Genomic DNA, 55,851 nt, shown 5'->3' with positions numbered 1-55,851 from the left:
CGGCCTGCTCGCCGGCCTCCTTGGAGGCGCCATAGACGCTCACCGGAGCGACCGGATCGGTCTCCACGTAGGGGGAGGGCTTGGCGCCGTCGAAGACGTAGTCGGTGGACACTTGGATGAGCGGGATGCCGGCCTTGGCGGTGGCCTCGGCGAATGCCGCCGCCGCCAGGGCGTTGACCTGCCAGGCGGCGACCACGTCGCTCTCGGCCCGGTCGACGGCGGTGTAGGCCGCGGAATTGATGACGGCCGCCCAGGGCCGCGAGGCGACCAGTTCGGCGATCGCGGCCGGGTAGCTCAGGTCCAGGTCGCCGCGACCCGGCGCCACGATGTTCAGGCCTGCGGGAGCCTGGCGGATGAGCTCGGTCCCGACCTGGCCGCTTCCGCCCGTCAGCAGAACCTCCAGCATAGGCGGCGACGTCATGCGCTGACGGTCTTCAGGCCCAATCGCTGTCCGGCGTCGGTCCGAGCCAGGATCGGGGCCCACCAGGCTTCGTTGGCCAGGTACCAGCGCACGGTCTTCTCGATGCCGGTCTCGAAGCTTTCCTGGGCCTTCCAGCCGAGCTCGCGGTCGAGCTTGGTCGGGTCGATGGCGTAGCGATGATCGTGGCCTGGACGGTCGGCGACGTAGCTGATCTGTTCGCGATAGGGCTTGCCGTCGGCGCGCGGACGCAAGCGATCGAGCGTATCGCAGATCGCGTGGACGACCTGGAGGTTGGTCCGCTCAGCGCGGCCGCCGATGATGTAGCTCTCGCCGGGACCGCCGGCCTCGAAGACTCGCGTCAGGGCGCGGGCGTGATCATCGACAAACAGCCAGTCACGCACGTTCGCGCCTTGGCCGTAGACGGGCAGCGGTTCGCCGGCCAGGCACTTGACGATCATCAGCGGGATCAGCTTCTCGGGGAAGTGATAAGGCCCGTAGTTGTTCGAGCAGTTGGTCACCAGGACCGGCAGGCCGTAGGTGTGGTGCCAGGCGCGGACCAGATGGTCGGACGAGGCCTTGGACGCCGAGTAGGGCGAGCGAGGGTCGTAGGCGGTGGTTTCGGTGAAGAACCCGGTGTCGCCGAGCGAGCCGAAGACCTCGTCGGTCGAAATGTGGTGGAAGCGGAAGGCCGCCTTGGCCGCGCCCGATAGACCCCGCCAGTACTCCAGCACTTCGGACAGCATGACGAAGGTGCCGATGATGTTGGTCTGAATGAAGTCGGCCGGGCCGTCGATGGAGCGGTCGACGTGCGACTCCGCAGCCAGATGGGTCACCACGTCGGGGCGGAAGTCGCGCAGGGCGGCGCGGATGGCGCCGGCGTCGGCGATATCCGTCTGGCGGAAGGCGTAGCGGTTGTTGCCTGCAACGCCGTCCAGGGAGCGCAGGTCGCCCGCATAGGTCAGCTTGTCGAGGTTGAACACCTCGTGCTCGGTCTCGGCGATCAGGTGCCGGATGAGCGCGGAGCCGATGAAGCCGGCGCCGCCGGTGACGAGAATGCGCAAAAGCCTACTCCCTTAGCTCGAGGGCGCTCACGATAGACGATGCCGCCGCCCATTTCCCGGGCGGAAGCGCGAGAGGTCGGATCAGGCGCGACCGGCGGTGCGGCTGGTGGCCACCGCAGCTTGCGTCGCCTTCTCCGAACCCTTCTCGGCAGCTTTGTCCGCGACGGGCTTTTCCGCAGCCTTCTCCGGCGCGGCGGCCTTGCGGTTCTCGAGGAAGCGCTTCTGGGCGGCGAGGATCCAAAGGTAGGGCAGCACGGCCTCTTCGGAGAACCGGTAGACGCGGCCGTACTCGTCATCATTGCCTTCAAGCAGGATGTGCTTGGAGGCCAGCTCCTCGATGGTCGCCTTGAAGCTCGCCGCGTTGGCGGTGCTCGGATAGAGGGCGTCCACGTCGCGGCCGTCGAAGCGGCCGTTGTTGAAGAGGGCCGCGCCGGCCATCACGCCCAGCACATGCCGCACGCCGCTCTTGGCGGCCTGGTCGATCTGGACCTGCGAGTGTCTGGAGATGCGGCCGCGGAACTCGGTAAGGGCTTGGTCGACGGCCAGCGATACGTCCTCGACGGTGACGTTGGAGCGGCCCTTGTCGATGGCCGCCAGACCCGCGTGGTGGCTGAGCAGGCTGGCCAGATAGGGCGAGCCGTTGGCGACGAACACGACGAAGTCAGTGGCCGCCTTATCGTAGCTGATGCCGCTGATCCCCTCGCCGTTCTCGACGAGGTGGTTCACCTCGCTGGCGGTCATCTTCGGCACCTGCAGGGCGAAGATGTTCCGGCGGATCGACGGAATGTGCGCGACCAGTTCGGTCAGGTCGGCCGCCACGCCGGCGATCACCAGCTGGGTGCGGATCGAGCGGTCCGAGAGGTTCTTGATCAGCTCGGCGATGTTGCGGCGGAAGTCGGGGGATTCGCAGACGTCGAATTCGTCCAGGACCACGAGCACGCGGGTGCCGGTCAGCTTGGCGAAGAGGTCGGCGACCAGGCGCGGGGTCAGCGTCGTGGCCGGCAGCAGGTCGGCCAGGGTGCCGCCCTTTTCGGCCTCGTCGGTCGTCGGTGCGAAGCCGCTGTGGTAGAGCAGCGGCACGTCGACGGCGACGGCGCGGAAGATCTCGTCGAAGGTCGATCCTGCGCCGCACGAGCAATAGACGACGATGTAGCGCGCTTCCTCGGCCGCCTGGGTCAGGACGTGGACCAGAGAGGTTTTACCGATCCCTCGCTCGCCGTACATAATCACGTGGACGCGCTGATCCTCGATCGAACGGATCAGGGTGGTGAGCACGTCGGTGCGGCCCGCGAACATCTTGCGATCGGTGATCGGCTGCGATGGCGTGAATGCGCTGCGCAGCTTCACGCGCGCGGCGGCGTTGCGGTCGTTGTGACGCAAGCTGAGCTGATCGCCGGCGGTCGACTGGAACCGAGGAAACACAGCTTCCTGCTTCTTGGACTCAGGTTCGCGCGCCGCGACGACGGGCGGTGTCGTGAAGATCAGGTTCGGCTGGGAATTCCGCGTGGCCTTGGGCTTGCGCCCAAACGAGCGCGCCATCAGGCTATTGATCCAACTCACGGCGCCTCCAAGCACGCATGCTGCGGTGCATCTGCGATATCGACGGTTTTCTGACCGCGGGTCCGAACCCACTTCCCGTAAACACGCCGATTGTGGCGAAATCTTAAACCGCGCCGAGTTGAGTCAATGTTAATCGCGGGGACATCGACCGTTCGGCGCGCCGAACTGTACTTATAACTTCAGGTTGAACGGCTTCAGGACGTAGGCGACGTAGCCGATGACCACCACGATGATCCCGAACGCGGCGGCGCCGTGCCCCTCGTTGCCGAGATAGTTGGCCAGTGCGCAGCCGATGCAGGCCGGCAGGTACTGGAAGATGTTATCTTTTGGCTCTTCCTGGGCAGTCGATCTGTGCAGGAACAGGACAATCAAAGCCCCAAAGATCGCGACCGTCACCCAATCGTAGATCGTCTGCAAGACACTAGCCCCTAAGCATTGCTGTTCAAAATCGAGCAAGCCGAACGCCTGCATAAATCAGACCACATCGAACGCCGCAATGCGAAATTCGCCTGTCGCGGGAGCCGTGCGACGAAGTTTGCAGCCCGGCGCGCCGGCTGTGGATGCCGCCCCCCCAGTCGTCCGCTCTCCATGTGTTCGCCGCATTTCGCTGCGAGCCGGTCGCTATCGCGTCGATGGCATGTGACGGGTCGCTCCTGACGGGGTATCGAGTGAGCGTTGAGACAAGGTTGGACGAATTGGCTGTCGATTCAGTGACGAAGGATGCGGACCAAACGGCGCCAGAGGCGTTCGCCACCCTTGCAGAGGCCGTGGCGTGGTACGACCTCTGGGTGCGAAATGCTGCGCTGCCGTTGTGGTGGCGGCAAGGCGCGGACCGCGAACGCGGCGGCTTTCACGAGGCCCTGAGCATCGCTGGCGAGCCCCGGCCGGGCCCGCGCCGCGCTCGCGTCCAGGGACGGCAGACCTACGTCTATGCAACGGCCGGCGCGATGGGCTGGGATGGACCGTGGCGCGAGGCCGCCTGGCACGGGATGGACTTTTTCCTTGAGCGCTATCGCCGGCCCGACGGTCTGTTCCGAACCCTGATCGGGTTGGACGGGGCGGTGCTGGACGATACGCCGATGCTCTACGACCAGGCCTTCGCCCTGCTGGGCACGGCGACGCTGCATCGGGTCGACCCTGATCGGGTGAATCTGCGCGAAGTGGCCCTGGGCGTGCTTGGCGGGCTGGATTCGATGCGCAATCCGGCCGGCGGCTTCGTCGAGAACATCGCCTATCCCTATCAGGCCAACGCCCACATGCACCTGCTGGAAGGGGCGCTGGCCTGGGCCGAGAACGACGGCGGCGTATGGGACGGCTTCGCCGACGAGATCGTCGAGATGGCGCTGAAAGTGTTCATCGATCCGCAAGGCGGGTTCCTGCGCGAGTTCTTCGACGCGGACTGGCGCCTGGTTGGCGGCGACGACGGCCGGCTGGTCGAGCCGGGGCATCAGTTCGAGTGGGCCTGGCTGCTTGAGAAGTGGGGCCGCCTGCGGGGCCGGCAGGACGCGATCGACGCGGCGGCCGGGCTCTATCGCGCCGGGCGACGCGGGTTGGACGCCTCGCGGGGGGTGGCGATGAACGAGTTGTGGGACGACTTCTCGGTGCGCGACGCCACGGCGCGCCTCTGGCCGCAGACCGAGCACCTGAAGGCCGAGCTGCTGTTTGGCGACGAGACCGAGCAGGTGAAGGCGGCCGAAACGCTGCGCGGCTATCTGCAGACGCCGGCCGCTGGCGCCTGGCGCGACAAGCTGCGGGCCGATGGGACGTTCGCCGACGAGCCTGCGCCGGCGACCTCGTTCTATCACATCCTCTGCGCCTGCACGGAGTTGTTCCGTAAGGCCGGCTAGTTGGCTCCGACGCGGAAGTAGTCGAGGTACCAGTCGACGAAACGGCCCACCCCGGTTTCGATCGGGGTGGAGGGGGCGTAGTCGAGCGCCTCGCGGGTGTCGGTCACGTCGGCCTCGGTGCGCACGACGTCGCCCGGCTGCATCGGCAGGAAGTTGATCTCCGCCTTGCGGCCGAGTTTCTCCTCGAGCACCTCGATGTAGCGCATGAGTTCGGTGCTGCGGTTGGCCCCGAGGTTGAGCATGCGCCACGGCGCGACGCCGCTGGTGGCCGGATCGGGGGCCCGCGGGTCCCAGGTCGGGTCAGGCTGCGCGGCGCGGTCCATGGCGGCCACCACCCCGGTCACGATGTCGTCGATGTAGGTGAAGTCGCGCTGCATCTGGCCCTGGCCGTAGACGTCGATTGGCTGGCCGCGGAGGATCGCGTCGGTGAACTTGAACAGCGCCATGTCCGGGCGGCCCCAGGGGCCGTAGACCGTGAAGAAGCGCAGTCCGGTCGACGGAATTCCGAACAGGTGGGCGTAGGCGTGGGCCATGGCCTCGTTGGCCAGCTTGGTCGCCGAATAGAGGGTGATCGGGTGGTGGACCGGATCGTGCACGGACGACGGGAACTTGCCGTTGGCGCCATAGACCGTGCTGGTCGAGGCGAACACCAGGTGCTGGACCTGCGCAGCGCGGCATCCCTCCAGAATGTTGCCGAAGCCCACCAGGTTGGAATCCACATAGGCCGAGGGTTGCTCGAGGCTGTAGCGGACGCCGGCCTGGGCGCCGAGATGGACGACGCGTTCCGGACGTACTTCGGCGAATAGTTTGGCGACGGCCTCGCGGTCGGCGAGGTCGATGGTCGCCTGACGATAGCCCTCGCGCGCCTCAAGGCGCGCCAGCCGCGCCGCCTTGAGAGTCGGGTCGTAATAGGTGTTGAGATTGTCGATCCCGATCACCTCATCGCCGCGATCAAGCAGCCGGTGGGCGACGTGGGAGCCTATGAAGCCGGCCGAGCCGGTGACCAGGATAACCGCCATGGCGACGGATTAGCCGCTTAGGCCGGCCGCGTCACGCGCTGGAAACGACCCGTAGCGCCGGCACCGGCGGCTTTTCGCCGCGAATCTGGGCGACGATGTCGAACAGCTTGCTGCGAACCTCGTCGACGTTGCCGCTGGCGGCCATGTCCTCGAGCTCGATCAGGTGGTTGCTGGTGATGCGGATGGCCGAGGAGGTGACGACCTCCATCACCTTTGCCGCGCAGGGCAGGGAGCGCTCAGTCTCGTCCAGCAGCGCCTCGGTCAGCTTCTCGCCAGGGCGCAGACCGGTGACCTCGATCTCGATGTCGCGGCCCGGCATGTGGCCGGACAGGGCGATCATCTGGCGGGCCAGATCCATGATCCGCACCGGCTCGCCCATTTCCAGCAGGAACAGGCGCGCATGCTGGGTTTCCTCGCCCTCGGCGCTGGTGGCGGTGGCGTGGAGGACAAGCTGGGCCGCCTCCGGAATGGTCATGAAGAACCGCTCGATGTCCTCGTGGGTGACGGTGACCGGACCCCCGCGCTCGATCTGCGAGCGGAAGATCGGCACCACCGAACCGGCCGAGCCGAGCACGTTGCCGAAGCGCACGGCCGAGAAGCGGGTGCCTTCGCCAGCTTGCTGGGCCTGGATCACGGCCTCGGCCAGGCGCTTGGTCGCGCCCATGACGTTGGACGGATCGACGGCCTTGTCGGTGGAGATCAGCACCATCTGGGCGGCGCCGCTGGCGCGCGCGGCTTCAGCCACGTTCCAAGTGCCGACCACGTTGGTCAGCACGCCTTCGCACGGGTGCTTCTCGACCATCGAGACGTGCTTGAGGGCCGCGGCGTGGAAGACCAGGTCCGGCTTCTCGCGCATGAAGGCCTGCTGCAAGCGGCGCGCGTTGCGCACGTCGCAGAGCACCGCGCTGCGGGAAAGCTGCGGCCAGGTCTCGCCCATTTCCCGATCGATCTCGAACAGCGAGGTCTCGGAGAAGTCCATCAAGGTGACGTGCGAAGCCTGGAAAGCGGCGACCTGACGGGTCAGCTCGGCGCCGATCGAGCCGCCGGCGCCGGTGATCAGCACACGGCGGCCGTGCAACAGCGCCCCGACCGAAGCGCGGTCGAGTTCGATAGGCTCGCGGGCCAGCAGTTCCTCGACGCTGATTTCGCGCATCGGAAGCAGGGTCACGCCATCGTGGTGAGCGAGCTCGACGATGGAGGGCATGCGCAGCAACCGGATGCCGTCGTTCTTCAGCTGGCCGAGCTGATCGGCGGTCAGGCCCTTGAGGCGACCGGGCTCGTCCAGGAACAGGATGGCGCGCGGATAGCGGTTCCACCGACGCAGGTCGGCGAGCGCTTCGTTCAGGTTGTCGAGGCTCTCGATGACGCAGACGCCGCGCACCTGCTGGCCGACGTCGCGGGCGTCGGGTCCGACGATCCCGACCGGCGTCCAGGCGTTGTCATGGCGGCGGCTGGCGTCGCGAAGATAGGACTCGGCCAGCAAGGGCGGGCCGATCAGCAGCAGCGAAGGCGCATTGGGCGCGCGTTCCTTGGCCGACTTGAGCGGCGCGAAGGTGTCCAGGGCGTGCTCATGCAGCGCGCGGCGCGTCAGGCGCGCGCCCATCGAACCGACCATCTGGAAGATCACCGCCATGGCCAGCGCCGAGCGCGGCAGCCCCTCGGCGCGGTCCAGCACGAACACCGTCAGCAGGAAGACCCCGGCGGTCAGGAAGGCGGTGCGCGCCAGGACCAAGGCGTCGGGAATTGAGACGTATCGCCAGGGCGACAGCTCGCGCCGGAAGATGGTCGAAAAGACCAGGGCAAGGCCGGTGTAGACGCCGACCAGCTGGAGCAACTTTAATGTCGGTAGGTCGGGACCAGCCGATTCGAGGAATTGACCGGACGCGAGCAGGTACGCGAGAAGGAAAGCACCGGCGGCAATCAGAGCATCCGCGACGATGGTCTGGGCCCGATTGGCCAACTGCTCCATGAATCGCGCTCCACGTCTCGTCAGAAGTTGGCAACATAGACGCGTGATCGCGACCGTCCAATGAAACTCCGATGCGGGATTTTCGCTCCGCACGCGAACGTCGTTTTTTTGCTTTGTTGCAGATATGCACGCCTTGAAAGCAGAAAGGCCGCCCCGTCGCGGGGGCGGCCTTTCGCTAACATCGATAGGCGCAGTCTTAGAAGGCGGCCTTGATCGCCAGCACGACACGGCTTTCGTAGATTTCGCCGAAGTCATGCTCGTCGGTGTCGTGGTAACGCAGGTCGAGGCCGACCACGTCGTTCAGGGCGTAACCGACGCCGAGGTTCCAGGTGGTGTAATCGCCGTCATAGTCGACGTCCTGGTGACCCAGGGCGCCCGAGATGGTGACCTTGTCGACGACCGGCACTGAGCCGTTCAGTTCCACGTAGGTCGCGTTGCCGGTCGCACCGAAGAAGTCGTCCGAGTAGTAGAGCGCGGCGCCCACGGTGGCCGAGCCGACCGGAACCGAACCGGCGAGCTTGAACTCGACGAAGTCTTCATGCGAGCCCGACGGCTGGTTCATGTAGCCGTAGTAGATCACGCCCAGGTCCAGGGTGGCCGGGCCGACTTGCGGCTTCACACCGGCGTACAGGTCGAATTCGCCGTCAGTGCTGTTGCCGAAATCGACGTTGGAAACCCAAACGCCGGCGTAGCCCGTGCCCCACAGCGTCGTGTCGATGCCGCCCGAGATCTGGAAGTTTTCGTCCGTCTGGCTGACGCCGCGATAGACGTAGTCGGTCGCCGCACCGACGTTGAACGAGATGTCGAACACATCGCTCGAGGCTTCCTGCGCCGAGGCGACGCCGCCCATGGCGAACATGGCTGCAGCGGCCAGCAGCGTGGTCTTGAGAGTCTTCATTGCGTTATATCCCCATTGTCCGATCAGGCGTCGCCCAACCGCCGCGCCGAGATCGCCATGCAGGCGACCCACAGATCAACGCGAGCTAGACTGATCATCGCCCCTACCTATTCGCTGTTCGATTTGTGAGCGTTAACAAAACCTGGCGCCGCACTTTTAGGCGTGGAGCTGTGCCATTTGCGCCACTTGGCGTGGCGCGTAGGGCTCAGGGGCGCCCTCAGGCGCCGAATCGCAAAATGCGCTTCAGCGCATCGAGAGCGGCGCATATCCCAGGTGAGTCCCCGCATCGACGAGCAGGGTTTCGCCGGTCACGTGCCGCGACGCGGTCGAGGCCAGGAACACCGCCGCGGCGGCGACGTCCTCAGCGCTCGACGCGGCCTTCAGCGGCGTGTTCGCCGCCGCGCCGTCGCGCATCCGCTGCGCGCGTTCAGCGCCGATTCCCTTGTCGAACCAGGGCGTATCGATGAATCCGGGGCAGATGGCGTTGACCCGAATGCGCGGGGCGAGCGCCCGTGCCAGCGAAAGCGTCAGGGTGTTCATCGCCCCTTTGGAGGCGGCGTAGGGGACCGACGAGCCGATCCCCGCGACCCCGGCGATGGACGAGGTATTGACTACCGCGCCCGGCCGCGGCGCCGCCTCGAGCAAGGCCCGAGCAGCGCGCACCATCTGGAAAGCACCGATTACGTTGACGCTGTAGAGGTGCAGGAAGTCCTCGGCCGAGACCGCGTCCAGATCGGCGTGGTTCGGCGCGAACTTGGTGGTGCCGGCGTTGTTGAACAGGGCGTCGATGCGACCGAACGGCTCGGCCGCTGCGGCGATCTTGCGGCAGTCGGCGTCGATCGCGACGTCGCCCTGGACCAGCACCGGCTTGGCGCCCTGCGCCTCGACCAGCCGGCCGGTTTCCTGGGCCTCGGTCTCGCTGCGGGCGTAGTTGATGATCACGGCTTCTGCGCCGCGGGCGGCGGTCTCAACGGCGATGGCTCGTCCAAGGCCGGTGGAGGCCCCGGTGACGACCACGACGAAACCCTCGAAATCCTTGCCGGCCATGCCGTTCTCCCCATCCTGTTCGTTGCTGGCTTGATAGCCGTTGCATTGGTTGCCGCAAACCTCCCGGCGCGATAAATCGCGGCATGGAAGAAATGCATCTGACCCAACTGGGACGGGACGTTCGCGGATTCGACAGCCCGGAAGCGGCGGTCCTGGAGCGGGTCCCTAATCCGCAGAGCGATACGCTGTATCTGGCCCGGTTCACGGCGCCCGAATTCACCTCGCTCTGTCCGGTCACCGGGCAGCCGGACTTCGCCCACCTGGTGATCGATTACGCGCCGGGCGACTGGTTGATCGAGTCCAAGTCGCTGAAGCTCTATCTCGGGTCGTTCCGCAATCACGGCGCCTTCCACGAGGACTGCACCGTCGCCATCGGCCGCAAGATCGTCGAGGTCGCCGCGCCGCGTTGGCTGCGCATCGGCGGCTATTGGTTCCCCCGAGGAGGAATTCCGATCGACGTCTTCTGGCAGTCGGGTCCGGCGCCGGAGGGCCTGTGGGTTCCGGACCAGGGTGTGGCGACATATCGCGGACGAGGCTGAGCAGCATTCGCCGTGCGGGACCGATAATTGTCCCGATTCGGACGGTTGATGGCCTGCTATCCCAATGAATGCAGTCAGTATTCACTACGTTGAATACAAGGCGCACAGTCAAGGTTGCCCTCGGGGCTGCGGCTCGGGCGCGCCTCCCGTCAAGGCGGCGTCTATCGTCGTCTAGCCGACCGGCCATCGGTGTGCTATGAAGACGATGCCCATCTCTCCTCGGGCGTGTCACATCAGGCCGGGCGGCGCGCCATCGCCGTCCGGCCGTCGTGTTTTCAGGGACTTAGCCGCGCCAGGCGGTGACAAGTCCGGTTACGTCGGGCCGTTCGCGCTCCAGCGGCGGCTCCTTGGCAGTTCCGATGAAGATGAACCCGGCAACCTTTTCTGAGGGGGTCAGCCCAAGGATCGCCTTGGCCTCGTCGTCATAGGCGTACCAGTCGGTGATCCAGTTGGCGCCATAGCCCAGCGCCTGGGCGGCGTAGAGCAAGGTCGTGCAGGCGGCGCCGGCCGATAGCACCTGTTCCCACTCCGGGATCTCATGGACGCGCGGGCTCGAGATCACCGCGATCCCCATGGGCGGGACCTTCAGCTTTCCGAGCTTCGCGGCCGCGCGCGCATCGCCGCGGGAATTGGCCAGGGCTTCCAGCCGGGCGGCGTATTCCGCCTTGCCGGCTCCATCCAGAACGATGAACCGCCAGGGCGCGAGCTTGCCGTGGTCGGGGACCCGGGTCGCAAGCCTTATCAGGTCGGCGATCTCCTGCTCGGAGGGCGCCGGTCCCTCCAGAGTCACTGCCGAAGCCGAACGCCGAGTGGCCAGGAAGCTCAGGAAATCCGGGCAGGATCGTTGCGGGACGACGGCGCCGAAGGCGGGAGCCTCGGGAAGGGCTATGGACAAGGAAGCGCCTCGCTGGGAAAGCCGATGGTCAGTGCGTCTTATTGAGCGCGGGGCTCTCTGTCTGCAAGGCTAGTTGAGAACATGTCGCAAAAACCTGCGTGGCTTGTCGAGCATGGGCGGCCCTGGACGAAGGGTGCGCCGCGCACGGTCTATGAGAACCCTTGGATCGCCGTGACCGAGCAGACCGCCGTCGCGCCGACCGGCAAGCCGGCGCTCTATGGCGTCGTGGGGTTCAAGAACCTCGCCCTCGCCATCCTCCCGATCGACGCGGACGGATCGGTGGTCCTGGTCGGCCAGCATCGCTTTCCGTTTGGGGACTACAGCTGGGAGATACCGGAGGGCGGCGGCCCCAAGGGCGAGGATCCGCTGGACGGCGCCAAGCGCGAACTGGCCGAGGAAGCTGGCCTGGCGGCGGCGGAATGGACTGAGATTTTGCGCATGCAGCTGTCCAATTCGGTGACCGACGAACTCGCGATCGGCTTCCTCGCAACGGGCCTCAGCCCGGTCGCCGAACTGCACCATGCCGACGACACAGAAGATTTCGCTCTGGCGCGCGCGCCGTTCCGCGAGGTACTGGACGCGGCGGTCGCCGGTCACATCCGGGACGCCTTAACGGTTGCGATGCTGCTTCGGGCCTACCACATGGCCAAAGAAGGGCAATTAACGGCCGCGCTCGCGCGCGCCATGCTAGAATGAGAGGTCGGCCGTGGGACGGGAGGAGCCTTTGAGCCAGCGCCTGGAAGTTATCGACCCGACAGCTGCGCCCCCGGTTTGGGCGGCGTTGCGGATGGAGTCCGAGCGGGCGGCGAAAGCCGAGCCCGCACTCGCCTCGCTGCTGAATGCGGTGGTGCTGAGCCACGATGATCTGGGCGCGGCCCTGTCCTATCAACTGGCGCGGAAGCTGGGCGACCAGGAGCTGCGGGCGATGAGCCTGCGCGAGCTGGCCGACGCCGCCTATTCCGCCGATCCGCGCCTGGTGAACATCGCCGAAGCCGACCTGAAGGCGGTTTTCGAGCGCGACCCGGCCTGCAAGGGCTATGTGCAGCCCTTCCTGTTCTTCAAGGGATTCCAGGCGCTGCAGACCCAGCGCGTGGCCCATTGGCTGTGGCATCAGGGCCGCGAGACCATCGCCCTCTATCTGCAGAGCCGCATGTCGGAAGTGTTCCAGGTGGACATCCATCCGGCGACCAAGATCGGCTCCGGCGTCTTCATCGACCACGGCACTGGGATCGTCATCGGCGAGACGGCGGTGATCGGCGACGACGTCTCCCTGCTGCAGGGCGTGACCCTCGGCGGCACGGGCGCCGAGCGCGGCGATCGTCACCCGAAGATCGGCAACGGGGTGCTGCTGGGCGCCGGCGCCAAGGTGCTGGGCAACATCAAGATCGGCGACTACGCCAAGGTGGCTTCCGGATCGGTGGTGCTGAAGCCGGTGCCGCCGCACTGCACGGCCGCGGGCGTTCCGGCCCGCCTGGTCAACTGCCCGACCTGCGAGGAGCCGGCTCGCAGCATGGATCACACCCTGGCCGACGCGGTCTACGACTACGTGATCTGATCGGCGACGGCGCGTGGCGCAGGCAGCGCCTGCGCGCCGTAGTAGCGGCGCAGCAGCACGAAGGCCGCGGACGTCCCGACGAGACCCAGCAGGATCGCCGCCCAGAACGGCGCGCCCGCCCAGAGCAGCGCCGCGGCGGTGAGCGCGCCGCCTGCGCCGCCGGCGTCCCATCCGCCCTCGGTGGCGATGTGGAACCGCAAGGGGCAAGGCGAAGCCTGCGCCAGATTGTAGACCGCGGTCATCATGGTCGGCGTGTAGAGGGCGGTCACCAGGGCACCGGCCGCGTTGGCCGCGACCGCTACCGCCGGGTGGCCATATCCGATCGCCCGCACCGCGATGATCGCCGCAGCCGAGCCGGCGGCCAGCAGCACCGCCCGGCGTCCGTGGCCGGCGTCGATGAACCGGCCCAGCAGCAGGCCGCTGATCGCGCCGGCGACCGCCGCCGCCGCCATGGCCCCGCCGAATGCCGCGAAGTTCTCGCCCAGCGAGATGAAGAGCGCGATCTGCCAGACAAAGACATAGCCGGCGGCCATCCAGCCGTCGGCGATGAATAGCGCCACGCCGGGCCGCGCGGCGCTGAAGGCCCCCGGCGCCTCCCAGGCGATCGGCACGTTGGGCGTCCGAAACAGCGGCAGCGCGGAGAGCACCAGCGCCACAGCCGTGGCGCCGAACGCCACTTCTGGCCCGACCGTGACCAGAGCCCACCCGGTGAGCAGCGGCGCAACGATGCCGACCAGGGCCGCGATCGCCTCCCGCGCCCCGATCTGGTGGCCGCGATGTTCGGGATCGCCCAGCGCGGCGAAGTAGGCGTGATAGGTGGTCCAATAGAAGGTATCGCCGATCGAGGAGACGGCGCAGAGCAGGACCAGCGGCCAGCCGACGCCGTCGACTCTCGCCAGCAGCAGGTACTGGCCGGCGGTCAGGACCGTCCCGGCGATGACCAGCGGCTTCAGTCCCAGCCGCCGCCCCAGCGGCAGCACCAGGGGGCGGATGAAGAATCGCCCGATCAGGATTGCGGCAAGGGAGGCCAGCACCCCATGGGCGGGAACCCCGGCGCGCAGCAGGAAGACCGAGAAGAAGGCCCCGCCGCCGCTGAGCGCAAGGGCGTGGACCCCGTAGTGGAGGTTCAGAAGATTGACGGTGGAATTGCGGAAGAACGCCATGAGGCCGGCCTCGAGGAACGCGCGGAAGAGTTCGCCAGCCTGATCGGCCGGCGGCGACGAGCGACGATGTCGAGGGCTTCAGGCCGCCACTGGGGGATTCTTTCGCAGGTCCGCGAACGCGGGTCTTGCAGTTCTAGGCCCCGGGCCGAGCCGTCTCAAGTCGCTTCGATCTCGGCCAGCGTGATCCGGTAGCCGCCATCCAGCCAGGTCAGCACCTCGCGCGCGGCCGGATGGTCGAAGCCCGCATAGCGCGCCCGCATCCGGCTCATGTTCTCGTCGGTCAGCCGTTCGAGGCCGAACTCCTGGAACTGCGCAGTGTTGCGCTGGACCGCCAGGGCCAGATCCTCGCCCAGCACCTCGCGGGCCGCCTTCATGAATGCGGCGCCGTACTGGTAGTCGTCGCCGAGCCGATAGCTCTCGGCCAGGCTGATGGCCGGAATCTGGGACAGGACCGGCTGCAGGGCCGGGTTGACGGCGTGGGCGGAGACATGCGGAGCGATGGCGGCCGGTCGGCCCGTGAACGCCCGCACATGCAGGAACGGCGACATCATCGGTCCATCATTGACCGGGTAGTTGTCCCACAGGAACGGCTTGCGCTGCAGTTGGCGAGTGACACGCTCCAGGTGGCCGGGGCTGAACTCGCGCGAGCACACTTCCTCCCCGGTCCAGAACACCTCGATCGCAGGATCGAGCGCCGCGCCCAGGTCCTCCAGATAGTTGTCCGGCCGCTGTCCGAACACGCGGTCCAGGGTCGGATCGTCGGTATAGTAGGAGGGGCAGACGATGATCCGGCTGGCGGCGGTGCGCTTGGCGATCCAGTGGACGATCCGCGCCTGTTCGGCCGCCAGGTTCGGAAGGTCCCCGCGCATGTCGTCGAACAGGATGGCGAGGTCGTCGAGGCCGAGCGCCTCCAGCTGCGCCAGCTTGGCGGCGAGGGCGGCCTGCGCTTCGGCGCCGAAATCGCGATAGATTTCATAGGGGCTGAGGCCGATCCCGAAGCGCAGGTCATTCTGGCGGCAGAAGGCGGAGAACGCCTTGAGCTCGGCCGCGGTCTCGGGCGGGTGCGGTTCCTGCCAGCGCCGCCGAAGGAAGGGGTCGGCCTTGGGCGCGTAGATGAAGAACCTGAACCCATGCGGCGTCAGGCGCGTGACGACGTCGCGCCGTTCGGCCCAGCTCCAAGGCTTGCCGTAATAGCCCTCGACGATCCCCAGTTCGACGCTCGCCACGCTGATCCTCCCCCGCAGACCCTCGCCACACTAGCCGCGCGCCGGGGCGCGTCCCCAGCTTTTTCGGATGCAGGCGCTTTGCGGCGCGGCGCAAAACGCCTAGGTTCCGGCCGAAATCGACGAAGGAGCCCAGCGTGCTGGACGAAAAGACTATCCGCCGAGTGGAAGGCCATCTGCGCGGCACCTTCGCCAATGCGCGGATCACCCTGGTTCCCCGCCCCAAGCAGAAGGATTCCGCCGAAGTCTATATCGGTGAGGAGTTCGTCGGCGTGGTGTTCGAGGACGAGGACGGCGATGGTTCGTTCATGTTCGAGATGGCCATTCTGGCCGAAGATCTGCCGTAGGCGCGGCGTCAACCTTGCGTGAAGCTGCGCAGGGTAGGGATATAGGTCGAGAGCCGCCCCGCTGCGTGCGGCGTCTCGCCTATGGTCTTGGCGGCGAGGGAGCGTCCGATGCTTGAAAAGCTGACCGTGCTGGCTCTGCCGCTGATCGCGCTGTTCATGTTGTTTCTGATGATCTTCGCGCTTTGGCCGGATCGTAAGCCTTCGGCCAAATCCGGATCTGGCGGACTGCCGGCGCGCGATCGCGCCGCTCCGCGCCGCGGCGCGACGCGCCGCTAGGGCTGCAGCCCAATCTTCATACATTTCACCTAACGTTGCTCTTGCAGCGCGCCGCCTGAGGACGCAGGGTCGCGGACAGTATGGTTTGTCGCCATGCCGCCCGTTCCGCGGCCGTGGGTTGCTCGCGCCCGCTGCTTCTTAAGAGTCTAGCTCAGGTAGAGATATGGCCATTTCAGAAGAGGGACTCATCGGGTTCCTGAGTGACGATCTTGCGATTGAAACCAGCGACATCGCGTCTGATACGCTGCTGTTTAGCACGGGCATCATCGACAGCTTCGCCCTGGTCACGTTGATGACCTTTATCGAAACTGAAGGCAGGGTCCGCATTTCGCCGGCCGACGTGAACCTCGCCAACTTCGATAGTATTTCCCGCATACTGAAATATGTGGAGCGCGCGAGCGTCTAGCTAGATGGCTAGTCGGGGCGAGACAGACCAGATGACATCGAATTCTAGCGAGAAGTTGGCTGCCGCCGTCGCGATGGTCGGCACTCCGCTCTACGTATACAATGTTGACATCATTCGCGGCCGCTTCGCGAAGCTGAAGGACCTGTTTGGTCGCCACTTCGGCGTGAGCTACGCCGTCAAGGCCAACCCTAACATCGAGCTGCTGCGCGTCCTGCTTCCGCACGTCGCGACCTTTGACGTCTCCTCCTATCGGGAAGTCGAGCGCGCCCTGGAAGCCGGCTGCCCGGCCGAGCGGATCACCTTTTCAGGGCCGGCCAAGCGCCGCGTCGAAGTGGTCGGCGCGGTGGAGCAGAGAATTGGCGAACTGGTGCTGGAGTCGCTCGCAGAGGCCGACATCGCCAGCGCCGCCGCCACGGAACGCGGCGTGGTCCAGCCGGTGCTCCTCCGCATCAACCCCTCGGTCGGCCCACGCCACTTCGGCGTGAACATGGCCGGAAAGGCCAGCCAGTTCGGAATCGACGAGGAAGAGATGGAGACGGCGATCGACCATATCGTCGCTCTGCCGAACCTCGAACTGGTCGGCTTCCACATCTATTCCGGCACCAACAGCCTCAACGCGGAAGCCATCGCCGAGAATTTCGCGATCTTCATCGAGCTGTTTCGCCGCGGTGCGGCGCACGCAAAGCTGGCGCCGAGGAAGCTGGTGTTCGGATCGGGCTTCGGCGTGCCCTACACCAGCACGGAGAAGCCGCTCGACGTCGATGAGGTGGCCAGCCGGGTCATCCCGATGATCGACGCCATGAAGGCTGAGCCGGTGTTCGCGGAGGCCGAATGCGTCCTTGAGATGGGGCGATGGCTGGTCGCGCCGGCGGGCCTGCTGCTGACCAGCGTCATCGCCGAAAAGACCAGCCGCGGGGTCGAACTCCGAGCCTGCGACGCCGGCTTCAACAATCACCTCGCGGCCTGCGGGATGATGGGCACGGTGATCCGGCGCAACTGGAACATCGCCAACATCTCGAACCCGGACGGCCCTGAAGGCGCCTACACGCTTGTCGGGCCTCTTTGCACGACGATCGACATCCTCGCCACGGACATCGCCCTGCCGCAGGTGCGAAATGGGGACATCCTGGCCGTGGAGAATTCGGGCGCCTATGGCCTGACCGCGAGCCCGACCCGCTTCATCAGCCATCCCGAGCCGTCGGAGGTTCTGTTGGACGGCGACCGGATCGTGGACGTCACGGAGAGCGCACTCAATCACTGGCGTACAGTCGCGAGCCCGGGCCGCATCCGGGTAGCGGCCAGCAACGCATAGGAGCCAACGTGATCGGGGCCATCGGGGGAGGGCTTTGGCGTCAATTCGAGGCCATCGTGCGCCGACAGGGGGAATCCTCGGCGCTTGTTCACGGCGAGGAACAAGTCACCTACGCCGAACTCCATGACAGAGCGTTGGCGGCTGCGGGAGAGTTGGCTCGCCGCGGTCTGGGTCCCCACGGTCGCTGCCTGATATGGGCCGGAAACTCGATCGATCTGGCTGCGACTATTTTGGCGACCTGGCGTCTCGGGGCGATCATCGCCCTGGTCAATGATGAGGCGCCGCACGCGCATTTCGCGCACGCCGCTTCGATTACGGCGCCGTCAGTGGTGATCGTCAGCACGTCGAGCGCAGCGGAGCAGGCCGCGCAGATCGTGTCGTGTCCTGTGGTGACGCTTCCGCTCGAATTTCAGGATGCGATCGGTGCGCTCCCTGCTGCGGGGGGCCACGACCATGAGCCCGCGTCGATCCTGTTCACGTCTGGCTCGTCGGGGCCGCCCAAGGGGGTGACTCAATCGCATGCGAACCTGCTCGCAGGCTGTCGCATGGTCGCCGAGCACCTTGGTGTGGAGGCCGAGGACCGGATCCTCTGCCCGATCCCATGGGCGTTCGACTATGGATACGGCCAGCTGTTGTCGACGGTGCTGCTCGGCGTGACCCAGGTGCTGCCTGAAGTCCGCAATCCGTTCGGAATTTGCGCTGCGATCACGGCGCATCGGCCGACCGTGCTTGCGGGTTTGCCGTCGCTGTTCGCCTTGCTGATCCGCGGCGTGTCGCCGATCCGCGAGACTGACCTCAACTCGCTGCGCCTGGTGACCAATACCGGTGGCAAGATCGCGCCGGCGATCTTCGCCGAGATGGCGGAAATCTTCGCGCACTGCGCCATCTCGCTGAACTACGGCATGACCGAGACCTACCGGAGCGCGGGTCTGCCCACCGCTCTGGCCGCATCCCGGCCAAGCTCTGTCGGCGTCGCCTATCCCGGCGTTTCCATCGCCATCATTCGCGAGGATGGCAGCGAAGCCGCGCCGGACGAAGTTGGGGAGATCGTCCATCGCGGCACCGGCGTGTTTCTCGGCTATTGGGCGGCTCCGGAAGCCACCGCCAAGGTTCGGCGGCCGGACCCGCTTTGGCGGCACGAGCAGGCGCAAGCGCCGATGGCGGTCTTCTCCGGGGACCTTGGCTGGAAGGACGCCGACGGCCTGCTCTATGTGAAGGGCCGCCGCGACCGCCTCATCAAGTCTATGGGGGTGCGCGTAAGTCCTGACGAAATTGAGACGATCATTCGCAAGAGCGGCCTCGTGCAGGACGTCGCGGTCATTGGCGTGCCGCACGAGATGATCGGTGAGATGGTTGTCGCCGCGATCACGTTGGCGAATGGCGCAGAGGATCCCGTTCGCGCCCTGAAGATCTTCGCGCGCAACGAGATGTCGCAGCACATGCAGCCGCGCGAGTACCGCATTCTCGAAGCCTTTCCGCTGACGCCCAACGGCAAGCCCGACTTTGGAAAACTGCGATCCATGCTCGGAGCAGCGGAATGACCATTATCCCTCCGAACTTCCCCAAGACGACAGTGGGAGGGCGGCTTACGGCCTTCTGGCGCGGGTTCGTCACCCCAAGCCGTTTCGCCTTCACCCTGACGGTGGCCGTGTTCGCCGCAACCGCGGCGCTGGCGTGCCTGTTGATCACGCCGGCCACCCTGGCTGGGCCGATGGGCGTCTACCTTCCACGCTCGACCAAGGACACCGAGGCGTTCGCAACACGTGAGGCGCTGCAACTGGCGATCACGCCGGTCGCCGACTCCGCCCCGCGGCTTTATGTGGTCAGCGATTCCATCCTCGCCCACGTGTTCGCCAGCGACGAACAGACGGCGCAGGCCATGGCCGCCGTAACCTCTCGGCCTTGGCGCGTGGCGTTCCTGACGACGCCGCTGCAGGGCCCGCTGGATGAAGCGGCGCTGGCTGAGTACGCCACCAAGCAGCGTCCCGGTGTCGTCGTGCTCTCGTTGGGTTTCGACCGCTTCGGTCTGAAGAAAGACGACCTAGTCGCCCAGTATCGCATGGGCCGGGTTGGCGTTCGCTCAGACTGGGCTGACAAGGCTGTGGCCTCGCTTGACGAGGAGCCGCAGGGGCGAACGGGCATCTACGTCATCGACAACCGGAATTTCCTGTTGCGCAACGTCAGCGTGGCGATGGCGCGCGCACTTGTGCGTAAGCCGGCCGAACGGCGCATCGACGCTTATTTGATGCATCCGCCGTTGGACGCCGCGGGCCTTGCCGGGCAGCGTGAGGCAGTCCTGAAGCACCTGCGCGGCCCGACGCAGGCCGATGATGTCGGCGTGAAACTGCTGGGTGAAACGGTCCAGCGGCTTGAGGCGAACGGCAACGTGGTCGTGTTCGTCGAGAATCCGGTCAGCGAAGACCTATACGAAGGCGCCGCAGACCGCGCTCGTTACGCGGCGTATCTCAAGCGGTCGGAGGCGATGGCGACGGCGATGGGCGGGACCTATTGCCGTCTGGCGGCCAGCTTCCAGCCCGCCCCGGCTCAGTTCCCGGACTACATCCACGTTGATGATCCCGACGCCCAAGCCAAGTTGCGATTGGCGCTCGCCAATTGCGTCGTCTCAGCCTTGAACAAAGAAGCCAAATGAGCGGCCCCCAAGACATCACTGCACGACTGACCTGGTCGTGGCGCGTCGGGCAGATCGCCCAGGGCCTGGTGCTCGGGGTCCTGCTGTTCATTGCGGTGCTCGGACTCGTAGCCCTCTCGGGCAACGTCACCGTGTTCCGCTACCAGGGCTACTAGGGTGTTGGGAACTCGATCATGATCCAACATCTGGACTGGTGGTTGTTCGTCGGCCTTCTGCCGATCGTCTACTGGATGATCCCGACCCGGTTCCGCCCCATGCTGCTGGTCGCGGCCAGCCTGGGGGTGCTGACGGTCCTGGCGCCGTTCGACCTCATGATGATGCTGGCGGTCGGCTTGCTGGTTTACGGGTCGTTCGCGGTCGCAGCCATGCCCGTCGCCGCCGTCGCGGCCGGCGGCCGGTCGAACAACGTCATTGTGGGGCTGGCGAGTCTTGGCCGCTCGCCGCTCCCGATCGTCGCGGTTGTCCTGTACCTGTTCTGGTACAAGTACATTCCAGGCATCGTGCGTCCAATTGACGAGAACGCGTACCTCGCCAACCTCGTCGTTCCGGTCGGGATCAGCTATTTCAGCTTCAAGCTGATCCATTACGCGATCGAGCGCCGCCGAGACATGCTTCCGGCGCACAACATCCAGGACTTTCTGTCGTGGCTGTTCCTGATGCCGACCTTCACGTCCGGCCCGATCGAGCGGTTCGAGCACTTCCTGGACAATCGGGAAGACAAGTTCCGAACGGAGTTGCTGGTCGAGGGCGGCACGCGGATCGCCCAGGGTCTGATCAAGAAGTTCGTCATCGTCGACGCCCTGTCGCGCGTTTCGCACATGCTGTCGGGGGGAGACGTCGTCGCCTTCGCCAATGGTGGCGGCGAGCACCCGGAGGTCTGGGCCGTCTGGGCCTACCTCGCCATCGATCTGCTGATCTCGTACCTGGATTTCTCCGCCTATACCGACATTGCGATCGGGGCGAGCCGGCTGTTCGGCTTCAAGATCATGGAGAACTTCAACTATCCGCTGCTGGCGGCGAACCTCGTCGAGTTCTGGCGGCGATGGCACATGACCCTGACCAGCTGGTGCCGCGCCTACGTCTACATGCCGATGATCGGCCTGACACGGAATCCGTACCTGGCGGTCATCGCGACCTTTGTCGTGGTCGGCCTCTGGCACGCGGGCTCGATCAACTGGCTGGTCTGGGGACTCTGGCACGGGATAGGCCAGGCGGTTGTCCTGCGCTGGGCGCGCTTCGCCCAGCAGCGCAAGATCACCTTCTTCAAGACGCAGATCGGCCGTTTCGTCGGCTGGGGCGTGACCATGGCCTACGTCATGCTGGGCGGTGCATTGGAAGCCTTCGACCATGACGGCAACTTCCTCGACGCCTTGCGCCTCATGGGCCGCGCGCTCGGCCTCTAGGTCTTCCGGTTGCCCGCCGCGATGGACGGCGCTAGTCGGTCTATGAGCATCGGGTTCAAGCCGTGGAGGGGAGACGCATGACGGGTTCGGCGAACGGGCGGGTGACCGCCGGGGTTCTGATCATCGGCGACGAGATACTCTCCGGTCGGACCCAGGACACCAACCTGCGCGACATCGCCCGCTATCTGGGTGTTCATGGCGTCGATCTGGCGGAGGCTCGAACCGTCGGCGATACCATCGCAGAGATCGTCGAGGCGTTGGACGCCCTGCGGGCCCGCTACGACTACGTCCTTACCACCGGCGGCATCGGACCTACGCACGACGATATCACTGCCGACGCGGTCGCCGCGGCGTTCGGGGTCGAGCTGCAGGAGCATCCCGAAATTCTGGCCATGATGGCCGCCCGGTGGGGCGAGGCGCCCAACGCGGCGCGGCGGCGCATGGCCCGCGTGCCCGTGGGCGGCGAATTGGTGAAGAATCCGGTCCAAGGCCCGCCGGGCTTCACGATCGGCAATGTCTTCGTGCTTGCCGGAGTGCCCACCATCATGCGCGGCATGCTTGAGGACGTCGGCCATCGCCTGAAGGGCGGCGCGGTGACGATCTCGCGCACGGTCCGGGTCGAGGGATCCGGCGAGGGGGTGATCGCCGCGCCGCTGGAGGCGGTCGCCAAGGAGCACCCCGACATGTCGCTCGGCAGCTATCCGTTCTTTGGGGAGTCCGGCTACGGCTCGAACCTTGTGCTTCGCGGCCGGGACTCCGAAGAATTGGCGCGCGCGGTGTCCGAGCTGATCGCAGCGCTCGAGGGCGCTGGAATTTCGAGCGTGCGCGAGGTCGAGAACGCCGCCTAGGCTTCGACCTTGCGAGGCGGCTTGGCTTGATGGGCCTGTGGCGAACTTGCGCCCCGGTCCTGGCGCTTGGCGATAGCGCGGCGAACGTCGCGGAATGCGGGCGCGACCAGCCACCAGGGCTCGACGCAATAGCGATAGAAGAGGCGCCTCGGATCGCCGGCCAACCTGAACAGCCATTCGATCCCGATCTGGCCCATCCAGCGAGGCGCTGGGCGCTGAGCGCCGGCCTCATAGTCGAGCGCAGCGCCGACGGACAGCGCGACGGTCGGAGGTAGCAGATGCTGGTTGCGCTGGAGCCAGATCTCCTGGCGCGGCATGCCCATGCCCACGAACAACACTTGCGCACGCGCTTCAGTGATCTCACGCAGGACGGCCTCGTTGTCCTCTGAGCCGGAGGTCATGTCGAAGTAGCCATGACGCGTCGAGAGTCGGAGTCCCGGGTACCGCGCTGTCAGGCTCTCCGCCGCCTTGGCCGCCACCCCGGGCTCTCCGCCCAAATAGAAGACGCGCCAGCTGTTTCGCGCCGCGACGCTCCAGAAGTGGTCGCGCCAATCCAGATAGGTGCAGCGATGGAAGCGGCGGCTATGCAGGCCTAGCGTGCGCGTGAAGAAGATCAGCGGAGTGGAGTCGACCTCGATCAGGTCGGCGTCTTCAAAGAAGGCGGCGAACTCGGGGTTCTTCTTGGTTAGGTAGATGCTGTGCGCGTTGTGATTGGCGATGCGGCTCGATCGGCCCGACGTCACCGCCTTCGTGATGTGGTGCATGACCTCTTCTGGGCGGACGAGGTCGACCTCGACCCCTAGCGCAGAGATGCGCTCGCCGGTCCGCCTGCTTTGCCTGTAGGGTCTGCGACGACTACGCCTACGTTCAGGAACAAGAGGAATATTCACTTGGCGCCGCGTTCGTCGGTAAGGCCGTGAATATCCGTCGCCCTGATTAAGATTTTCCTTTGGGAACTGCCCCCCGGCGCAGCTTCCCGACCTCAACGCCAGACTAGTTGGTTCCTGCGCGAGGTGTGTTCGCCGTGGCTCCATACTGCGCGCGGAATACGAGCGCCGCGACCGCACCCATCAACATGAACTGAAGGGCGTGGTTCTGGGTTTGGCTGAAGATCGACTTGATAACGAAGAAGACGGACAGCGAGATGCCCAGCGGGATCAGAAGCGCCTGCTCCGGGTCCTTCATCTTGGCCGCCAGACCATATTTTGCAGCGGCATAGATCGTGAGCAGGATCGCGCCGTAGTACAGGATGAAGCCGACGATCCCGTAGTCGAGGGCGATCAGCAGGTAGTAGTTGTCGATCGTCAGCGTGCCCGCGAGGTTGGTGTAGCCCAGCGCGTCGGCCCCCTGGTCGGCGCCGTAGCCCCAAGGGCGGGCAAGAACCTTCGGAATGCCCATGCGTAGCTGGTCCATGCGTCCTTCGTTGCTGTAGGCCGCATCGCCGCCGCCCCACACGATTTTCTTCAGTCGCCCGATGAAGAAGGTCGCGGCCATGAAGGCGACGAAGATGACCGGATAGGCCATCACGACTGCCGGGCCAATCAATGTCCCCTTTACGTGACGCCACCGCCCAAAGGCCCAAGCGAACAGGTAAAGCAGGCAGGCCATGAAGAAGCCCACAGAGCCAAGTCGGGCCTGGGTCAGGATGATGACGTAGAAGATCAGCGGAATGGACGCGCCGGCCGCGATCCTCAAGGCCGGACGATAGGTGTCGGCGACCATGAAGTGGATGATGAACGGCGTCGCAAGCGCGAGAAACTCCGCCAGCCCCAGGCTCGTGGAGTGAATGGATTGAATGCGTAGGTCGCCGATGCCGAGTCGCCTGCCGCCGGCCAGGATCCGCTGAACGTACTCGTCGCCGACCGCAAGGAAGCTTGGGATGTGGTTCAGCCAGGGAACATGTCCAAGCTTCTGTTCCCAAAGCCCGAGCACGCAGACGAAGACCGCGCCCATCCAGAGGATATAGGCCCACTTGTGGGCGTAGCCGGGGGTCAGCATCGCGTAGCAGGCGACGAAGAAGATCGCGGTCCAACTGATCTGCAGCGCAATGACGGCGTTCAAGGATTCGAACGGGTGGCGGGAAACCAGGATCGAGAAGCACTGGATCGCGACAAAGGCGGCGATAAAGGTCGCGAGCCTGGGGATCGAGCGGACGGAGGCCAACGTTTGAGCGCGGAATTCCGGCGAGATTGACAGGCAGAGCAGCAGGACGAACGCCAGCGGGAATCCAACGAGCCGGACAGAAGTGATCCACGGCAGTCCCGGCAAGGCGATGGCAAGGTAGTTGGGCCAGCAAATCGCCATGACCAGAAATGCGAAGAACAACCGGTTCATCGTCCGCGTCGGCGCGGTCTTCATGTCGGGGAGCGCCCACACCGCGATAGCCGCCAGCGGCAGCAGCGGCGCCATGAACTCCTTGAGCATGAACGGCGTCGTGATGGCGTAGAAGAACCCGTAGAACAGGCAGACGATTATGAGTCCCGCCATCAGCAGCCAGGCGGCGTAACGGCGCCAGCCGATGGCGAACTCGGTCGAGAACGGTTTCAAGACGAACTGCGGCTTCTCGGGCGTATCCGCGATAGCGGTCCAGCCTCGCATAGCGCGCTGCAGGATATTTCGCATGTGGCTCGTCGCCTTGGCCTAACTGGATCCGTATGAGTTTCGCGAGCGAAACGGCGGCGCCCGGACGCCTCGAAAAAATGCGGGCGAGCCTTCAGTGCGCTCATCGATATAGTACTTCAGTGCGTTAAGAAATCGGGTAGCGCACCCGCATCAATGTTCGTGCGCTCAACGGATTTTGACGGCCTGGTAAGGCGGAATGGGGTACTGGCTTAGCTTCCGTTCCGGGCGTCGTCGCACGTGCCTCGCCCGGCGTCATCGTGGGGTTAGGGTTGGCAAGCATGGCTGCTCTCGATGTGTCGCAGTGCGTCTTTCGGGCCGCGCCAATTGTCGACTATCAGGTGTTTCTGGCGAAGACGAAGCCTGAGGCGCCGGCCGGCTATCGCCTGACGCAAATCGCTGGCGTCTGGCTGGCGAACGACGAGAAGCTTCGCGTCACAGCCCTGCACGACAGCCACGAGCGCTTCCTGGGCGTCATTGTCGGCTTTGCCTACAGCGAGTTCTCCGGCGCCTTCTTGCCGGCCGGCGACGTCAGCCTGCCGGTCGAGGCGTCCAGCGCGGAGGAGCTTGAGCGCCGCGTTCTGCCGCGCCTCTCGGGGCTGTATGTCTTCGTCTCGGCGGGCGAACTTCCTGGCCGCCTGTACATGGACCATGGCGGCTCGTTCCCGATCGTTTATTCGCCGCCGGATGAGTGCGCTGCTTCCTCGTCCGCCCTGCTGCTGGACGTTCCGGCCTACAAGGATCGCTTCCGGGCCGACCTGCATTCCTCGCTGATTGGTCGCGAGGGAGCAGGCGGCTGGATCTCCGGCACGCTGACCGCGCACCGCGACGTCTATCGGGTGCTGCCCAACCACTATCTCGACCTGACGACCTGGACGACGCATCGCTTCTGGCCACGGAAAGGCGATTTCGATCAGTGGCGGAACTTCGACGAAAGCGTCACATCGGCCTCCAAAGCCCTGACGGACTTCAGCGCTGCGGCGAACCGCGAGTTCAAGGTGGCGGCGACGATGACGGCCGGCTTCGACTCCCGGTTACTGCTGGCGAGCTGCCGTACGAGCCTCGACGACTGCCAATTCTTCACGCTCGAGGCGCCGAACGCGGAAATGGACATCGACATCAGCCGGGCCATCGCCAGTCAGTTTGGCCTCAAGCACAAGGTGCTGCCGCTCCGACAGGCGTCGGAGTTGGAGACCGCGATCTGGGACCGGATGGTCGGCGACTGCATGGTCGAGGCCCCGCGCCGGACCCATACGACCTTGCGCGATCTGACCGGCCGCGATGCAATGTTCACCGGCATGTATGGCGAGGTTGGGCGGTGCCGCCTCTACCGGCAGGACTTCCACTCGATCAATCAGGCGACGATCGACGCGCGGTTCGTGATCGATCGCCTGACCCTTCCGCAGCATCCCGAACTCCTGGCCAACATCTCGACCTGGTTTGCGGCCCTGGAAGGCCAACCCAATAGCGTCATTCTCGATCTGGCTTTCCACGAGCTAAAATTTGGCAGCTGGGCGATGGGCCAGCGGCCGATCACCAACTCGATCAAGCTGAACTTCCTGCCCTTCGCCCAGCGTGCGGTGCTGGACGCGTTCCTGGGCGTCGCCCCGGCGGAGAAGGACACCGCGACGCTGTTCTGGGCGCTGATCCGGGCCCAGTGGCCTGAACTCGAGAGCGTGCCGGTCAACAAGTACGGAGACGCGCGCGACTATCTGGCGGTCTGGAAGAAGCTCTCTAATCCCGCCCGCGTTCGCCGTTTCCTGCGTGATCGTCTGGCCCGCAAGAGCGCCTAAGGCGGACTGCCACGGGGCGGGCTGCGCTCAGGGTTTCTGAGTTTGCGCCGCGCGGGCCTCCTTCAACTGCTCGGCCGTGACCTTGCCATTGTCCTTGAGGACCCAGTCCCCCGGCTGTGCGCCCTTGGTGCGAATTCCGGTGGTCTGATTGCCGGTGACCACCAGCCGCTCGTCCGCGGGCGACAGCAGCAGGCCGACCTCCGGACCGATCAGGACGTTGTCCTTGATCGTGACGCCGCGGGTCTCGCCAAAGCTGATGATCGCGCCCGCTGACTTGTGCGGGGTCGCGAAGAAGTTTCGCTCGATCACCATCTCATGGTCCCCGGGATTCTGCGCCTCGGCGGCCTTTTCTCCGTGGAAGGTCATGGGCCGGGTCGAGTTGGTGATCCGGTTCTCCGAAACCACCGAGCCCCGGTTGTCCATGTAGAGGGAGATGCCGTTGCCGTGGATACCGTAGAGGTCGGACATGGTGTTCTTTGAGACCGTTAGGTCCTTGACGCCCATGGCGAGAATGCCGGTCTGGCCGAGGCGGCGGAAGGTGTTGCCCACGATCTGAAGATTGGTCAGCGGGCGTCCGGGCGTGCGGATGCCGGACCCTCTTTCCAGGTCCTCGAACGTGTTGCCGACGATCTGTGCGCCGTCGACCTTGCCGATCATGATCGCGCCGTCGCCGGTGTAGAGCGAGGACTGTCGGAAGGTGTTCCCCTCGATCCGAGCCCGGCTGGAAAGTCCGCCAGCGTTCGAGACCTGAATGCCTTCGCCATACTTCTCGGCAACGAAGTGCTCGAAGACAAAACCCTTGATCACCACGTCCGAGCGACCGGCGAGGTCGAAGCCCTTGCGCCCTGAGCCAACCGCCAGCCGCGTGTCAGGGGCGCCATTGAGGGCGCGTGGCCAGATCACCGCCTTGCCCGGGGCGAGAACCGCGTAGAAGCCCGGCTGGTCGACCAGGCCAGCTGCGCTCACCACTGCCGCGCGTCCAGGCCGATCAGTGTAGGGCTTGATGTCATTCGGCGCGAACTCGATTACATCGCCAGTGACGGCGCGGATCGGTCGGCGAACGACCCAGTTGCCCTGGGTCCAGATCGACAGCACGGCGCCTTCAGAGCCGGCGCTGAGAGCCTTGGCGAGCTGCGGCGAGCGCAGCCGGCCCTGCCGCATCCCATCGACTTCGGACAGCGGCGTTTCGACATACTCTTCGACATCGTCGGAGAAGAACGGGTCTTTGGCGCGGGGATACTGCCCCTCGTAAAGCATGGCCTTGGAGTCGAAGAATTTGATCATCGCCGTCTTCGGCGGTTCGAAGGTGACGAGGCTCAGCTGGTTCCAGTTCGCCGCGCCGCCGCAGGCCGCCGCCGAGGGGCAGGGGACGGCGGAGGTGACCGGATCGCCACCGTCGAACACGGCGGGCGCCTGGCCCCACTGGTCGCCGGCGTATGTAACCGGGGCCCCGGGCGCGCCGTCCGCGGGCAGCGCGATGGTTCCACGATAGGCGACGCCGCCCTTGAAGCGCACGGTGTCGCCGGGCTTCAGCCTCACCGAGGAGGGGCGGCCGTCCGCCTGCGGATCGCCGGGCGCGTGCTTCCAGGCCTTCTCCGGGCTGATTCCGTCGGCCGCGTCGGAGCCGGACTGGTAGTCGACATAGTAGACGCTGGCGGTGGCCTGGGGCGCGCAGGCCGCGGTCAACAGCGCCGCGACGACGGCCGCTAGCGCGGGCTGGGTCAGGGACTTGGTCACGAGGCGCCTCCAATAGTTCCGCTTCCACCTTAGGCGCGTTCGGCCCAGCGTCATCATCCCTAGCCTGTGGGGCCGAGTTAGTCGCCTCGCACGCGAAGCGCCCACAGGTCCAGCGCCCCATGGCGCAAAGGGTCTTCATCGACGATAAAGACCTGCCGCCGATCATGGAACGGGCGCCTGGCAGGGGGCGTCTCACGCCAATCTCCGCAACAGGAACTGTGTTTTGAGTGTCAGCCGAAACACGACGTACAACCTTGTCGGTGCGATCGTTCCCGTGTTGCTGTCGCTCGTCACGGTGCCGGCCTACCTGAAGCTTGTCGGCCCCGAGCGCTACGGCGTGCTGGCGATCGCCTGGCTGCTGCTCGGCTATTTCGGACTGTTCGACCTGGGCCTTGGCCGCTCCACTTCATTCCGGATCGCATCCCAGCGCGACAGCACGCCCCAAGCACGGGCGGACACCTTCTGGGCGGCGCTGAGCGTCAATGTCGGAATGGGTCTGATCGGCGGGCTGCTGCTGTTGGGGGCGGCCGGCTACTTCTTCGGCCACGCTTTCAAGATGAGCGAGGCACTGCGGCCCGAGATCCTGGCCAGTGTGCCGCTGCTGGCTTGCGCGGTTCCCATTTCGACCCTGACCGGCGTGCTGACTGGCGCCATGCAGGGGCGCGAGAAATTCCTTGAGACGAACATGGTGTCGTTGATCTCAACGGTGCTGTTCCAATTGCTTCCGATTGCTGTCGCCCTATGGGTCGGGCCGCACTTGTTGCCGCTGTTGAGCGCGGCGATCCTGGCGCGCCTGATTGCGATCGCGGTGCTCGGCTACCGCTGCTACGTCGAGTTCTGCCGCGGCCTGCTGCGCCGCGTGGATAAGACCGAAGTCACTGCGCTTCTGAAGTACGGCGGCTGGGTCAACCTGACGTCGCTGCTTGGCCAGGCCCTTGTCATGATCGACCGCTTCATGATCGGAGCAGTCTTGGGCGCCGCGGCGGTGACGATCTATACGGTGCCGCTGCAGCTGGCCCAGCGCATCCAGATCCTGCCGGGTGCGCTGACCAACGCGCTCTTCCCGCGCCTGTCGGCCGCGGAGGGCCAGGCCAAGGGACTGGCGGACACAGCGCTGCGCACCCTGATCGCGCTGATGAGTTTGCCGGTGCTGGGCGCAATCTTCGTGATCGAGCCGTTCCTGCGACTGTGGGTCGGCCACGATGTCGGCGGGCAGTCCGGGCCGGTCGGCCGCATCGTGCTGATCGGCTTTTGGGCCAATTCCTTCGCCATGATCTCGTTCATCCGACTGCAAACCTCCGGGCGTCCGGACCTGGTGACCAAGTCGGTCCTGGTGCAACTGCCGATCTATGTGGCGCTGCTCTACTTCTCGCTTATCCACTTTGGGTTCGTCGGGTGCGCCACGGTGTTCGCGGTGCGCTGTGCGTCGGACTATCTGGTGCTGTCGTGGCTCGCCAACCGCTCCATCAGCAATTGGCGCATCCTGCTGTTCACGCTCGGCGTGCTGGTTCTGGGCGCCTATCTCGCAGGGCGGTGGGACATCACTGACTGGCGGTGGTGGGTTTCGGCCGTCGTGACCGGTTCGGTCCTGCTGGTCAGCGGCTGGCTGATCTTGCCTGCGACAGTCAAGGCAAGGCTGGCGACCACCGCGCCGGGCCGCGTTGCGGTGCGGGCGCTGGTGCGGGTGCGCGGCGGCTAAGGCGATTAGCGCCGGCTGCCGACCACCATCATCTGGGCCATGAACAGGTGATCGAAGCGGCTACCGGTCAGGGCGTTGAACAAGCGCCCCTTCCAACCAGGATGACGCATCGGCCTGATTGTATGCACTTCGATGCCCGCACCTTCGAACAACTGGCGAAAGCTCTCCGGGGTGAACCAGCGCAGGTGCGTGCGGTCCATCAGGCCCGTGCCATGATAGCGGAAGCGCCCAAGGATCAGATTCTTGATGATCCCAAAGTAGGCGATGTTGGGTGAGCTGGCGAACACCATCCCGCCAGGCTTCAGACACTTCGTCAGACGGCCAAGCGTCGTCCACGGGTCGGTCAGATGCTCAAGCACTTCGCTGATGATCAGCGCGTCGAACTGCCCGGCAAAGCTCGAAAGATCGATGTCCTGCACGTCGCCGACCAACACGTCGGTCAGCGTCTCCGCCGCGGTCGCGGCCGCCTGCTCGTTGAGCTCCAGACCCACATAGCGCCCCGCCTTGCGGGCGGCGAGCGCAGCCCGGCCGGTGCCGCCAGAGCCGCAGCCTAGCTCAAGGATCGCGGACTCCGGCCCAGTTTTGAGCAGCGCGACAATGTCGTGCCGAGCATTGCCGAAATAGCTTGAGGGCTTTTCGTCATAGATCGATGCGATAACGGATCGCGTCTGACGTTCGGCCGGCGGCTTCAGGGCATCGGTTCGTGTGTTCACTGCAGTCTCAACTTTGGAGCGGCTGGCGTCGCCTGCGGAGCCTGGGAGCGACCACGGAGAGAAACACCATCGAAGCCCGTCACAGGCAAGACTCCTTGCGCTGCAACGAATGATCAACGCCTGCTTGGCATAAAGCGAACGTATTATGGTGAACGCTATCGAAGTCCGCCCCCAGACGCGCGCTGCCCGCCCGAGAGAATGTGTACTGATGCCCAGAAGCATTGAAGACTTCGCTATCGCGGCGGCGGTCAACAATCATGAGATCCTTGACGGCTGCCTGAAGCGTTCGCCGGACCTGGTCTCCGGCGCGTTGCGGCTGAAGATCTACGAGGGCTACTCGTCGGCCGGCTCGGCGCTGAATGCCGGGATCGATGGCTGCACGGCGCCGATCGTGATCCTGGCTCACCAGGACGTCTATCTGCCGAAGGGATGGCTGGAGCGCCTGATCGTCCAAATCGACGAATTGGAGAAGGTTGATCCGAACTGGGGCGTGCTGGGACTCTACGGTCGCACACCGGACGGCGAAGAGATCGGCATCGTCTGGTCGTCGGGGCTCGGCCGGGTGCTGGGTGAGAGCGGCTTCAAGCCGGGGCGAGCGGAGACGGTCGACGAACTGGTGCTGATCGTTCGGCGCGCCTCCGGCCTGCGATTTGATGAGGACCTGGCGGGCTTCCATTTCTATGGCACCGACATCGTCATGCAGGCCCGCGTGAATGGCACCCCGGCCTACGTGATCGACGCCGGGGTGGTGCACAATGGCAGGTCCGTGCGCTCGTTGGGCGGGCCCTACGCCAAGGCCTATCGCTACATGCAGCGTAAATGGCGGAAGTATCTGCCGATCAAGAATCTGAACTCCGACATCGTCTGGCACCCGGTTACGCTATGGCGTGCACAGTACGCGGGGGTGAAGCGGCACCGGCGAAACGCCGACCGTCCGCCGCGCGATTCGGTGGAAATCGCCAAGGCGATCAACTTCGAGTAGGGCAGCGGGGCGCGCGGGATGTCGCACCCCAGGGGGCGATAGCTGCGGCGCCTGCGCGCACAAGCGGTCCCGGGCCGCGCGTGCAAAATGTCCACCGGTTACCGATTGAGGCCACAAAGCTGATCGATTGTGGCGCCGCTAGACGGGGCTATTGGCCCCAAAGTCGGGCGCATCGGTCGCGGACAGCGGCGAATGGCCAAATGTATCGATCGCCACCCTGTCGATCTCAGAAGCTATCCCGCGCACAAAATTCGACGCGCGGACTAGGTTCGCTGCGTAATTTCCCCAATCAGGCGAGTTGCGAGGCGACCTGTAGCGCCTTTTGAGTGCGCCGGCCCGGCGTCAAGTTGGCAATTACTGCCAGGCGCCTGCTGTTGGATGGCGTTGCAACGACATTGGTCCGCCACTCTCTCTAGAGAATCTGAAGTCATATCTTCATCAATACTTGTATGCGGCGGGCTGTCGCACGCGTGGCGATAGATCGCACCTGAATGGTTAGGGGCGACTTAGAGTAAACGCAATTTAACCACATTGTTTATCCATCGCTAAAACGCTAGTCGGGCAGATTATCACCTGTCACCGAAGGCCTCCCTAAGCGTAGGGAGGAGCGGGGACAGGATGTCGCGTTGATGTCCCAAGTCGATTTGCGCCTAATCCGGGCAAGCTTTGTTCTGCTTATGCGTAATACGTGGAGATTAGACATTGGCCATCATAACTGTTTCTAACGCGGCTCAACTCACCAGCGCCCTTCAGACGGCGGCGGGCGGCGATACCATTCGGTTGGCGGCCGGCAACTACGGTGATTTTGCCATCAACTCGAAGGCGTACGCGAGCGACGTGACGATCACGTCGGCGGATGCTGGCAACCCCGCCGTCTTCCACACGCTGAACATTACTGGAAGCAGCAACATCAACTTCCAGGCGCTGAAGGTCGACTTCACGCCGACCTCGACCACGGTGTCGGACTCCTCGGCCGTCTATATCAGCGGCTCGAAGGGCATCAGCTTCGTCGACAGCATTATCAAGGGCGGTAATGCGATCACCGGCGTCTCGGCGACCGCGACCGCACTGGACAACACCGGCAACGTGATCGGCTTCCCGACCGGCCGGGGTTTCTCGATCCAAGGTTCGAACGACATCGAGGTTCGTGGCACGGACATCTCGCAATTCCACCGCGGGATCGTGATCGGCAGCTCCGACACGGTGGCCATCACTGACAACGAAATTCACGACACCCGCGGCACCGGCATCGTCGGCGGCGCCTCGAACCTGACGATCGAAGACAACCACATCCACTCGATCACGCCTTGGCGTATCGGCCTGACGGGCGGCGACCACGCTGACTACATCGCGCTGTGGACCGACTCCCGCCAGACCAGCCCGACGAGCAACATCATCATCCGTGACAACGTCATGGAGCGGGGCGATGGTGAGACCATCCTCGGCATGTGGATGCAGGGCGGAACGCCCGGCTTCGACAACGTGCTGATCGAAGGCAACGCCATCCTCGGCAGCGACAACTCCGGCATCGTTCTGTGGGACGTCCACAACGGCAAGGTGATCGACAACGTCCTGCTGCAGACCGGCAGCAGCACGCAGGCTCCGGGCATCATCATGGCCGAGGGCACCAAGAACGTCACGGTCTCGGACAACTACGCCCGTGCCGTGTCGGACAAGCTCAGCGGCTCGACGGGCAACGTCCTCACCAACAACACACTGGTGAGCAAGGCCGACACCAGCGCTGACCTGATCAGCAAGGTCCTGGCCACGCATGACGCCGACTCCATCGGCACGATCGTCGACAGCTACTACGGCAAGGCCCCGACGACTCCGACCGACCCGACGTCGCCCCCGACCTCGCCGGTCGAACCGCCGCCGGTGGTCGTCCAGCCGCCGGCTACGGGTAGCCAGAACCTCGTTGGCAGCTCCAGCAACGAAGTGATCAACGGCGGCGATGGCAACGACACCATCGACGGTCGCGGCGGCACCGATCAGCTGGTCGGCGGCAAGGGTGACGACACCTACTACGTGCCGAACAGCGCGACGACGGTCGTCGAAAAGGCTGGCGAGGGCGTCGACACTGTTGTCGCCAAGGGCGACTACGTCCTGGGCGCCAACCTCGAGAACCTCACGATCGGCGTCGCCACCAATGGCTGGTCCGGCACGGGCAACGACCTGAACAACGTGCTGGTCGGCAATGCTGGCAACAACCGGCTGAGCGGCCTGGGCGGTAACGACACCATCGATGGCGGCCAAGGCGCCGATACCCTCACGGGCGGCGCTGGCGTCGACAGCTTCCGGTTCGTCGTCGGCGGCGGCAAAGACGTTGTCACCGACTTCGGCGTGGGTGGTGCGGATACGATCGATATCTCCAGCTACCTGAAGGCCGGCTACAAGGCCGCCCTCTCGCAGGTCGGCAGTAACGCGGTGATCAGCTTCTCCAACGGCGAGTCGATCACCCTGACGGGCGTGGCTCTCAACAAGCTGGCCGCCACCGCTACGGGCTACGCCTTCGGCACTTCGTCGGGCGGGGGCACGGTTGAGCCGCCGCCGGTGGTCGTCGAGCCGCCTCCCGTGACCCAGCCGGTCGTGGGCGTGACGCTGATCGGTAATTCCGGCAACAACGTCCTGACGGGCGGCGCTGGCAACGACACGATCGATGGCCGCGGCGGAACGGACCAGCTGATCGGCGGCAAGGGCAATGATACCTACTACGTGCCCAACGGCGGCACGACCGTCGTCGAAAAGGCCGGCGAGGGCGTCGATACGATCATCGCCAAGGGCGACTATGTCCTGGGTTCCAATATCGAGAACCTGACGATCAATACCGCTGAATCCAACAACTGGAGCGGCACCGGCAACGAACTGAACAACTTCCTTCAGGGCAACGCCGGCTCCAACCAGCTGGAAGGCCTGGCGGGCAACGACACCATCAATGCGGGCGGCGGCAACGACGTCATCATTGGCGGCGCGGGCAACGACATGCTGATCGGCGGCCGCGGCGTCGACACCTTCCGGTTCGGCGTTGGCAGCGGCAAGGACGTGATCACCGACTTCGGCTTCGACGGCGCCGACAAGATCGACACCTCGGCCTACATGAAGGCTGGGTACAAGGCGATCGTGGCCCAGGCCGGTGCGGACACCGTCATCAGCTTCGGAACGGGCGACTCGATCACCCTGACCGGCGTCGACTCGCACCATGTGAGCGAGACCTCGACGGGCTTCGTCTACGTCTAAGCCGAATAAAATCCCTCTCGAATAAAACTGGGCGCGCCACTCACGTGGCGCGCCCTTTTTATTTGGCTTGGACCAAGTGGCTCAGAGCACGCCGAGCATCTCGGCCACCAGCGGGTGGCGAACGATATCGACATCCTTGAGGCGGACGACGGCGATATTCGAGATCGCCTCGAATTTGTCGGCCACCGGGCCTAGGCCGGAAAGTTCGGGCAGCAGGTCGGACTGGGCGGGGTCGCCTGTCACCACCATGGTCGAGTGCCAGCCCAGCCGGGTCAGCAGCATCTTCAGTTGGCCATAGGTGCAGTTCTGCGCCTCGTCGATCACTACGAAGGCGTTGTTGAGCGTGCGTCCGCGCATGAAGCCCACCGGAGCGATCTCGATCGCGCCTTCCTGCATCAGCGCCCGCACCCGCTTCATCGAAAGCCGGTCTGAAAGCGCGTCGTAGAGCGGCCGCAGATAGGGGGCGAGTTTGTCCTCAGCGTCGCCCGGCAGGAATCCGATCGATTCTCCGGCTTCCACAGCGGGGCGCGACAGGACGATCCGGCCAACCCGTCCAGCTTCCAGCGCCTCGACGGCCTTGGCGATGGCTAGATAGGTCTTGCCGGTGCCCGCCGGGCCAAGCGCCATCACGAGATTCTTCGCGTCGATGGCGTCCATCAGGGCCTGCTGTCCGGGCGATTTTGCCTTGATGGTCTTCAGGTAGCCTTGGTCACGGTCGTCGTTGTGATGTGCCACCGGAGACCAGGCGCGATCTACCGGCAGCCGGCGGATTTTAGCGTCATCCTCGAACTGGGCCGCGTCGAACGCGCCTTCGCGCAGTTGTCGCTTCAGAGCTCGCTTGGTCATCTAGGCCTCCCTAGGGGCATGAAAAAAGGGCGACGCCGAAATGGCTCGCCCTCGAGGATCGATAGAATGTGAGACGTAGGGGCGGCGGCGTCGCGCGCTGCGGCCAGGAGGCCCGCCTTCGGTCGGTGATCCAGGCGGGACACCCCGCCGTAGCAAACGCGACACTTTGTACCCCGCCCAGAACGCTCAGCCACGAGGCGGACGCCGACTCGCAGCGGGATGCGGAAGGGCGATCGCCCTCACGAATCGCATCACTAGAATGATGCTACCGTTCTTTACGAGCGGTTAAATGGCTCATTTGGTTGAATAAACGGGGTGTACGGATGGGTGTCTATAACTTGGGCGATGTGGCGCCCGAAGTGCCTGCGGATGATGAATACTGGATCGCGCCGAACGCGGCGGTGGTCGGGCGAGTGATTCTGAAGAGGAATGCTTCAGTCTGGTTCGGCGCGACCCTGCGCGGCGACAACGATCCGATCACCATCGGCGAGAACTCGAACGTCCAGGACGGCAGCGTCCTGCACACCGACAGCGGCTATCCGCTGACCATCGGCGCCAACGTCACCGTCGGCCACATGGTGATGCTGCACGGCTGCACGATCGGCGACGGCTCGCTGATCGGCATCGGCTCCATCGTGCTGAACGGCGCGAAGATCGGAAAGAACTGCCTGATCGGGGCCAATTGCCTGATCACCGAGGGTAAGGAGATCCCTGACAATTCCCTGGTCATGGGCGCGCCGGGCAAGGTGGTGCGCGAGATCTCGCAAGACCAGGGCCGCGTCCTGGCCGGCGGCGCCATGCACTATGTCGAGAACTGGAAACGCTATCGGGCCGGGCTGAAGCCGAGCGCTTGACCGACGTAGCGGCGCCCAGGCGAGCCTGCGCCGCAACAGACAAAGGGAGGATCCTCGATGGCCTATGAGTTCATCCGCGTGGACCGCGAGGGTCCGATCACCGTCATCACGCTCAACCGCCCCGAGGTGATGAACGCCCTGCATTCGCCGGCCCACTTCGAGCTGGACGAAGCGTTCAACGCCTTCGCCGCCGATCCGGAGCAGTGGGTGGGCATCGTCACCGGGGCCGGGGAGCGCGCCTTTTCGGCCGGCAACGACCTGAAGCACCAGGCCGGCGGCGGCGGCATGGCCAGCCCCCCTTCGGGTTTTGCGGGACTGACTTCGCGATTCGACCTGACCAAGCCGCTGATCGCGGCGGTGAACGGCGTGGCCATGGGCGGCGGCTTCGAGATCGCCCTGGCCTGCGACCTGATCATCGCCTCGGAGGCCGCGACCTTCGCCCTGCCGGAGCCGCGAGTCGGCCTGGCCGCCCTGGCCGGCGGCCTGCACCGCCTGCCGCGGATGATCGGCCAGAAGCAGGCGCTGGGCATGATTCTCACCGGCCGCCGGGTCTCGGCCGCCGAAGGCCAGGCCTTGGGCTTCGTCAATGAGGTCACCAAGCCCGAGGATCTGATGGCCGCCGCCCGCCGCTGGGCTGGCCAGATCTGCGAGCTGTCGCCGATGTCGATCCGAGCTTCGAAAGAGGCGGTCTACAAGGGCCTCGACGAGCCGACCCTGGAGGCGGCGATCAAGGGCCAAAATCGCTATCCGGCGGTGAGCGCGCTGTTCAAGTCCGAGGACTTCGTCGAGGGGCCGATGGCCTTCGCCCAGAAGCGCGCGCCGGCCTGGAAGGGCCGCTAACCGGCCGTTGGCGGCTTCCTATTCGGCAGCGACGATAGGCGGTGGTGCTCACAGATCACCGCAGCGGCCGACAAGTGTCCGCCTAGTAGCGTCAAGTCATCGGGTGGCGGCGCAAGATGAGCGCTAGATTTACGTATCGGCAGGCCGCAGCGCGATCGGCAGGTTTTCTGCGCGACCTGCCAGATCGCTGCCGATCGGCGAGCTGCTGACATAGGGGTGGCAGTAGTGTGGCGGTAGGACTGTCTCCCGGACAGGAGAGACCCCCATGAGCTCTGCGCACGATTTCGACTTCAATCACGGCGACTGGGACGTCACCAACCGGCGGCTCAAGGCCCGGGGCGTCGGTTCGGATGAGTGGGAGGTCTTCCCTTCGTTCGAGACGGCGCAGGTATTGATGGGCGGGATGGTCTCGATCGACGAGAGCGATTTCCCGACCAAGCGGTTCAAGGGCATGACCCTGCGCCTGTACGAACCAGCGCAAGACCGCTGGGCGATCTATTGGATCAACTCGCAGGACGGGCTGCTGCAGCCGCCGGTCTATGGCCGCTTCACCGACGGCAAGGGCGTTTTCGCCGGCGACGACACCGACGACGGCCGCCCGGTGAAGGTGTTGTTCGACTGGAGCGGGACCAACACCGCCACGCCGCGTTGGAGCCAGGCCTTCTCCTATGACGGCGGCCAGACCTGGGAGACCAACTGGATCATGGAGTTTCGGCGACCGGAGCGGTGAGGGAGTCGGGTGGGCTCCGCCCCTGGTCTCACCCTCCGGGCTTCACCCGATACCCTCGCGGGCGCCTGGGTTGGTAGCGTCCCGGCGTCGGGTGATTGCAGGAAAAGGCTCCCCTATGATCCGCCGTGCATTTGTCGTCGCGCTCGCCGTAGGCCTGCTGGCCGCCCCAGCCTGGGCCAAGCCGAAGGTGTCGGCAGACACCACGCCCGGAGCGAACTTCGCGGCCTATCAGACCTTCGCCTTCGTGAATCCCCAGCCGCCGGCGGGCATCGACCCGGTGGCTTATGAGCGGATCCGCCAGGGCGTCGAGCAGGGCCTGAGCGGGAAAGGCTACGCCAAGGCTGCCGGCGACACAGGCGATCTCAGCGTCATCATCACCGTGGGCGGGCGCAACAAGACCGACGTCGAAACCTGGGGTCGCTTCGGGCGGCAGGTCGATGTGCACCAGTACACCGAGGGGCAACTGTCGGTGGACGTGTTCGACACCAAGACGCGGCAGCCGCTGTGGCACGGTCAGGCCACCGAAACCATCGACCCGCAGAAGCTCAATCCTCAGAAGGTCGAGGAGGCGGTTACGGACGTCATGGCGAAGTTCCCCGCCCGGGCCGGCGGGAACTAGCGGCCCGCGCAAGCCGAGGGCCCGGCTCCGACGGCTTCGATATGCTGAAGGGGCAGCTCAGCCATGGGCTTCCGCGATCGGGATCAAGTCGCCGGGGTGCGCGGCGAAGTGCGTGACGCCTGCAGACTCAAGTTCATCCCGGTCGCCATAGCCCCACAGGACGCCCACCGTCGAAACGCCATTCGCACGGGCGCCCTCAGCGTCCTGGCGTCGGTCGCCGACCATCAGGCACTGGTCCGCGCTCAGTCCATGTCGCTGCATCAGATCGGCGATGAGGTCGGCCTTCCGGTCGAGGGCTCCACCAGGCTCGGAGCCGTGCACGCCCACAAAGAGGTCAATGAGACCGAGGTGCTCGAGGATCCGTTCGGCGAAGATCCGCCGCTTGGACGTGGCGATGTAGAGCTTCGCGTTCAGCGCCACGAGTTGGTCCAGCGCGGCCCCGAGCCCCGGATAGATCGTCGTCTCACGGAAGCCGGTCGATCCATAGTGGTCGCGATAGGCGAGCACGGCGGCGTCCAAACGGTCGTCTCCGAATCGGCCGAGCACCTGCGTCAGCACCTCTTCCAGGGGTGGGCCGATCAGGTTGTCGATGTCCAGGTGGCCGGGCTCATGCCCCAGCGTGCGGAGCGCCGCGTTGCAGCTGGCCAGGATGCCGGGCTTGGAGTCGACGACGGTACCGTCCAGATCGAACAGTACCGAGAGGGGAGGAGCAGCCATGCGTCAGCTTAGCTTCAAGACGCTAGGTCGCCACCCCCGTCGGAATCACGGCGGTCGCGTGGGTGTTGCTCTGCGCCCTTGAGGTGCGCCAGCCACGGTTCTCGGCGGATGGTCCAGAGTTCATAGGCTGGCGCAAGCGCGGTGGGCGGGCCGTCCAAGGTCCCGAGCTTGATCTCGATCTCACCCGAGCCTTCAGCCCAGCTGAACAGCGATGAGCCGCATTTCGGGCAGAACCGCTCGCCGCCCGCCCGGCTTTGCCAGCATCCGAGCTCGCCCGACAGGGTCGCGCTGTCCCGAGGCCATATCCCGAAGAACGAGAAGGCTGAGCCGGAGTCCTTTCGGCAGGTCTCGCAATGGCAGATGCCGGCGCGGATGGGCTCGCCGTCGATCTCGTAGCGGACCTGTCCGCAGTTGCAGCCGCCGGAGAGTTTCATTGCGATCTCGCAGGTTCTGGGTTTCGCAGCCATGGGCGGCGGACCAACGGGGCCCGGTTCGGGGCGGTTCCAGCCAACTGTGCGCGTCAGCTCTGGCGGAGCAAGGCGGGAGCGGCGGCCGACCCATTGCGGACGTCTGCTTGGCCGCGCCTCACGCTTGCCATGCAAGGAGCCTATACCTTAGGGGGGTATCCTATGGTCCATCTCTCCTCCAACAACGACGCGCTGCTGAAGCGCGTGCGTCGCATCGCAGGTCAGGTGGAGGCAATCGAGCGCTCCATCGCCGGCGACGCCGACTGCGCATCCACCTTGCATCTGGTCGCCGCCACACGCGGCGCGATCAACGGCCTGCTCGACGAGGTGGTCGAAGCCCACATACGCGAACATGTCGCCAAGCCCGGGCTGGACGACGACGCCCGCGCTCGGGCGACCGACGAGGTCATCCAAGCCATCCGCCGCTATTCGAAGTGAGACTTCCATGACCACCTCCGCCGACCTCGAAACCCTCGGGCATGAGCACGTCTTCCTAGGGGCGGCGCACGACGACCACGCCCGGCGCACTCTGTGGGTGGTCGGACTGACCGCGCTAATGATGGTCGCTGAGATCATCGCCGGTTACTGGACGGGCTCGATGGCCCTGCTCGCCGACGGCTTCCACATGGCCACCCATGCCGGGGCCTTGGGGGTGTCTGCGGCGGCCTACGCCTATGCGCGCAAACACGCCCGGGACACCAAGTTCAGTTTCGGGACGGGCAAGGTCGGGGACCTCGCAGGGTTCGCCTCGGCCCTAGTGCTGGGAATGGTGGCGATTGGGATCGGGGTGGAGTCCGTCAAGCGCCTGCTCGAACCCACTACCGTGGCGTTCGGCGAAGCGACGATCGTCGCCGTCGTGGGCCTGGGGGTGAACCTGGTCAGCGCTCTCCTGCTCGGGGGAGGCCACCATCATCACGGCCACGATCATCATCATCATCATCACCATGACCACGATCATCACCACGACCACGACCACGACCATGGCCATGATCACGGTCGTCACGCGGCTCATGGCGTCCACCACAGCGGCGACAACAACCTGCGCTCGGCCTACATGCACGTTCTCGCCGACGCCCTGACCTCCATCCTGGCCATCGCCGCCCTGGTGGCGGGACGCCTGCTCGGCTGGGTGTGGCTCGATCCTGTGATGGGCATGGTCGGCGCGGTCGTGATCGGCAGGTGGTCCTGGACCTTGATGCGCGACACCGCGGGCGTGCTGCTGGACTCTACCGACGAGCACGTCGCCGCAGAGGTTCGCGAGCTGCTGGAAGGGCCAGGCGACGCCCGCATCCGCGACCTGCATGTCTGGCGGGTCGGCCCGGAGGCGCACGCGGCCATCGTCAGCGTCATGGGCAGCCTGGACGCGAAGGAGGTCCGCCGCCGTCTGGAGCCCGTCCACGAGCTTCGGCACATCACGGTAGAAGCCAATTAGCGCCGACTTGCGTCTGCAATCCGCCGTTCCGGATGCTTCCAGCTTCTTGCTGTCACTCGCGCCGAGGGACGTACTTTAGGCGCGCGGCTTCGGTCCATGGGCCTCCGTTCACTGAGCGCTCGGACCGAAAAGCGGCGCCCCCTTCAACCGGCCAGATGCTGCTGCGGGTCTGCACAAGGCCCGCTGCGCTTCGTCGTTCACCCAGACAGGTGAGGCCTTTGTCCGCACTGGGAAAGCAACGCTCTGAACGACTGCGGCCACTGTCGCCGTAGTGATGGTAGGTGAACGCGCGGTCTTCGGCCGACCATCCGAATATGCTGACGCTGTGTTCCGGCTGCCTGCTCTCCTGATCGACGGCCTGGCACACCACGAAGCTGCGGCCGTGGTACCAGGCGCAGGTTTCGCGATATGTCGCCTCCGCGCCTTCGATCGTCCAATCCTCGACAAGGAACGCCAACCGGTCCTCGACCTCAACGGGATGAGTTCCGGCCGCACTTGGGAGGGCCATCCCCATTTGCAGCGCCAGCGCCCAGCAAACATGCTTCATCGTGATCGCCCCCTAGCGGCCGATGCCTGCCGATTTTGGCCGCCGGCTTTCCCAGGCGGGCCGGTTCATCAGGCCGCCGCCGCCACCGGCAGGTCGAAGGCCGCGGTGGTGCCGGCGCCGGGGCTGCTGTCGAGGCGCAGGCTGCCGCCGTGCATGGCGACCAGGTTGCCCGAGAGGGCCAGGCCAAGACCCGAACCCTTGTGGCGCGCCTCTTGGTCGCCGACCTGGGTGAAGGGGCGGCCAAGCCGGACGAGGTCTTCCTCGGCGATGCCGGGACCGGAGTCCCTCACCTCGATAGTGAGGCGTTCGCTGGTCGCCGTGCCTGTGAGCACCACCAGCCCGCCGGTCGGCGAGAACTTCACGGCGTTGGAAAGCAGGTTGATCAGCACCTGCTTGATGGCGCGGGGGTCGGCGTGAACCTCGGGCCACTCGCAGTCCTGCACGGCGATGCTGACGCTGGCCTCGACCGCCAGGCCACGGACCAGGCGCACGGCCTGCTCGACGATCTCCTGGCTGGAGGTGCGGACCGGCGCCAGTTCGAACTTGCCGGCCTCGACACGGGCCGTGTCCAGCAGGTCGGTGACCAGGTCGCTGAGGTGCGAGCCGGCCATCTCGATGGACTGTGCATAGTCGAGGTACTTGGGGTGGCCCAGCGGACCATAGGCCTGCTTGGCCGTCATGCTGGAGAAGCCGACGATGGCGGTCAGCGGCGAGCGCAGTTCGTGCGCCATGGTGGCCAGCAGCAGGGTCCGGGCAGCCATGGCGTCCTCGGCCGCCTTGCGCGCGGCGCGGGCTTGGCCGAGCAGTTCATTCCGTTCGGCGATGGCGCTGGCGACCGTGATCGGCGCGAGGGCCACCAGCATGACCCCTAGTCGCAGCGAAACCAGGTCGTAGCCGGTGAGGTCGCTCATCCCCTGGGTGGCCAGCGAAAGAATGACCAGGGTCCAGACGGCGAAGGACAGGGTGAGCAAGGCCGAAGCCGCCAGTCCGTAGGTCAGGGCGCACCAGAGCAGGCTGGGCACGGGAAAGGCCAGGGCGCCGGGGCCGCCGACCACCGGCACCATGGTCAGACAGATCAGATAGGTGACCAGCGGGATCGCCGCCTTCGGGCCGGGAGGGTGACGCCGCAATTCGGCGATGTTGCGTTGAAGCGTCGCCGGACCGGGGAAGGTCAGGACGATGGGCAGGATGACGATGTAGTTGGCCAGCTCGGTGGACAGCCAGATCACCAGGCCGTGGGTGAAGCTGGTTCGGAACAGCGCCACATTGGCGATGCCGCCCAGGACGCTGGTCAGGGATGAGGCGACCAGCACGATCAGCATCACCGCCACCAGCGACGAGGGGCGTCCGAGCAAGCGGTCGCGCGGCTGCAGCCGGGTGAACAGCGCGACCCCGAGGCCGATGCCGGCAAGATTGCAGGCCGACAGCATGAAGGCCTTGTTCCAGCTGCTGCCGGTCAGGGCGTCGGCGGCGATGAAGGCGGCTGTGGCGGCGATCCAGCTGCTGGGGCGCGCCAGGCGCGGATGGCGGACCATCAGGCCCATCAGCACCGCGTTGGCCGGCCAGAAGGCGCTGAGGTTGCCGACGGGACGAAGCAGGATGCCGACGATGGCCGCCAGCAACACTGCGCCGCCAATGGCGAGGGCGGCCTGGACGTCGGAAGTCACCGGGCGCGGGATGCTATCGGCCGGTGCGGTCTGTTGCGCGCTCATCGGTGGTTGAGGGATCGCCTGCCGTGACTCCTGTGCAGACTGTCACGATTGCCCCATTCAGGCCAACCCGCCTTTGCGTCGCAATTAGCCGAACGGCGATCGCCCGATCTGAAAAAAACCGCCGGAACCCGCCTTGTTTCCCGGCGGCGGTTCAGTAGGGTGCCCCTAACTTAACAGTGTTTAGGGACGGAAACACATGGATCGCTACGACTACGTCATCATCGGCGCGGGGTCCGCCGGATGCGTGCTCGCGAACCGGCTGACCGAAGATCCGCAGACCAAGGTCCTGCTGCTGGAAGCCGGCGGCAAGGACAACTCCATCCTGGTCAAGATGCCCGCCGGGGTCGGCGCGCTGATCGGCAAGCCGGGGACCTACAACTGGGGTTTCTGGACCGAGGACGAGCCCAACCTGGAGAGCCGCAAGCTGTGGTGGCCGCGCGGCAAGGGCTGGGGCGGCTCGTCCTCGATCAACGGCATGATCTATATCCGCGGCCACGCCCGCGACTATGACCAGTGGCGCCAGATGGGCGTGTCGGGCTGGTCGTACCGGGACGTGCTGCCCTACTTCAAGCGCTCGGAGAGCCTGGAAGGCGGCGGCGACGCCTGGCATGGCGGCGAGGGACCGCTGAAGGTCTCCAAGGCCTCCTCGCCCAACCCGATCTACAAGGCGACGGTCGAGGCCGGCCGCCAGGCGGGGCATCCGGTCACCAGTGATTTCAACGGCTTCCAGCAGGAAGGCTGGGGCCCGTACCAGATGACCATCCATGACGGCCAGCGCTGGAGCGCGGCGCGCGGATACCTGCATCCGGCCCTGGCGCGGCCGAACCTGACCTGCATCACGGGCGCGCGGACCAGCAAGATCGTCATCGAGAACGGCCGCGCCACCGGGGTCGAGTACATCGACGCCAAGTCCGGCGAGAAGAAGGTCGTGCACGCCGGCAAGGAAGTGCTGCTGAGCGCCGGCGCCGTGCAATCGCCGCAGATCTTGCAGCTGTCGGGCATCGGCGACCCGGAAGAATTGGGCAAGTTCGGCATTCCGGTGGTCAAGGCGCTGAAGGGCGTCGGGGCCAACCTGCAGGACCACCTGGACGTCACCATGTCCTGGGAGTGCCCGCAGCCGATCACCGCTTTCTCGCTGCGCAAGGGCCTGCTGAAGACCCTGGCCATCGGCATGAACTACGCCTTCTTCGGCAAGGGCCTGGGCCGCCAGCAGTTCCTGGAGTCCGGCGCGTTTCTGAAGTCGCGGCCCGACCTCGACCGGCCGGACCTGCAGATCCACACCGTGCTGGCGATCATGCAGGACCATGGCAAGGTGGCGGTGCCGAAGGACGGCTTCACCTTCCACGTCTGCCAGCTGCGCCCGGAGAGCCGCGGCCGCGTGGGCTTGCGGTCGGCCAACCCGACCGACGATCCGGCGATCTTCGCCAACTACCTGGCCACCGAGGAAGACCGCCGCGCCCTGCGCGAGGGGGTCCGGATGATGCGCAAGGTGGCGGCGCAATCGGCGCTGGACGCCTATCGCACCGAGGAGCTGTTCCCGGGCAAGGACGTCGAGAGCGACGAGCAGATCGACGCCTGGATCCGCAAGCACGCCGAGACGATCTATCACCCGGTCGGCACCTGCAAGATGGGCCAGGCCAGCGACGAGATGGCGGTGGTCGACGGCGAGCTGAAGGTGTTCGGGGTCGAGGGCCTGCGGGTGATCGACGCCTCGGTGATGCCGACCCTGGTCGGCGGCAACACCAACGCCCCGACGATCATGATCGCCGAGAAGATCTCCGACGTGATCCGTGGCCGAGCGGCGCTGCCGGCCGAGGACGCGCCGGTCTACGGCGACGACCAGAAGGCGGCGTAAGAACGGCCAGCCCCCTCCCACCGGAGGGGGCTTTTTCTTTATTTATTCTGACGTTTAATTTTAGGAGGCGACGATGGAACTGCGCAAACTTGGCAAGTCCGATTTGAAGGTCGCGCCGCTGGTGCTCGGCGGCAATGTGTTCGGCTGGACGGCTGACGACGAGACGTCGTTCAAGCTGCTCGACGCGTTCATCGACGGCGGCTTCAACATGGTCGACACCGCCGACGTCTATTCGCGCTGGTCGCCGGCCGGCGGCGGCGCTTCGGAGACCGTGATCGGCAAATGGCTGGCCCAGGGCGGCAAGCGCGACAAGGTGCTGGTGGCCACCAAGCTCGGCTCGGAGATGGGCGAGGGCATGAAGGGGCTGTCGGCCAAGTACATGGTCGAGGCGGTGGAGGCGTCGCTGAAGCGGCTGCAGACCGACTATATCGACCTCTACCAGTCGCACCGCGACGACGCCGACACCCCGCAGGAAGAGACCGCCGAGGCCTATGAGCGGCTGGTGAAGGCCGGCAAGGTGCGGGCCATCGGTTCGTCGAACTTCACCCCGGACCGGCTGGCGTCGGCGCTGGAGGTCAGCGCGGCCAAGGGCGTGGCGCGCTACAACAGCGAGCAGCCGCTCTACAACCTCTATGACCGGGCCGGCTTCGAGAGCGGCCTGCAGCAGGTCTGCATCGACAACGAGGTCGGGGTGATCCCGTACTACGGCCTGGCCTCCGGCTTCCTGACCGGCAAGTACCGCAGCGAGGCGGACCTGGACAAAAGCCCGCGCGGCCGCGGCGTGAAGCGGATGATGGACGAGCGCGGCATGCGCATCCTGGCGGCGCTGGACAAGGTGTCGGGCGCCAAGGGCGCGACCCCTGCGCAGGTGGCGCTGGCCTGGGTGATGGCCCAGCCCGGACTGACCGGCCCGATCGCCTCGGCGACCAGCCTAATCCAGCTTGAGGAGCTGATGGGCGCGGCGCGGCTGGTGCTGACGAAGGAAGACCTGGCGACGCTCAATGAGGCGTCCGCCGTCTGACTTTGCAAAAACGACCGATCGTGCTAAATGGGGCGCATGAGAAAAGGCGCCGCAACACGTGAGGCCATCGTCGGCCGGGCCCTGGAACAGGCCGTTTCGGTAGGGCTCGAGGGGCTATCCCTCGGGCCGCTGGCCGACAGCCTGGAGCTGTCCAAGAGCGGCCTGTTCGCGCACTTCAAGTCCAAGGAGGCGCTGCAGCTGGCGGTTCTGGAGGAGGCGATCGAGCGCTTCCGGACCCGGGTGATCGAGCCGAGCCTGGCCTTGCCGCGCGGCCGCGCGCGGATGGAGGCGCTGCTCAGCCGCTGGATCGACTGGATCGACGGCGAGGCCGATATGGGCGGCTGCATCTTCGCGGTCTCGGCCCAGGAGTATGACGACCGGCCGGGTCTGATCCGCGACCGACTGGTGGCCTCGCAGGCCGATTGGCACGAAACCCTGGCGCGGGTGGCGTCGGACCTGCCCAAGGCCGGCAAGGCGCCGGGCGACTATTGCCGCCAACTGGTGTTCGAACTGGTCGGGGTCAGCCTGGCCTACCAGCAGCACGTGAAGCTGTTCCGCACGGCCAACGCACGGGCGCGGGCCGAGGAGGCGATCTCGCGCCTGCTGGACGACGCGGCCGAGGCGGTCTGAGCTTCAGGCGACCCGGCGGCCGTCGAGAGTGGCCAGCCGCAGGCGATAGGTTTCCTCGTTGGCCGGGCCGACGCCGCGGATCGCACGCACGGCCAGGGCGCGGATCGGCTGATCGCGCAGCCCCGCGACCAGCGACATCGGCTGATAAAGACCCAGGAACCGCTCGGGCGAGTTGGGGCCGCCAGCGATAGGCGCGAACAGGATCTCGAGCTCGACCGAGGCGTCGTCGCCCATGGCTTCGATGTGGGCGACCATCGGCTCGGGCCGGCGGCGAGCGGTCTCCAAGGCGGTGTGCAGGTCGGTGCGGCCGCGCTCGTCCACCAGCGATAGGAAGTTGCGGCCGCGCAGATCGCGCTGGTGAAGTTCGGCGACCAGCCCCCCGGCCAGACGCACCGGATAGACGCCCGAGGACGCGCGCCCGAGCATGAAAGCCTGGGGCGCGAGCTTGGCGAACTCGGTCGGATCGATGGCCGCGCGCACGGGCAGGGCGGCCAGACCGCTCTTGCCGCGCCAGTAGTCGATCATCTGCTGCGTGTTCGAATGGAACATCTCGCGCCTCCGATGCGGCCAACCGGCGGCCGCACGGGGCTTGCAGGAAGATCGGCGCCAGCCGCCTGGCGTTCCAGATCGGGACGACGGCTCAAGGCTCAGAGATTCTTAAGCCGCGTAAGCTTTAGTGCGGCGCTCGCCGCCCCAGCGGCCGGCTGGCCGTGGAGGGGCCGTCCATGAACATGCGTTCGACCCTGCTGGGCCTCGTGCTTGGCCTTGGCGTGATGATGCTGGCCGGTGCGGCCGCAGCCCAGTGCTGCACGACGCCGCCGYCCCCGGTCTGCTGCACCACGCCTCCGCCCTGCTGCACGACCCCGCCGCCGCCTCCGGTCTGCTGCCGGCCTCCGCCGAGCGACCCGCCAGACGACCCGCCGCCGCCGAGCGCGCCGCCCGAGGATCCGAACGGCAACATCCATGTCCACGCCTCGAACGTGGCCATCGCCATCGCCGGCGGGCGCGCTGGAGCCGGCGCGGGCGCCGGTGCGGGCGCCGTGTACTACGGCGGCGGCTATGGCGGCGGATACACCGCGCCGATGGCCAGCGGCTCGATCCAGCTCAATGTCGACGGCGGCAAGCGCATGAGGCAGGTGGCCTACGAGGCCAGCCGGATGCGCACGCGCCGCGTGGTGATCCAGGCCGTCTGCATCGACGCGCGCCAGATTCCGCACCCGGCCTCACAGGTCCGCCCGGACCGCGACATCGACGCCGCCTTTGACGGTGAGCTCTATCGCTGCATCGCCGGCTCATGGCTGCAGGCGACCATCGCCGACTTCGACGGCAAGGTGGACTTCTCCGGCGGCAAGACCTTGGCCTGCGGCAAGGGCGACGCGCTCTATCACGGCCGCGGCGGCAAACTCGAGTGCCGCCGCCAGGCCCCGGCCCGCGACTGCAACGAGCGCTCGCTGCTGCGTCGCTTCGGGGCCGGCATCAAGGTGCTGACCATCACCGAGATCGAGAAGTACACCGCCTATCGCGAGGAAGAAGAACGCGTCACCGAAAGCGCCGCGACGAGCATGAGCCTCGACGGCGGCGTCGGCGGCTACGTCTACTAGGATTCCACGAACAGGAAGCCGCAGGCGAGCGGGGCGGGGGCGCGGAGGGCGAGGCCGCCCGCGGTTTGGCGGGCGGTGAGGTCGCTTCCTAGCGCGGCCTGGGCGGCTTCGAGCGAGTCGACCTCGACGCGGACGGCGACCTCGGCGTCTTCGAAGGCGGCGCAGAAGGTCTCGGGCGGCCAGTGCTCGAAGCCGGAGAGGTCGAGGACGCGGCCGGCCGCCTTGGCGAAGGGGCCGGGCTCGCCGCCGGCGAAGATCAGACCCGACAACCTGGCTGCGCTGTTTGGGTGCTCGAACCACTCCGCGCGGGTGTCGGGGCAGGGATAGTGGTGGGCGATCACGGCTAGGCCGAGCGGGCTGATGCGCTCGCGGATCGAGAACAGCCGGAAGGTCTCGGTCCCCAGCTCGGGGGCGCCGTCCCAGCTCCGCTCGAGGCGATAGGCCGGATGCAGGCGCATGTCGCCGAGCCCGGCCGCCGCGGCGTCCAAGTCCGGGGAAAGGAACAGGCAGGCGCCGGGCGTCACCGCGGCGTTGGCCGGAGCCTGTGGCTCATACAGCAGGTCGAACCAGCCCTGGCGGAGGAAGACGCTGCGGTTGCGCCAGCGGGCGTCCGGATAGTCGGGGGAATTGTAGGCGCAGGCCGGAGCGACCGTGAAGCCAAGCGCGCCGAACGCCGCGGCGAGGACGTCGAGATCCGGGGCGGCGAAGGGAATGTGATCGATCGGCAGCATGGCTCGCGATGGAGCCACGGCCCGGCGCAGAAGCGCAAGGATGCGATGGGGTCGCTGATACGGGCGATAATCCCCTACTGCCGTTCCAGTCCCGCGACAGAGCCGCGGGTTCGCTGGCCCGTATAGAGCCCAGGCGAGGCCAGCTTGGCTATATGACGCTATGCCGCGCGGCCCGCGACGATCCGCGTGGTTCCTCTAGTTCTTGCCGGGGCGGACCTCTAGCATCCACGTGCTGTCGTCCTTCAGCACCGCCTGGGCGGCGCGCTGGACGTCGGCGGCGCTGACCCTTTCCGTGCCAGGGATCATGGCGCGGGTGGCCTCCAGCCGGCGCGGATCGGCCTGGGACCCGGACAGTTCGCCCAGCCAGTAGCCGTTGGTTTCGCGCGCCTTCTCGATCTGGTCGATGCGCGGCTTCTTGGCGCGGGCCAGTTCGTCCTCGGTGATCGGTTTGTCGCGAAGGTCGGCGGCGATCTTGCGGACGTCCTTGAAGAAGTCGGGCAGCTTGGCCGGCGGGATCTCGACGCTGGCCGAGACATAGCCCCAGCGCGGCCAGACGAAGCTGTGATTGTAGATAACGCTGGGCGAGTAGGTGGCGCCCTGCGACTCGCGCAGCTCCTCCATCAGCCGCAGCTCAAGCACTTCGCCCATGACGGCGGTGTCGCGAGCCCGCTGAGGATCGGAATAGAAGTCGTTGGTCCGCCAGGCGATGTAGCCGATCGACTGGTCGGCGCGGCCCTTGTGGGTCAGCACCAGCGGCTTGTCGACGCCAGCTGGGAAGGCGACCTCGCGCTGGGTGGGGACGGGCGCAGGGGCGCTGCGCGGGGGCAGGGCGCCGAAGGTGCGGGCCACGGCCTCGGTCGCCTTCTCGACGGTGGTGTCGCCGACCACGACGACCTCGATCGGACCGCCGGCCAGGATCGGCCCGACCTGGGCCTTGAAGTCGTCGAGCTTGGCGTCGGCGATCTGCTCGCGGCTGGGGAAGGCCCAGCGCTGGTCGTCGGGGTGCAGCAGGCCGGCGAGATCGCGCGAGACGATGCCCGAGTCGGTCGCCTCATACTGGTCGTGGATGGTCTTGCCGGCGCTCTGCAGCCGCTTGAAGGCCTCGGCCCGCCAGCCCGGGTCGCTGGCGTAGGCGGCCAGCACCTGCAGCTGGACGTCGAGGTCCTCCGGCCGGGTGCCGCCAGAGAGTACGAAGGCGTCGTCGGCGACAAAGAACTGCGCGCCGTAGAGGCGGCTGGCGAGCACGCGCTCAAGGTCGCCGGCGTCGATCTGCCCGAGACCGCCCTCGACGAAGGCCCCCGAGGCCCAGCTGAGGTTCGGGGCGTTCTTGGGCAGATCCAGGCGGCCGCCGCCGACATTGACCCGGACCAGGATCTCGTCGTCCTTGAAGCGGGTGGGCTTCACGGTGAGACGCACGCCGTTGTCGAAGCGGATGAAGGTGGCGTCGAGATCGGAGACGTCCTTGGTCTCGACCACCTTGCCGACCGTGGAGCCGAACGTCCCGTAGGGCCAGGCCACCTCGGTAGCCGCTGCCGGCTCCGCGACGGCCACCTTGCGCGAGGCGTCGAGCTCGGCGAGCAGGGCGGACTCGCCCCCCTCGATCGGCCTGGGCGAGGCCATGAACAACAGCGGGCCGTCGCCGGTGAAGGTCGCCTTCAGAGCGGCCGAGACCTGCTCGGCTTTCAGGTCCTTCACCGCGGCCTCGAAGAAGGCGAGGTCCTGGATCGGATTGGTGACCACCTCATGCTCGCCCAATGAGCCGATGACCTCACCAGCCAGCTGGGCCGGGGTGCGGGTGGCGGCGCCGGCTGCGGCGGCCTTGAGGTTGGCGCGGTACTCGGTGATTTCGCGGTCCAGCTCGTCCTGGCGGACGCCGAACTTGACCGCGCGGCGCTGTTCCTGCTCCGCGGCGGCCAGGGCCTCGCGCCAACGGCCGGGCTCGGCGTTGACGATGACCATGGTCAGCTCGGCGGCGTCGTACTCGTTGCTTTCAAAGGCGGCCGCGCCGAGGAACGGCGGCTCGGCCCCGCGGGCCAGGCGCTGCATGCGGCGGTTCATCACCGAGAAGCCGAGCTGCTCGACCAGGTCGCGCTTGCGCTTGGCCATGGTGTCGGCGCTGTGGTCCGGCTTGCGGACCCAGGCCAGCTGCATGGAGAGCGGCGCGCCCGGTTCGACCACCAGCTTGGCTTCGGCCTTGCGCGGCTGGACCGCGCCGAGGTCGGGATCGGTCCCGCCGGGGCCGGCGGCCGTCCAGTCGCCGAACTTGGTCTTGATCTTGGCCTCCATGGCCGCGACGTCGAAGTCGCCGACCACGACCAGGGTCGCGCGCTCGGGCCGGTAGTAGCGATTGTAGAAGTCGGCGAGCTGTTCGGCGGGCGCGTTCTGCAGCACCTCGACCTTGCCGATCGGATAGCGGGTCGGCGGACGCTGACCCTTCAGGAAGAACTCCAGGCGGCGCTGGTAGACGCGGTAGGGCGGGGTGTCGCGGGCCCGCTCCTCGGACAGCACCACGCCGCGCTCGCGGTCGATGGCGCCGGCGTCGAGCGTGAGGTTGCCGGCCGCCTCGCGCATCAGCATCAGGGCGGCGTCGACGGTCTCGTCGTTGGTGCGCGGCAGATCAAGCTTGTAGATCGTCTCGTCGAAGTTGGTGGAGGCGTTGGTGTCGGCGCCGAAGGCCAGGCCCAGCCGCTCCAGGATCTTGATCATCTCGCCTTCCGGCACGGCCTTGGAGCCGTTGAAGGCCATGTGCTCGAGGAAGTGGGCGAGGCCCTGCTGAGCGTCGGTCTCCATCAGCGAGCCGGCGTCGAAGCGCAGCCGGACGGCGGCCTGGCCGGGCGGGATCGACTGTTTGCGGATGGCGTAGCGCATGCCGTTGGGCAGGGCGCCGAAGCGGATGTCGGGATCGGCGACAACGTCGGAGCGGGCCTGGGCCCATTCACCGGGAGGGAGCTTCGCCTGGGCCGGAGCTTCCTTGGCGGAGCCGAACTTGGGAAGGGGGAAACTCGAGGCGGTGACCGGGACGGCCAGGACGATGGCGAGCGCGGAGGCCGCGCTGAAGAGACGTCGCATCAGGTGTTACAGATCCAGGATCGGTTGGGCTCGGCACCTTGCGCAGGCGAGCATGGCGTTCGCAAGGCGCGGTCGCGGCGAGGCGACTATTGGCCGGAAGGACGGCTGACGAGGTAGGTGGCCGAATTGCCGACGGCGTTGGCCGTTCCGGTGGCCGAGCGGCCGCCGGCGACGCTGATGTAGCTCTGGGCGCCGACATCGGCGTTGTTGGCCTGGCTGTTGACGAAGTCGACGCGGGCTTCGCAGTCCGAGCAGCCATAGCCGAGCACCGAATTGCCCTGGGCCATGGCGGTCGCTTCGGCGTCGTAGCCTTGGGCCCCGTCGAACCGGGCGATCGCCTCGATGCCGCCGCCCTCATTGAGCTGAATGGTGTCGAGCACCAATTCGTCGCCGATGTCGCCGGCGACCAGTGCGTTCCCGACCCCCTGGGCCGTCGCGTAGGCGGCGCCGTACTGATAGGCGCTGGATCCTGTCTGGGCGCGGACATAGGCCTGGTTGGTCTGGTTCGCCGTGACGCCGAGCTGGACGTTGTCGTTGTAGAGGTTGGCGTTGTTGCCGGCGGCGACCGCGCTGGTCCAGGCTTCCTGGACAGCGCCGAAGGCGGTGAATTGACCGGCCTGGGTCAAAGGCGCGGTGTTGCTCTGACCGATGACCATCTGGGCCGAGGAGCCTTCGGCGCCCGAAAGGGTGACGTCGTTGCCGGCGGTGGTGGCCGCGAAGCTGGCGGTGTTGTCGACCCGGCCATAGACGCCGCCGCCGTCGGTGATGACGGTCGCGGCGTTCGATTGGGTGGCGCCGATCATGGCTGTGGCGTTGTCGAGGCCGACGGAGAGGCCGTTGGCGGAGCCCTGAACGTAGCTGTTCATGTAACCGACCGTGCCGGTCGGCGCTTCGCTGTGGCTGTGGGCGATCACGCCAGCCGAGGCGGTGGCGGTCTGGGAATAGACCCCGGTGACCGTGGCGTCGTTGGCGCTGGCCTGGGCGTAGTTGCCGCTGGCCGTGGTCGAGAGACGGGTGACGGCGCCGGACTGGACGGCCACGTCCAGACGGGTGTCGGCGTTGACCTGGCTATGCACCGCCTGGTCGGAGCGCATGTCGGCGCCGTCGATGTTCGCGGCTCCGGAGAAGCGGTTGCCCGTGGCGTTCGAGGCGCCGTCGGTAAAGTCAGGGACCTCGACCACGTTGAGGATCTGCTGGCTGAAGACGTCGCCGAACTGAACCTGGCTGTTCAGGACCGAGCCAGGCGCGGTCTGACTAATAGCGGCTTGGCACGGAAGAATCGCGACGAACGTTCCAACGAGAAGCCTCTTCGCGAGTCTGGCCATTGTTCGTACCCAGGTTGTTGTAGGCCGGCACATAGCCGCCGGTCAGGCCGACCGTTCCGGTGGCGAAGGGGTCGGAGCTGAGGCAGGCCAGGGGGCCGGGCATGCCGTAGAGGTTGGCGGTCATTTCGACGACCGCGCGTTCCACCAGGCTGCGCACTGCAAGCTGCATCGGCTCCAGCGCGCCGGACCCGGCCGAGATGTCGAAGACGTTGCCGTTCAGGAAGTCGAAGAAGCCGACGCCGACTTCGCGGCCGATCACCTGCTTCTGGTAGGAGATGACGTCCACCACCTCGAGCGTGCGGGTGTTGATGAGCCGCATGTCCAGGCCGATGTTCATCACGAACAGCCGGCCGCGGAACGAGCCTTTCGGATCCTGCGGGTCGAGGTCGCCCCCGGCGACGTCGATGCCGGCCGAGCGGATGTTGTAGTTCAGCTCGGTGATGCCGCCGGCGACATAGAAATCCGAGCCGGGCACCTGGCCGGCCAGGATGCGCCGGTAGTCCGCCGCCTGATCGGGCGCCGGATTGGGGGTGTCGGAGATCAGCTTGTTGTTGGCGTACTTGAGCTCGAGTTCCGAGACCGAGGTGTCGAAGCGCTCGACCAACGGCATGCCGGCCTTGGCGAAGGCTGACATGGCCATCAGCGAGGCGCCTTGAGTGATCTTGCGGCCGGAGCCGTCGGATTCCGACTTGCCGGTGTAGTCGGCGATGCGGCCGACCGCGATGCGCGGGGCCACCAGGTTGGTGGTGCGCGCGAAGCCGGCCATGCAGACCAAGGCGTCGGAATACGGCGTCGGGTTAGCCGTCACGGTGGCCGTACCGATCGCGCGGGCGTAGTTGCCGCCCGGCCCGGCGACCGGGGTGGCGCAGGCCGAGAGGGTCAGCGCAGCGACGCTGATCAGGGCGCCGGCGAGGGATTTACTGGTCATTGGGCGCGACGCCTCCATTGAGGGTCGTGCCGGCCGAGACAGCGCCGTTATTGACCTGGCTCGAGTTGACGATGACCGTGTTGTAGTTGCCCTGGGTGACCACCACGAGGCTGTTGCCGATGGCGGTGGACCCGCCGCCGAGCGAGCCGACGCCGGAGAACGACTCGCCGGCCCCGGAACTGAAGGAGAAGCTCGACTGGTCTTCCCCGGACTGGATGATGCCGTCGATGATCACCCGGTTGCCGTTGGCGTCGCGGGTGGAGACATCCACAGGATGGTTCTCCGATCCGGCGCGGCGGCCGTATCCGGCGTTGAAGTCGGCCGAGTTCGTCGTCATGGATTGGCTGTGCGCGGGTGCGGCCGCGAGGAGACCCACGCCCGTGGCGAACGCCAGCGCGCGCAGATCAGCGAAGGAAGCTGCGGTCATGCCCCTTGGAAACCCCACCCGACTAAAGACTACGACCGGGCGTGCATTAAGCGTGGCCTGACCGAACTTGGGGCGTATCTAAGTTGCAGACCTCGCGATTTGGTTAAGGCCGACGCTTTAGACGAACGTCGATTTTGGAAGAGTTTGGAGACTAGGCTTTGAGCGAGGACGAGCGGCAGCCGATTTTCAATGCGCCCTGGCCGGCGGTGCTGGCCACCCTGGTGATCATTGTCGGCTACTTGATCCAGACTTTCCTGCCGCAAGACTGGCTGTTCAAGACC

Annotated in this window: 54 protein-coding genes (2 of these 54 cut by a window edge); 28 read left to right on the top strand and 26 right to left on the bottom strand. The window is 66.2% G+C overall.

Going from position 1 to position 55,851, the window contains the following annotated elements; all coding sequences use genetic code 11:
* The 4 genes from rfbD to AC1DQJ_RS08780 form a co-directional block, all read right to left on the bottom strand.
* On the bottom strand, positions 1–421 hold the start of the coding sequence (gene rfbD / locus AC1DQJ_RS08795; protein WP_477602302.1) for a dTDP-4-dehydrorhamnose reductase. It extends 491 nt beyond the left edge of the window; 421 of the gene's 912 nt are visible here — the first part of the coding sequence; its start codon is at positions 419–421; the stop codon falls past the left edge of the window.
* Entirely contained in the window at positions 418–1,482 is a 1,065-nt protein-coding gene (rfbB, locus tag AC1DQJ_RS08790) for a dTDP-glucose 4,6-dehydratase (protein WP_477602300.1), read from the bottom strand. The genes rfbD and rfbB overlap by 4 nt, the downstream gene beginning before the upstream one ends.
* Positions 1,483–1,563: 81 nt before the next feature.
* Positions 1,564–3,042, bottom strand: coding sequence for an ATP-binding protein (locus tag AC1DQJ_RS08785; protein WP_477602298.1), 1,479 nt, complete (start codon positions 3,040–3,042; stop codon positions 1,564–1,566).
* Positions 3,043–3,213: 171 nt separating this feature from the next.
* A complete protein-coding gene (locus AC1DQJ_RS08780; protein WP_477602296.1) occupies positions 3,214–3,459 on the bottom strand; it encodes an XrtV sorting system accessory protein in 246 nt (81 codons plus the stop codon).
* A gap of 293 nt (positions 3,460–3,752) precedes the next feature.
* Between AC1DQJ_RS08780 and AC1DQJ_RS08775 the strand changes: the two genes are divergently transcribed.
* Positions 3,753–4,889, top strand: coding sequence for an AGE family epimerase/isomerase (locus AC1DQJ_RS08775; RefSeq protein ID WP_477602295.1), 1,137 nt, complete (start codon positions 3,753–3,755; stop codon positions 4,887–4,889).
* On the opposite strand, the gene AC1DQJ_RS08770 is transcribed toward AC1DQJ_RS08775, so the two are convergent.
* The 4 genes from AC1DQJ_RS08770 to AC1DQJ_RS08755 all read right to left on the bottom strand — a co-directional run bounded on the left by AC1DQJ_RS08770 (position 4,886) and on the right by AC1DQJ_RS08755 (position 9,822).
* Positions 4,886–5,908 (bottom strand): NAD-dependent epimerase, encoded by a 1,023-nt coding sequence (locus AC1DQJ_RS08770; protein WP_477602293.1) that lies wholly within the window; start codon positions 5,906–5,908, stop codon positions 4,886–4,888. The two genes, AC1DQJ_RS08775 and AC1DQJ_RS08770, sit on opposite strands and share 4 nt — an antisense overlap.
* 31 nt (positions 5,909–5,939) lie before the next feature.
* Positions 5,940–7,742, bottom strand: a complete 1,803-nt coding sequence (locus tag AC1DQJ_RS08765) for a polysaccharide biosynthesis protein (protein ID WP_477602291.1) — start codon at positions 7,740–7,742, stop codon at positions 5,940–5,942.
* A gap of 331 nt (positions 7,743–8,073) precedes the next feature.
* Positions 8,074–8,775: a TorF family putative porin gene (locus AC1DQJ_RS08760; protein WP_477602289.1), complete on the bottom strand. Its 702-nt coding sequence runs from the start codon at positions 8,773–8,775 to the stop codon at positions 8,074–8,076.
* Positions 8,776–9,018: 243 nt separating this feature from the next.
* Positions 9,019–9,822: an SDR family NAD(P)-dependent oxidoreductase gene (locus tag AC1DQJ_RS08755; protein WP_477602287.1), complete on the bottom strand. Its 804-nt coding sequence runs from the start codon at positions 9,820–9,822 to the stop codon at positions 9,019–9,021.
* 83 nt (positions 9,823–9,905) lie between these two features.
* Here AC1DQJ_RS08755 and queF point away from each other — a divergent pair, with 83 nt between their 5' ends.
* A complete protein-coding gene (gene queF, locus AC1DQJ_RS08750) occupies positions 9,906–10,361 on the top strand; it encodes a preQ(1) synthase (RefSeq protein WP_056021133.1) in 456 nt (151 codons plus the stop codon).
* Positions 10,362–10,644: 283 nt separating this feature from the next.
* Here queF and AC1DQJ_RS08745 read toward each other — a convergent pair whose 3' ends face one another.
* Positions 10,645–11,256 carry a nitroreductase family protein gene (locus tag AC1DQJ_RS08745; RefSeq protein WP_477602285.1) on the bottom strand — a complete coding sequence of 204 codons (612 nt, stop codon included), beginning with the start codon at positions 11,254–11,256 and terminating at the stop codon, positions 10,645–10,647.
* A 171-nt stretch (positions 11,257–11,427) separates the two neighbouring features.
* Here AC1DQJ_RS08745 and AC1DQJ_RS08740 point away from each other — a divergent pair, with 171 nt between their 5' ends.
* Together AC1DQJ_RS08740 and cysE are read left to right on the top strand one after the other, a co-directional pair.
* Positions 11,428–11,952 carry an NUDIX domain-containing protein gene (locus tag AC1DQJ_RS08740; RefSeq protein WP_477602283.1) on the top strand — a complete coding sequence of 175 codons (525 nt, stop codon included), beginning with the start codon at positions 11,428–11,430 and terminating at the stop codon, positions 11,950–11,952.
* Positions 11,953–11,980: 28 nt separating this feature from the next.
* A complete protein-coding gene (cysE, locus tag AC1DQJ_RS08735; RefSeq protein WP_477602281.1) occupies positions 11,981–12,811 on the top strand; it encodes a serine O-acetyltransferase in 831 nt (276 codons plus the stop codon).
* Here the strand turns inward: cysE and AC1DQJ_RS08730 are convergent.
* Together AC1DQJ_RS08730 and AC1DQJ_RS08725 are read right to left on the bottom strand one after the other, a co-directional pair.
* Positions 12,799–13,974: an MFS transporter gene (locus AC1DQJ_RS08730; protein WP_477602279.1), complete on the bottom strand. Its 1,176-nt coding sequence runs from the start codon at positions 13,972–13,974 to the stop codon at positions 12,799–12,801. The two genes, cysE and AC1DQJ_RS08730, sit on opposite strands and share 13 nt — an antisense overlap.
* A gap of 155 nt (positions 13,975–14,129) precedes the next feature.
* A complete protein-coding gene (locus AC1DQJ_RS08725; RefSeq protein ID WP_477602277.1) occupies positions 14,130–15,200 on the bottom strand; it encodes a beta-N-acetylglucosaminidase domain-containing protein in 1,071 nt (356 codons plus the stop codon).
* 137 nt (positions 15,201–15,337) lie between these two features.
* Here AC1DQJ_RS08725 and AC1DQJ_RS08720 point away from each other — a divergent pair, with 137 nt between their 5' ends.
* The 9 genes from AC1DQJ_RS08720 (at position 15,338) to AC1DQJ_RS08680 (ending at position 22,439) form a co-directional block, all read left to right on the top strand.
* Positions 15,338–15,544: a DUF3126 family protein gene (locus AC1DQJ_RS08720; RefSeq protein ID WP_477602702.1), complete on the top strand. Its 207-nt coding sequence runs from the start codon at positions 15,338–15,340 to the stop codon at positions 15,542–15,544.
* Between the two features lie 108 nt (positions 15,545–15,652).
* Positions 15,653–15,820 carry a hypothetical protein gene (locus AC1DQJ_RS08715; RefSeq protein WP_477602275.1) on the top strand — a complete coding sequence of 56 codons (168 nt, stop codon included), beginning with the start codon at positions 15,653–15,655 and terminating at the stop codon, positions 15,818–15,820.
* 163 nt (positions 15,821–15,983) lie between these two features.
* A complete protein-coding gene (locus AC1DQJ_RS08710; RefSeq protein ID WP_477602273.1) occupies positions 15,984–16,226 on the top strand; it encodes an acyl carrier protein in 243 nt (80 codons plus the stop codon).
* 31 nt (positions 16,227–16,257) lie between these two features.
* Positions 16,258–17,538, top strand: coding sequence for an alanine racemase (locus AC1DQJ_RS08705; RefSeq protein WP_477602271.1), 1,281 nt, complete (start codon positions 16,258–16,260; stop codon positions 17,536–17,538).
* An 8-nt stretch (positions 17,539–17,546) separates the two neighbouring features.
* The gene (locus AC1DQJ_RS08700) at positions 17,547–19,079 is read left to right on the top strand and encodes a class I adenylate-forming enzyme family protein (RefSeq protein WP_477602269.1); all 1,533 of its coding nucleotides are present in this window, start codon (positions 17,547–17,549) and stop codon (positions 19,077–19,079) included.
* A 101-nt stretch (positions 19,080–19,180) separates the two neighbouring features.
* Positions 19,181–20,188 (top strand): hypothetical protein, encoded by a 1,008-nt coding sequence (locus tag AC1DQJ_RS08695; RefSeq protein ID WP_477602267.1) that lies wholly within the window; start codon positions 19,181–19,183, stop codon positions 20,186–20,188.
* A complete protein-coding gene (locus AC1DQJ_RS08690) occupies positions 20,185–20,343 on the top strand; it encodes a hypothetical protein (RefSeq protein ID WP_477602265.1) in 159 nt (52 codons plus the stop codon). The genes AC1DQJ_RS08695 and AC1DQJ_RS08690 overlap by 4 nt, the downstream gene beginning before the upstream one ends.
* Positions 20,344–20,361: 18 nt before the next feature.
* The gene (locus AC1DQJ_RS08685; protein ID WP_477602263.1) at positions 20,362–21,591 is read left to right on the top strand and encodes an MBOAT family O-acyltransferase; all 1,230 of its coding nucleotides are present in this window, start codon (positions 20,362–20,364) and stop codon (positions 21,589–21,591) included.
* A 77-nt stretch (positions 21,592–21,668) separates the two neighbouring features.
* Positions 21,669–22,439 carry a competence/damage-inducible protein A gene (locus AC1DQJ_RS08680; RefSeq protein ID WP_477602262.1) on the top strand — a complete coding sequence of 257 codons (771 nt, stop codon included), beginning with the start codon at positions 21,669–21,671 and terminating at the stop codon, positions 22,437–22,439.
* Here AC1DQJ_RS08680 and AC1DQJ_RS08675 read toward each other — a convergent pair.
* Positions 22,436–23,203 carry a WecB/TagA/CpsF family glycosyltransferase gene (locus tag AC1DQJ_RS08675; protein WP_477602260.1) on the bottom strand — a complete coding sequence of 256 codons (768 nt, stop codon included), beginning with the start codon at positions 23,201–23,203 and terminating at the stop codon, positions 22,436–22,438. The two genes, AC1DQJ_RS08680 and AC1DQJ_RS08675, sit on opposite strands and share 4 nt — an antisense overlap.
* 229 nt (positions 23,204–23,432) lie before the next feature.
* Positions 23,433–25,061: an O-antigen ligase family protein gene (locus tag AC1DQJ_RS08670; RefSeq protein ID WP_477602258.1), complete on the bottom strand. Its 1,629-nt coding sequence runs from the start codon at positions 25,059–25,061 to the stop codon at positions 23,433–23,435.
* Positions 25,062–25,339: 278 nt separating this feature from the next.
* On the opposite strand from AC1DQJ_RS08670, the gene AC1DQJ_RS08665 reads away from it, so the two are divergent.
* Positions 25,340–26,851: a hypothetical protein gene (locus tag AC1DQJ_RS08665; RefSeq protein ID WP_477602256.1), complete on the top strand. Its 1,512-nt coding sequence runs from the start codon at positions 25,340–25,342 to the stop codon at positions 26,849–26,851.
* Positions 26,852–26,878: 27 nt separating this feature from the next.
* On the opposite strand, the gene AC1DQJ_RS08660 is transcribed toward AC1DQJ_RS08665, so the two are convergent.
* Positions 26,879–28,588 (bottom strand): right-handed parallel beta-helix repeat-containing protein, encoded by a 1,710-nt coding sequence (locus AC1DQJ_RS08660; protein ID WP_477602254.1) that lies wholly within the window; start codon positions 28,586–28,588, stop codon positions 26,879–26,881.
* A 223-nt stretch (positions 28,589–28,811) separates the two neighbouring features.
* On the opposite strand from AC1DQJ_RS08660, the gene AC1DQJ_RS08655 reads away from it, so the two are divergent.
* Positions 28,812–30,287: a flippase gene (locus AC1DQJ_RS08655; RefSeq protein ID WP_477602252.1), complete on the top strand. Its 1,476-nt coding sequence runs from the start codon at positions 28,812–28,814 to the stop codon at positions 30,285–30,287.
* Positions 30,288–30,292: 5 nt separating this feature from the next.
* On the opposite strand, the gene AC1DQJ_RS08650 is transcribed toward AC1DQJ_RS08655, so the two are convergent.
* Complete coding sequence (locus AC1DQJ_RS08650) at positions 30,293–31,000, bottom strand: class I SAM-dependent methyltransferase (protein ID WP_477602250.1); 708 nt, start codon at positions 30,998–31,000, stop codon at positions 30,293–30,295.
* Between the two features lie 208 nt (positions 31,001–31,208).
* Between AC1DQJ_RS08650 and AC1DQJ_RS08645 the strand changes: the two genes are divergently transcribed.
* Entirely contained in the window at positions 31,209–31,982 is a 774-nt protein-coding gene (locus AC1DQJ_RS08645; protein WP_477602248.1) for a hypothetical protein, read from the top strand.
* Between the two features lie 837 nt (positions 31,983–32,819).
* Complete coding sequence (locus tag AC1DQJ_RS08640) at positions 32,820–35,219, top strand: calcium-binding protein (RefSeq protein ID WP_477602246.1); 2,400 nt, start codon at positions 32,820–32,822, stop codon at positions 35,217–35,219.
* A gap of 81 nt (positions 35,220–35,300) precedes the next feature.
* Here AC1DQJ_RS08640 and AC1DQJ_RS08635 read toward each other — a convergent pair whose 3' ends face one another.
* The gene (locus AC1DQJ_RS08635; protein WP_477602244.1) at positions 35,301–36,065 is read right to left on the bottom strand and encodes a PhoH family protein; all 765 of its coding nucleotides are present in this window, start codon (positions 36,063–36,065) and stop codon (positions 35,301–35,303) included.
* Positions 36,066–36,388: 323 nt separating this feature from the next.
* On the opposite strand from AC1DQJ_RS08635, the gene AC1DQJ_RS08630 reads away from it, so the two are divergent.
* The 4 genes from AC1DQJ_RS08630 to AC1DQJ_RS08615 all read left to right on the top strand — a co-directional run bounded on the left by AC1DQJ_RS08630 (position 36,389) and on the right by AC1DQJ_RS08615 (position 39,108).
* Positions 36,389–36,919, top strand: a complete 531-nt coding sequence (locus tag AC1DQJ_RS08630; RefSeq protein WP_477602242.1) for a gamma carbonic anhydrase family protein — start codon at positions 36,389–36,391, stop codon at positions 36,917–36,919.
* 57 nt (positions 36,920–36,976) lie between these two features.
* The gene (locus tag AC1DQJ_RS08625) at positions 36,977–37,759 is read left to right on the top strand and encodes an enoyl-CoA hydratase-related protein (RefSeq protein ID WP_477602240.1); all 783 of its coding nucleotides are present in this window, start codon (positions 36,977–36,979) and stop codon (positions 37,757–37,759) included.
* A 265-nt stretch (positions 37,760–38,024) separates the two neighbouring features.
* Positions 38,025–38,489, top strand: a complete 465-nt coding sequence (locus AC1DQJ_RS08620; protein ID WP_477602238.1) for a DUF1579 domain-containing protein — start codon at positions 38,025–38,027, stop codon at positions 38,487–38,489.
* A gap of 115 nt (positions 38,490–38,604) precedes the next feature.
* Positions 38,605–39,108, top strand: coding sequence for a DUF4136 domain-containing protein (locus AC1DQJ_RS08615; protein ID WP_477602236.1), 504 nt, complete (start codon positions 38,605–38,607; stop codon positions 39,106–39,108).
* 57 nt (positions 39,109–39,165) lie between these two features.
* Here AC1DQJ_RS08615 and AC1DQJ_RS08610 read toward each other — a convergent pair whose 3' ends face one another.
* Complete coding sequence (locus AC1DQJ_RS08610; protein ID WP_477602234.1) at positions 39,166–39,825, bottom strand: HAD hydrolase-like protein; 660 nt, start codon at positions 39,823–39,825, stop codon at positions 39,166–39,168.
* A gap of 14 nt (positions 39,826–39,839) precedes the next feature.
* Positions 39,840–40,259, bottom strand: a complete 420-nt coding sequence (locus tag AC1DQJ_RS08605; protein ID WP_477602232.1) for a GFA family protein — start codon at positions 40,257–40,259, stop codon at positions 39,840–39,842.
* Positions 40,260–40,454: 195 nt separating this feature from the next.
* Here AC1DQJ_RS08605 and AC1DQJ_RS08600 point away from each other — a divergent pair, with 195 nt between their 5' ends.
* A complete protein-coding gene (locus AC1DQJ_RS08600) occupies positions 40,455–40,730 on the top strand; it encodes a metal/formaldehyde-sensitive transcriptional repressor (RefSeq protein WP_477602230.1) in 276 nt (91 codons plus the stop codon).
* A 7-nt stretch (positions 40,731–40,737) separates the two neighbouring features.
* On the top strand, positions 40,738–41,724 hold the full coding sequence (gene dmeF / locus AC1DQJ_RS08595) for a CDF family Co(II)/Ni(II) efflux transporter DmeF (protein WP_477602228.1): 987 nt from the start codon (positions 40,738–40,740) through the stop codon (positions 41,722–41,724).
* A gap of 52 nt (positions 41,725–41,776) precedes the next feature.
* Here dmeF and AC1DQJ_RS08590 read toward each other — a convergent pair whose 3' ends face one another.
* Complete coding sequence (locus AC1DQJ_RS08590; RefSeq protein WP_477602226.1) at positions 41,777–42,271, bottom strand: hypothetical protein; 495 nt, start codon at positions 42,269–42,271, stop codon at positions 41,777–41,779.
* A gap of 68 nt (positions 42,272–42,339) precedes the next feature.
* The gene (locus tag AC1DQJ_RS08585) at positions 42,340–43,983 is read right to left on the bottom strand and encodes a sensor histidine kinase (RefSeq protein ID WP_477602224.1); all 1,644 of its coding nucleotides are present in this window, start codon (positions 43,981–43,983) and stop codon (positions 42,340–42,342) included.
* 196 nt (positions 43,984–44,179) lie between these two features.
* On the opposite strand from AC1DQJ_RS08585, the gene AC1DQJ_RS08580 reads away from it, so the two are divergent.
* From AC1DQJ_RS08580 to AC1DQJ_RS08570, 3 genes are all read left to right on the top strand, one after another.
* Positions 44,180–45,838, top strand: a complete 1,659-nt coding sequence (locus AC1DQJ_RS08580; RefSeq protein ID WP_477602222.1) for a choline dehydrogenase — start codon at positions 44,180–44,182, stop codon at positions 45,836–45,838.
* 73 nt (positions 45,839–45,911) lie between these two features.
* Positions 45,912–46,859 carry an aldo/keto reductase gene (locus tag AC1DQJ_RS08575; RefSeq protein ID WP_477602220.1) on the top strand — a complete coding sequence of 316 codons (948 nt, stop codon included), beginning with the start codon at positions 45,912–45,914 and terminating at the stop codon, positions 46,857–46,859.
* Positions 46,860–46,895: 36 nt separating this feature from the next.
* The gene (locus AC1DQJ_RS08570; RefSeq protein WP_477602218.1) at positions 46,896–47,489 is read left to right on the top strand and encodes a TetR/AcrR family transcriptional regulator; all 594 of its coding nucleotides are present in this window, start codon (positions 46,896–46,898) and stop codon (positions 47,487–47,489) included.
* A 3-nt stretch (positions 47,490–47,492) separates the two neighbouring features.
* On the opposite strand, the gene AC1DQJ_RS08565 is transcribed toward AC1DQJ_RS08570, so the two are convergent.
* Complete coding sequence (locus AC1DQJ_RS08565) at positions 47,493–48,038, bottom strand: PAS domain-containing protein (RefSeq protein WP_477602216.1); 546 nt, start codon at positions 48,036–48,038, stop codon at positions 47,493–47,495.
* A 176-nt stretch (positions 48,039–48,214) separates the two neighbouring features.
* On the opposite strand from AC1DQJ_RS08565, the gene AC1DQJ_RS08560 reads away from it, so the two are divergent.
* Complete coding sequence (locus AC1DQJ_RS08560) at positions 48,215–49,090, top strand: hypothetical protein (RefSeq protein WP_477602214.1); 876 nt, start codon at positions 48,215–48,217, stop codon at positions 49,088–49,090.
* Here AC1DQJ_RS08560 and AC1DQJ_RS08555 read toward each other — a convergent pair.
* The 5 genes from AC1DQJ_RS08555 to hfaA all read right to left on the bottom strand — a co-directional run bounded on the left by AC1DQJ_RS08555 (position 49,087) and on the right by hfaA (position 55,570).
* Positions 49,087–49,821 carry a VOC family protein gene (locus AC1DQJ_RS08555; protein ID WP_477602212.1) on the bottom strand — a complete coding sequence of 245 codons (735 nt, stop codon included), beginning with the start codon at positions 49,819–49,821 and terminating at the stop codon, positions 49,087–49,089. The genes AC1DQJ_RS08560 and AC1DQJ_RS08555 overlap by 4 nt on opposite strands.
* Before the next feature lie 195 nt (positions 49,822–50,016).
* Positions 50,017–52,890 carry a M16 family metallopeptidase gene (locus tag AC1DQJ_RS08550; protein WP_477602210.1) on the bottom strand — a complete coding sequence of 958 codons (2,874 nt, stop codon included), beginning with the start codon at positions 52,888–52,890 and terminating at the stop codon, positions 50,017–50,019.
* 86 nt (positions 52,891–52,976) lie between these two features.
* Positions 52,977–54,215 (bottom strand): holdfast anchor protein HfaD, encoded by a 1,239-nt coding sequence (gene hfaD / locus AC1DQJ_RS08545; protein ID WP_477602208.1) that lies wholly within the window; start codon positions 54,213–54,215, stop codon positions 52,977–52,979.
* Entirely contained in the window at positions 54,145–55,143 is a 999-nt protein-coding gene (gene hfaB / locus AC1DQJ_RS08540) for a holdfast anchoring protein HfaB (RefSeq protein WP_477602206.1), read from the bottom strand. The genes hfaD and hfaB overlap by 71 nt, the downstream gene beginning before the upstream one ends.
* Complete coding sequence (hfaA, locus tag AC1DQJ_RS08535; protein WP_477602204.1) at positions 55,133–55,570, bottom strand: holdfast anchoring protein HfaA; 438 nt, start codon at positions 55,568–55,570, stop codon at positions 55,133–55,135. Before hfaA ends, hfaB begins: the two co-directional genes overlap by 11 nt.
* A gap of 158 nt (positions 55,571–55,728) precedes the next feature.
* On the opposite strand from hfaA, the gene AC1DQJ_RS08530 reads away from it, so the two are divergent.
* Positions 55,729–55,851: the 5' portion of a rhomboid family intramembrane serine protease gene (locus AC1DQJ_RS08530; protein ID WP_477602202.1), read on the top strand. The gene runs 510 nt beyond the window's last position; 123 of the gene's 633 nt are visible here — the first part of the coding sequence; its start codon is at positions 55,729–55,731; the stop codon falls past the right edge of the window.

The organism is Phenylobacterium sp. P4_E10 (assembly GCF_056401675.1).
Note: the sequence above shows the minus strand (reverse complement) of the source record. Positions and strands in the feature narration are given on the sequence as shown.

Coding starts and splice junctions, on each gene's coding strand:
- AC1DQJ_RS08770 (WP_477602293.1), bottom strand. CDS start 5,908: ATGGCGGTTATCCTGGTCACCGGCTCGGCCGGCTTCATAGGCTCCCAC.
- AC1DQJ_RS08760 (WP_477602289.1), bottom strand. CDS start 8,775: ATGAAGACTCTCAAGACCACGCTGCTGGCCGCTGCAGCCATGTTCGCC.
- AC1DQJ_RS08755 (WP_477602287.1), bottom strand. CDS start 9,822: ATGGCCGGCAAGGATTTCGAGGGTTTCGTCGTGGTCGTCACCGGGGCC.
- queF (WP_056021133.1), top strand. CDS start 9,906: ATGGAAGAAATGCATCTGACCCAACTGGGACGGGACGTTCGCGGATTC.
- AC1DQJ_RS08730 (WP_477602279.1), bottom strand. CDS start 13,974: ATGGCGTTCTTCCGCAATTCCACCGTCAATCTTCTGAACCTCCACTAC.
- AC1DQJ_RS08715 (WP_477602275.1), top strand. CDS start 15,653: ATGCTTGAAAAGCTGACCGTGCTGGCTCTGCCGCTGATCGCGCTGTTC.
- AC1DQJ_RS08710 (WP_477602273.1), top strand. CDS start 15,984: ATGGCCATTTCAGAAGAGGGACTCATCGGGTTCCTGAGTGACGATCTT.
- AC1DQJ_RS08705 (WP_477602271.1), top strand. CDS start 16,258: ATGACATCGAATTCTAGCGAGAAGTTGGCTGCCGCCGTCGCGATGGTC.
- AC1DQJ_RS08690 (WP_477602265.1), top strand. CDS start 20,185: ATGAGCGGCCCCCAAGACATCACTGCACGACTGACCTGGTCGTGGCGC.
- AC1DQJ_RS08685 (WP_477602263.1), top strand. CDS start 20,362: ATGATCCAACATCTGGACTGGTGGTTGTTCGTCGGCCTTCTGCCGATC.
- AC1DQJ_RS08680 (WP_477602262.1), top strand. CDS start 21,669: ATGACGGGTTCGGCGAACGGGCGGGTGACCGCCGGGGTTCTGATCATC.
- AC1DQJ_RS08675 (WP_477602260.1), bottom strand. CDS start 23,203: ATGCACCACATCACGAAGGCGGTGACGTCGGGCCGATCGAGCCGCATC.
- AC1DQJ_RS08670 (WP_477602258.1), bottom strand. CDS start 25,061: ATGCGAAATATCCTGCAGCGCGCTATGCGAGGCTGGACCGCTATCGCG.
- AC1DQJ_RS08665 (WP_477602256.1), top strand. CDS start 25,340: ATGGCTGCTCTCGATGTGTCGCAGTGCGTCTTTCGGGCCGCGCCAATT.
- AC1DQJ_RS08645 (WP_477602248.1), top strand. CDS start 31,209: ATGCCCAGAAGCATTGAAGACTTCGCTATCGCGGCGGCGGTCAACAAT.
- AC1DQJ_RS08635 (WP_477602244.1), bottom strand. CDS start 36,065: ATGACCAAGCGAGCTCTGAAGCGACAACTGCGCGAAGGCGCGTTCGAC.
- AC1DQJ_RS08630 (WP_477602242.1), top strand. CDS start 36,389: ATGGGTGTCTATAACTTGGGCGATGTGGCGCCCGAAGTGCCTGCGGAT.
- AC1DQJ_RS08625 (WP_477602240.1), top strand. CDS start 36,977: ATGGCCTATGAGTTCATCCGCGTGGACCGCGAGGGTCCGATCACCGTC.
- AC1DQJ_RS08620 (WP_477602238.1), top strand. CDS start 38,025: ATGAGCTCTGCGCACGATTTCGACTTCAATCACGGCGACTGGGACGTC.
- AC1DQJ_RS08615 (WP_477602236.1), top strand. CDS start 38,605: ATGATCCGCCGTGCATTTGTCGTCGCGCTCGCCGTAGGCCTGCTGGCC.
- AC1DQJ_RS08610 (WP_477602234.1), bottom strand. CDS start 39,825: ATGGCTGCTCCTCCCCTCTCGGTACTGTTCGATCTGGACGGTACCGTC.
- AC1DQJ_RS08605 (WP_477602232.1), bottom strand. CDS start 40,259: ATGAAACTCTCCGGCGGCTGCAACTGCGGACAGGTCCGCTACGAGATC.
- AC1DQJ_RS08600 (WP_477602230.1), top strand. CDS start 40,455: ATGGTCCATCTCTCCTCCAACAACGACGCGCTGCTGAAGCGCGTGCGT.
- dmeF (WP_477602228.1), top strand. CDS start 40,738: ATGACCACCTCCGCCGACCTCGAAACCCTCGGGCATGAGCACGTCTTC.
- AC1DQJ_RS08590 (WP_477602226.1), bottom strand. CDS start 42,271: ATGAAGCATGTTTGCTGGGCGCTGGCGCTGCAAATGGGGATGGCCCTC.
- AC1DQJ_RS08585 (WP_477602224.1), bottom strand. CDS start 43,983: ATGAGCGCGCAACAGACCGCACCGGCCGATAGCATCCCGCGCCCGGTG.
- AC1DQJ_RS08580 (WP_477602222.1), top strand. CDS start 44,180: ATGGATCGCTACGACTACGTCATCATCGGCGCGGGGTCCGCCGGATGC.
- AC1DQJ_RS08575 (WP_477602220.1), top strand. CDS start 45,912: ATGGAACTGCGCAAACTTGGCAAGTCCGATTTGAAGGTCGCGCCGCTG.
- AC1DQJ_RS08570 (WP_477602218.1), top strand. CDS start 46,896: ATGAGAAAAGGCGCCGCAACACGTGAGGCCATCGTCGGCCGGGCCCTG.
- AC1DQJ_RS08565 (WP_477602216.1), bottom strand. CDS start 48,038: ATGTTCCATTCGAACACGCAGCAGATGATCGACTACTGGCGCGGCAAG.
- AC1DQJ_RS08555 (WP_477602212.1), bottom strand. CDS start 49,821: ATGCTGCCGATCGATCACATTCCCTTCGCCGCCCCGGATCTCGACGTC.
- AC1DQJ_RS08550 (WP_477602210.1), bottom strand. CDS start 52,890: ATGCGACGTCTCTTCAGCGCGGCCTCCGCGCTCGCCATCGTCCTGGCC.
- hfaD (WP_477602208.1), bottom strand. CDS start 54,215: ATGGCCAGACTCGCGAAGAGGCTTCTCGTTGGAACGTTCGTCGCGATT.
- hfaB (WP_477602206.1), bottom strand. CDS start 55,143: ATGACCAGTAAATCCCTCGCCGGCGCCCTGATCAGCGTCGCTGCGCTG.
- hfaA (WP_477602204.1), bottom strand. CDS start 55,570: ATGACCGCAGCTTCCTTCGCTGATCTGCGCGCGCTGGCGTTCGCCACG.